The organism is Streptomyces sp. CNS606 (assembly GCF_000426325.1).
In genome coordinates, this window is the sequence record NZ_AUFD01000024.1 from 1 (window position 1) to 57372 (window position 57372).

The 57372-nt window shown below is 72.7% G+C and carries 48 protein-coding genes and 1 rRNA gene (1 of these 49 only partly in view); 18 read left to right on the forward strand and 31 right to left on the reverse strand.

Annotated features, from left to right (window positions below; translation table 11 throughout):
• Together K304_RS0117255 and K304_RS0117260 are read right to left on the reverse strand one after the other, a co-directional pair.
• Positions 1–107 (reverse strand): 16S ribosomal RNA (locus tag K304_RS0117255); the annotation flags it as partial.
• 543 nt (positions 108–650) lie between these two features.
• Positions 651–1190, reverse strand: a complete 540-nt coding sequence (locus K304_RS0117260) for a MarR family transcriptional regulator (RefSeq protein WP_037790831.1) — start codon at positions 1188–1190, stop codon at positions 651–653.
• Positions 1191–1379: 189 nt separating this feature from the next.
• On the opposite strand from K304_RS0117260, the gene K304_RS29505 reads away from it, so the two are divergent.
• A complete protein-coding gene (locus tag K304_RS29505; protein ID WP_051308550.1) occupies positions 1380–2738 on the forward strand; it encodes an MFS transporter in 1359 nt (452 codons plus the stop codon).
• Between the two features lie 39 nt (positions 2739–2777).
• Here the strand turns inward: K304_RS29505 and K304_RS0117270 are convergent, their stop codons facing one another.
• Positions 2778–4568: a SpoIIE family protein phosphatase gene (locus tag K304_RS0117270; protein ID WP_027764789.1), complete on the reverse strand. Its 1791-nt coding sequence runs from the start codon at positions 4566–4568 to the stop codon at positions 2778–2780.
• 209 nt (positions 4569–4777) lie between these two features.
• Positions 4778–6175, reverse strand: coding sequence for an FAD-dependent oxidoreductase (locus K304_RS0117275; protein ID WP_037790833.1), 1398 nt, complete (start codon positions 6173–6175; stop codon positions 4778–4780).
• Between the two features lie 339 nt (positions 6176–6514).
• On the opposite strand from K304_RS0117275, the gene K304_RS0117280 reads away from it, so the two are divergent.
• Both K304_RS0117280 and K304_RS0117285 read left to right on the forward strand, forming a co-directional pair.
• Positions 6515–7276 (forward strand): TetR/AcrR family transcriptional regulator, encoded by a 762-nt coding sequence (locus K304_RS0117280; protein ID WP_051308551.1) that lies wholly within the window; start codon positions 6515–6517, stop codon positions 7274–7276.
• A gap of 124 nt (positions 7277–7400) precedes the next feature.
• Complete coding sequence (locus K304_RS0117285) at positions 7401–9365, forward strand: sigma-70 family RNA polymerase sigma factor (RefSeq protein WP_027764792.1); 1965 nt, start codon at positions 7401–7403, stop codon at positions 9363–9365.
• On the opposite strand, the gene K304_RS29510 is transcribed toward K304_RS0117285, so the two are convergent.
• Together K304_RS29510 and K304_RS29515 are read right to left on the reverse strand one after the other, a co-directional pair.
• Positions 9352–12837 (reverse strand): AfsR/SARP family transcriptional regulator, encoded by a 3486-nt coding sequence (locus K304_RS29510; protein ID WP_486591707.1) that lies wholly within the window; start codon positions 12835–12837, stop codon positions 9352–9354. The two genes, K304_RS0117285 and K304_RS29510, sit on opposite strands and share 14 nt — an antisense overlap.
• A 495-nt stretch (positions 12838–13332) precedes the next feature.
• Positions 13333–15804, reverse strand: coding sequence for an asparagine synthase-related protein (locus K304_RS29515; RefSeq protein ID WP_078529264.1), 2472 nt, complete (start codon positions 15802–15804; stop codon positions 13333–13335).
• Positions 15805–16440: 636 nt separating this feature from the next.
• Here K304_RS29515 and K304_RS0117300 point away from each other — a divergent pair.
• Positions 16441–17934, forward strand: coding sequence for an NsdA family TPR-like regulatory protein (locus K304_RS0117300; protein WP_027764793.1), 1494 nt, complete (start codon positions 16441–16443; stop codon positions 17932–17934).
• A 129-nt stretch (positions 17935–18063) separates the two neighbouring features.
• Positions 18064–19326 (forward strand): L-2-hydroxyglutarate oxidase, encoded by a 1263-nt coding sequence (gene lhgO, locus K304_RS0117305; protein ID WP_051308552.1) that lies wholly within the window; start codon positions 18064–18066, stop codon positions 19324–19326.
• A 26-nt stretch (positions 19327–19352) separates the two neighbouring features.
• On the opposite strand, the gene K304_RS33405 is transcribed toward lhgO, so the two are convergent.
• On the reverse strand, positions 19353–19697 hold the full coding sequence (locus tag K304_RS33405) for a hypothetical protein (protein WP_158687353.1): 345 nt from the start codon (positions 19695–19697) through the stop codon (positions 19353–19355).
• Positions 19698–19896: 199 nt separating this feature from the next.
• Between K304_RS33405 and trmB the strand changes: the two genes are divergently transcribed.
• Together trmB and K304_RS29525 are read left to right on the forward strand one after the other, a co-directional pair.
• Complete coding sequence (trmB, locus tag K304_RS29520; protein WP_486591708.1) at positions 19897–20712, forward strand: tRNA (guanosine(46)-N7)-methyltransferase TrmB; 816 nt, start codon at positions 19897–19899, stop codon at positions 20710–20712.
• A 102-nt stretch (positions 20713–20814) separates the two neighbouring features.
• A complete protein-coding gene (locus tag K304_RS29525) occupies positions 20815–22323 on the forward strand; it encodes a PrsW family intramembrane metalloprotease (RefSeq protein ID WP_078529268.1) in 1509 nt (502 codons plus the stop codon).
• Between the two features lie 38 nt (positions 22324–22361).
• Here the strand turns inward: K304_RS29525 and K304_RS0117325 are convergent, their stop codons facing one another.
• The 5 genes from K304_RS0117325 to K304_RS0117345 form a co-directional block, all read right to left on the reverse strand.
• Complete coding sequence (locus K304_RS0117325; protein ID WP_027764796.1) at positions 22362–23570, reverse strand: cytochrome P450; 1209 nt, start codon at positions 23568–23570, stop codon at positions 22362–22364.
• Positions 23571–23674: 104 nt separating this feature from the next.
• A complete protein-coding gene (locus tag K304_RS0117330; protein WP_486591709.1) occupies positions 23675–24850 on the reverse strand; it encodes a cytochrome P450 in 1176 nt (391 codons plus the stop codon).
• 317 nt (positions 24851–25167) lie between these two features.
• Positions 25168–25596: a hypothetical protein gene (locus tag K304_RS0117335; RefSeq protein ID WP_027764798.1), complete on the reverse strand. Its 429-nt coding sequence runs from the start codon at positions 25594–25596 to the stop codon at positions 25168–25170.
• A 118-nt stretch (positions 25597–25714) separates the two neighbouring features.
• On the reverse strand, positions 25715–26581 hold the full coding sequence (locus tag K304_RS0117340) for a DMT family transporter (protein ID WP_027764799.1): 867 nt from the start codon (positions 26579–26581) through the stop codon (positions 25715–25717).
• A gap of 291 nt (positions 26582–26872) precedes the next feature.
• Positions 26873–27499 carry a hypothetical protein gene (locus K304_RS0117345; protein ID WP_037790837.1) on the reverse strand — a complete coding sequence of 209 codons (627 nt, stop codon included), beginning with the start codon at positions 27497–27499 and terminating at the stop codon, positions 26873–26875.
• A gap of 231 nt (positions 27500–27730) precedes the next feature.
• Between K304_RS0117345 and tsaA the strand changes: the two genes are divergently transcribed.
• Positions 27731–28165: a tRNA (N6-threonylcarbamoyladenosine(37)-N6)-methyltransferase TrmO gene (gene tsaA / locus K304_RS0117350; RefSeq protein WP_199779632.1), complete on the forward strand. Its 435-nt coding sequence runs from the start codon at positions 27731–27733 to the stop codon at positions 28163–28165.
• 49 nt (positions 28166–28214) lie between these two features.
• On the opposite strand, the gene K304_RS0117355 is transcribed toward tsaA, so the two are convergent.
• Positions 28215–28475 (reverse strand): hypothetical protein, encoded by a 261-nt coding sequence (locus K304_RS0117355; protein WP_486591700.1) that lies wholly within the window; start codon positions 28473–28475, stop codon positions 28215–28217.
• Between the two features lie 167 nt (positions 28476–28642).
• On the opposite strand from K304_RS0117355, the gene K304_RS0117360 reads away from it, so the two are divergent.
• Complete coding sequence (locus K304_RS0117360) at positions 28643–29197, forward strand: sugar O-acetyltransferase (RefSeq protein ID WP_027764803.1); 555 nt, start codon at positions 28643–28645, stop codon at positions 29195–29197.
• A gap of 294 nt (positions 29198–29491) precedes the next feature.
• Positions 29492–29977 (forward strand): aminoglycoside 6'-N-acetyltransferase, encoded by a 486-nt coding sequence (gene aac(6'), locus K304_RS0117365; RefSeq protein ID WP_037790839.1) that lies wholly within the window; start codon positions 29492–29494, stop codon positions 29975–29977.
• 31 nt (positions 29978–30008) lie between these two features.
• Here the strand turns inward: aac(6') and K304_RS0117370 are convergent, their stop codons facing one another.
• Both K304_RS0117370 and K304_RS29530 read right to left on the reverse strand, forming a co-directional pair.
• Positions 30009–30422 (reverse strand): RidA family protein, encoded by a 414-nt coding sequence (locus tag K304_RS0117370; RefSeq protein WP_106965615.1) that lies wholly within the window; start codon positions 30420–30422, stop codon positions 30009–30011.
• Positions 30419–30922: a GNAT family N-acetyltransferase gene (locus tag K304_RS29530; protein WP_486591701.1), complete on the reverse strand. Its 504-nt coding sequence runs from the start codon at positions 30920–30922 to the stop codon at positions 30419–30421. Before K304_RS29530 ends, K304_RS0117370 begins: the two co-directional genes overlap by 4 nt.
• Positions 30923–31427: 505 nt before the next feature.
• Between K304_RS29530 and K304_RS33410 the strand changes: the two genes are divergently transcribed.
• Together K304_RS33410 and K304_RS0117390 are read left to right on the forward strand one after the other, a co-directional pair.
• Positions 31428–32258: a hypothetical protein gene (locus K304_RS33410; RefSeq protein WP_027764806.1), complete on the forward strand. Its 831-nt coding sequence runs from the start codon at positions 31428–31430 to the stop codon at positions 32256–32258.
• A 297-nt stretch (positions 32259–32555) separates the two neighbouring features.
• Positions 32556–33113, forward strand: a complete 558-nt coding sequence (locus K304_RS0117390) for a class IV adenylate cyclase (protein ID WP_027764807.1) — start codon at positions 32556–32558, stop codon at positions 33111–33113.
• A gap of 4 nt (positions 33114–33117) precedes the next feature.
• Here K304_RS0117390 and K304_RS32225 read toward each other — a convergent pair whose 3' ends face one another.
• The 9 genes from K304_RS32225 to K304_RS0117425 all read right to left on the reverse strand — a co-directional run bounded on the left by K304_RS32225 (position 33118) and on the right by K304_RS0117425 (position 44604).
• Entirely contained in the window at positions 33118–34458 is a 1341-nt protein-coding gene (locus tag K304_RS32225; RefSeq protein WP_037790841.1) for a DNA cytosine methyltransferase, read from the reverse strand.
• 9 nt (positions 34459–34467) lie between these two features.
• Positions 34468–36240: a DNA cytosine methyltransferase gene (locus K304_RS32230; protein ID WP_486591702.1), complete on the reverse strand. Its 1773-nt coding sequence runs from the start codon at positions 36238–36240 to the stop codon at positions 34468–34470.
• The gene (locus K304_RS33670) at positions 36241–37065 is read right to left on the reverse strand and encodes a hypothetical protein (RefSeq protein ID WP_199779633.1); all 825 of its coding nucleotides are present in this window, start codon (positions 37063–37065) and stop codon (positions 36241–36243) included.
• 68 nt (positions 37066–37133) lie between these two features.
• Positions 37134–39065: a hypothetical protein gene (locus K304_RS0117405; RefSeq protein ID WP_027764809.1), complete on the reverse strand. Its 1932-nt coding sequence runs from the start codon at positions 39063–39065 to the stop codon at positions 37134–37136.
• Positions 39062–40075: a PD-(D/E)XK motif protein gene (locus K304_RS29545; RefSeq protein WP_486591703.1), complete on the reverse strand. Its 1014-nt coding sequence runs from the start codon at positions 40073–40075 to the stop codon at positions 39062–39064. The genes K304_RS0117405 and K304_RS29545 overlap by 4 nt, the downstream gene beginning before the upstream one ends.
• 8 nt (positions 40076–40083) lie before the next feature.
• On the reverse strand, positions 40084–42630 hold the full coding sequence (locus tag K304_RS0117415) for a Z1 domain-containing protein (protein ID WP_027764811.1): 2547 nt from the start codon (positions 42628–42630) through the stop codon (positions 40084–40086).
• Between the two features lie 200 nt (positions 42631–42830).
• Positions 42831–43241, reverse strand: coding sequence for a very short patch repair endonuclease (locus K304_RS32235; RefSeq protein WP_486591710.1), 411 nt, complete (start codon positions 43239–43241; stop codon positions 42831–42833).
• A 95-nt stretch (positions 43242–43336) separates the two neighbouring features.
• On the reverse strand, positions 43337–43756 hold the full coding sequence (locus K304_RS0117420) for a (deoxy)nucleoside triphosphate pyrophosphohydrolase (RefSeq protein WP_027764812.1): 420 nt from the start codon (positions 43754–43756) through the stop codon (positions 43337–43339).
• Complete coding sequence (locus K304_RS0117425) at positions 43753–44604, reverse strand: dienelactone hydrolase family protein (RefSeq protein WP_486591711.1); 852 nt, start codon at positions 44602–44604, stop codon at positions 43753–43755. The genes K304_RS0117420 and K304_RS0117425 overlap by 4 nt, the downstream gene beginning before the upstream one ends.
• A gap of 57 nt (positions 44605–44661) precedes the next feature.
• On the opposite strand from K304_RS0117425, the gene K304_RS0117430 reads away from it, so the two are divergent.
• From K304_RS0117430 to K304_RS29550, 3 genes are all read left to right on the forward strand, one after another.
• The gene (locus K304_RS0117430) at positions 44662–45111 is read left to right on the forward strand and encodes a lamin tail domain-containing protein (protein ID WP_027764814.1); all 450 of its coding nucleotides are present in this window, start codon (positions 44662–44664) and stop codon (positions 45109–45111) included.
• Positions 45112–45232: 121 nt separating this feature from the next.
• Complete coding sequence (locus K304_RS0117435; protein ID WP_027764815.1) at positions 45233–45658, forward strand: DUF3592 domain-containing protein; 426 nt, start codon at positions 45233–45235, stop codon at positions 45656–45658.
• 113 nt (positions 45659–45771) lie between these two features.
• Positions 45772–46515: a sporulation protein gene (locus K304_RS29550; RefSeq protein WP_051308555.1), complete on the forward strand. Its 744-nt coding sequence runs from the start codon at positions 45772–45774 to the stop codon at positions 46513–46515.
• Between the two features lie 31 nt (positions 46516–46546).
• Here the strand turns inward: K304_RS29550 and K304_RS0117445 are convergent, their stop codons facing one another.
• The gene (locus K304_RS0117445; protein ID WP_037790846.1) at positions 46547–47359 is read right to left on the reverse strand and encodes a cytidylate kinase family protein; all 813 of its coding nucleotides are present in this window, start codon (positions 47357–47359) and stop codon (positions 46547–46549) included.
• Between the two features lie 129 nt (positions 47360–47488).
• On the opposite strand from K304_RS0117445, the gene K304_RS29555 reads away from it, so the two are divergent.
• Positions 47489–48481, forward strand: a complete 993-nt coding sequence (locus K304_RS29555; RefSeq protein ID WP_051308556.1) for a helix-turn-helix transcriptional regulator — start codon at positions 47489–47491, stop codon at positions 48479–48481.
• Between the two features lie 40 nt (positions 48482–48521).
• Here the strand turns inward: K304_RS29555 and K304_RS29560 are convergent, their stop codons facing one another.
• The 6 genes from K304_RS29560 to K304_RS29580 all read right to left on the reverse strand — a co-directional run bounded on the left by K304_RS29560 (position 48522) and on the right by K304_RS29580 (position 55856).
• On the reverse strand, positions 48522–49925 hold the full coding sequence (locus K304_RS29560) for an MFS transporter (RefSeq protein WP_078529276.1): 1404 nt from the start codon (positions 49923–49925) through the stop codon (positions 48522–48524).
• 118 nt (positions 49926–50043) lie between these two features.
• The gene (locus K304_RS29565) at positions 50044–52128 is read right to left on the reverse strand and encodes a PEP/pyruvate-binding domain-containing protein (RefSeq protein WP_078529278.1); all 2085 of its coding nucleotides are present in this window, start codon (positions 52126–52128) and stop codon (positions 50044–50046) included.
• Positions 52125–53582 carry an ATP-grasp domain-containing protein gene (locus K304_RS29570; protein WP_486591704.1) on the reverse strand — a complete coding sequence of 486 codons (1458 nt, stop codon included), beginning with the start codon at positions 53580–53582 and terminating at the stop codon, positions 52125–52127. Before K304_RS29570 ends, K304_RS29565 begins: the two co-directional genes overlap by 4 nt.
• A gap of 298 nt (positions 53583–53880) precedes the next feature.
• Positions 53881–54483, reverse strand: coding sequence for a DUF4291 domain-containing protein (locus K304_RS0117470; RefSeq protein ID WP_027764817.1), 603 nt, complete (start codon positions 54481–54483; stop codon positions 53881–53883).
• A gap of 58 nt (positions 54484–54541) precedes the next feature.
• A complete protein-coding gene (locus K304_RS29575; RefSeq protein ID WP_158687354.1) occupies positions 54542–55321 on the reverse strand; it encodes a thioredoxin domain-containing protein in 780 nt (259 codons plus the stop codon).
• Between the two features lie 76 nt (positions 55322–55397).
• Positions 55398–55856, reverse strand: coding sequence for an SSI family serine proteinase inhibitor (locus K304_RS29580; RefSeq protein WP_037790847.1), 459 nt, complete (start codon positions 55854–55856; stop codon positions 55398–55400).
• A 214-nt stretch (positions 55857–56070) separates the two neighbouring features.
• On the opposite strand from K304_RS29580, the gene K304_RS29585 reads away from it, so the two are divergent.
• Positions 56071–57114, forward strand: coding sequence for a pirin family protein (locus K304_RS29585; protein WP_078529280.1), 1044 nt, complete (start codon positions 56071–56073; stop codon positions 57112–57114).
• A 77-nt stretch (positions 57115–57191) separates the two neighbouring features.
• A protein-coding gene (locus K304_RS0117490; RefSeq protein ID WP_027764818.1) for a tetratricopeptide repeat protein crosses the window boundary here: on the forward strand, positions 57192–57372 show its 5' portion. 134 nt of this gene lie beyond the right edge of the window; 181 of the gene's 315 nt are visible here — the first part of the coding sequence; it begins with the start codon at positions 57192–57194; its stop codon lies off the right edge, out of view.

Below are 57372 nucleotides of genomic sequence, written 5' to 3' on the forward strand. Positions count from 1 at the left end.
CACCCGTTCGCCACTAATCCACCACCGAAGCGGCTTCATCGTTCGACTTGCATGTGTTAAGCACGCCGCCAGCGTTCGTCCTGAGCCAGGATCAAACTCTCCGTGAATGCTTCCCGGATATCCGGGTCGACACATCACGAGAGCGGAACCGCCGGAGGAATAACCCGACGATCCACAGCGTCCTCGCTGTTGTGTTTCAAAGGAACCACGCCCCCACAAAACAGGGGGACGGGGTATCAACATATCTGGCGTTGACTTTTGGCACGCTGTTGAGTTCTCAAGGAACGGACGCTTCCATCGGAACCCTTTCACAGGCTCCTCCGGGCGCTTCCCTTCGGTGTTTCCGACTCTATCAGATCTTCTTTCCCGATCTGACCCCCTGTCGGCGGGGTACTGCTGGGTCCTGCTTTTCGCCTTGCGGCGTGTCCACCACGTTAGAGGATTTACCCGCCGGCTCCAAATCGAGCCTTTCGAAAGAAATTCCGGCATGCCGAAATCGCTCCCGATGGGAGATCACACTGAGTAGTGGGTGCCGTCATACGACGACGGAATCGGTTACCCGGAGGACCAGGGGTCCCCGTGGCAACCCGATGAACATTACGCACCCGGGTGGTCCGTGTCAAACGCCCTCGGCGGGGCGCGTGCGCGCTTCACTCCAGGTCCGTCAGGCGGCCGCTCGCGTCCGGCTGCGCGTCCTCGACCCGGCGCAACAGACGGGTCAGGAGCTCGCCGAGCACGGCGCGTTCGGCAGGAGAGAGGTCCTGGAGCAGTTCCTCCTCGAAGACGGAGGCGCTGCGCATGACCTCCAGCCACTTCTCCCGGCCCAGGTCGGTCAGTCCGATGATGACGCGGGTGCGGTTCTCCTCGTCGCGCTCGCGCGTGACGAGCCCGGCGGTGAGCATGCGGTCGATGCGGTGGGTCATGGCCGCCGCGGTGAGGCCGAGACGTTTGGCGATCGTGCCGGGCCAGAGCTGGTAGGGGTCGCCGGCCATGACCAGCTCCTTGAGCACCTCCCACTCGGCGCTGCCCAGCCCGAGGGTGCCGAGCTGCCGCCCGTAGGCCACGCTCATGCGCCGGTCCAGTCGGGAGAGCGCGTTGACCACCTTCTCGACCTGGGGGTCGAGGTCGCGGAACTCGCGCTGGTAGATGGCGATCTGCTCGTCGAGGGGCGGCTGACTGTCCGGCGGCATGGTGTCGAGTATCGCACGAAACCGATTAGCGTCGAAGACCTGCGAGATGTAGTGTTTAGCTTCGAACTTTAGCTCTGAACTAGTCGTCCTCGAAGCCCACCCGCACGTCCGGGAGCCGCACCGCGTCCTTCGTGTCGCGGTCGTGTCCCCGCTGCGGGCACGGGCTTCGACCTGCCTGGGAAGGTGAGTGTGACTCTCGAGAAGGGCGCGAACCTGCGCCGCATCCAGCTCGGCAACGCACTGTCGGCGTTCGGCAGCGGCTTCACCGTGCCGTACCTGTTCCTCTATGTGGCTCAGGTACGCGCGCTCGGTTCCGGTACGGCCGGCGCCGTGCTCGCCGCCTTCGCCGCCGCTGCGCTGCTGGTTCTGCCCCTGGTGGGGCGGGTCATCGACCAGCGCGGGCCGCTGCCGGTGGCGCTGGCCGGTGTGGGCGCGACCTCCGTGGGTGCGCTCGGGGTGGGTGTGTCCGACACCGCGCCGTCCGTCCTGGCCGCCGCGGCGCTGATGGGCGGTGGCATCGCCGTCATCCAGCCCGCGCTGGCGACCATGATCGTCTGGTCTTCGACCACGGCCACCCGTTCGCGGGCCTTCGCGACCCAGTTCCTCCTGCTCAATCTGGGCCTGGGCCTCGGAGGGCTGCTGGGCGGGCAGATCGTCGACGAGCACCAGCCCTCGTCGTTCACCCTGCTGTTCTCGATCGAGGCCGTGATGTACCTGGTGCTCGGCGGCGTGCTGCGGACCGTGCGGCTGCCGAAGCCGGGCGGTGCCAGCACGGGGATGTCCACCACGGAGGCGGACCGGCCCGGCGGCGGGTGGCGGCAGATGCTGTCGCACCGGGCGATGCTGCTGCTCTGCGTCATGGGCTTCGTGCTGTTCTTCACCTGCTACGGGCAGTTCGAGTCCGGCCTGGCCGCGTACGCGGTCGAGGTCACCGGCATCTCGACGGCCACCCTGGGCGTCGCGCTCTTCGCCAACACCTCGGTCATCGTGGTCGCCCAGTTCGTCGTGCTGCGGCTGGCCGAGGGCCGGCGCCGCAGCCGGATCGTCGCCCTGGTCGGTCTGGTGTGGACGGTGGCCTGGCTGGCGGCCGGCGTCTCCGGCCTCGTGCCGTCGGGCCAGGCGGTGGCGACCGCGCTGCTGATCTCCACCTACGCGCTGTTCGGGCTCGGCGAGGCGATGCTGTCGCCCACCGTCGCTCCGCTGGTCGCGGACCTGGCGCCGCAGCGCATGGTCGGGCAGTACAACTCGGCGTTCGCCCTGGTGAAACAGCTCGGTGTGGCGGTCGGTCCTGCCGTCGGCGGCCTCATGGCCGCGCAGGGCCTGCACGCCGCGTACATCGTGATGCTGGTGCTCTGCTCGCTGGGCATCTCGGTGCTGGCCCTGTGGATGGGGCGGCACCTCACCGCGGAGCAGGACAACCCGTCGGTGGCCGGCGGCTCGCGAATCGTCCGCAAGGGCGGCCCTTCCGCGCAGCGAGGGGCGGACACGACGGACGGGCACGCCACGCCTCCGGCCGGCGCGCCCGCTGTGGTGCCCACCGCGAGTTGACCCCGGCCGTATCCGGGGCGGGGCGCGCCGCGCGTACGGTCAGCTGCCCGCGGGCAGCGCGAACTCGCACCAGACGGCTTTGCCCCCGCCCTGGGTACGCCGCGAGCCCCACGACGAGGCGACCGTGGCGACGATGGAGATGCCGCGTCCCGCCTCGTCCACCGGGTCCGCGCGGCGGCGCCGCGGCAGATGGTCGTCCCCGTCCGTGACCTCCACGATGAGCCGCCGGTCGGTGCGCCGCAGCCGGAGCCGCATCGGCGGGGTGCCGTGCTGGAGGGAGTTGGCGACGAGTTCGCTCGCGGCCAGCACTCCCAGGTCCTGCACCTCGGTGGAGAACCGCCAGGAACTCAGCACGCCGGACGCGAAGGCGCGGGCCCGCGGCGCGGCTTCCGTACCGCCGAGCAGGTCGAGTGAGGCGCCGCGGAAGCGCTCCGCGTCGTGCCCGGTGCGTTCGGGGTGCTGGAGGACCAGCACGGCGACGTCGTCGTCGTGTTCGGCGGTGATGCGCAGGGCGCGCAGCATCCGGTCGCACACCACCTGCGGGGCGCCGGTGGCACCGGCGAAGGCCCGCTCGAGGACGGCGAGCCCTTCGTCGATGTCCGCGTCGCGGCGTTCGACCAGGCCGTCGGTGTAGAGCAGGGCCGTGGCGCCCTCTTCGAGCGCGAGCGAGCCGGAGGTGTGCAGCCATCCGCCGGTGCCCAGCGGCGGACCGGTGGGGTCGCTGGCGGACTGCACCGAGCCGTCGGCCGCGCGGACCAGTATCGGGAGGTGTCCGGCGGAGGCGTAGTGCAGCCGGCCCTCGCTGGGGTCGTGCACGGCGTAGACGCAGGTCGCGATCTGGCTGGCGTCGATCTCGGAGGCCAGGCCGTCGAGCAGCTGCAGCACCTCGTGCGGCGGCAGGTCCAGTCGCGCGTAGGCCCGTACGGCCGTGCGGAGCTGGCCCATGACGGCGGCGGCCCGTACGCCCCGCCCCATCACGTCGCCGATGACGACGGCCGTCCGGCCCGCGCCGAGGGTGATGACGTCGTACCAGTCGCCGCCGACGGCGGCGTCCGTCCCGCCCGGCTGGTAGGTGGCGGCGACGCGGAGTTCGTCGGGCTGTTCCAGTTCCTGCGGGAGCAGGCTGCGTTGCAGGGTGACGGCGGCTTCGCGCTGCCGTCTCTCACTGCTGCGGACCCGCTCGGCGGACTCCACCTGGTCGGTGACGTCGGCGGCGAAGATGAGCACGCCTCCGTCGTCGGCCGCGGGGATGGGCGTGCAGGTGAAGGTGTAGTAGGCGGTGCTGCGCGGGCCGTGCGCGGGCGCCACGCGGCGGGACTTCACCGTACGAGGGCGGCCGCTGCGCAGGACCTGGTCCATCAGCGGCAGGAGTCCGAGCTCGTCGAGTTCGGGCAGGGCGGTGCGGGCGGGTTCGCCGCCGCTGCGCGGGCCGAACACCTCGGCATAGGCGTCGTTGACGTAGGCGACGCGGTGGTCCGGACCGTGCACCACGGCCACCAGTGCCGGGACCTGCCCGAGAAGGTCGTGCACGGTGAGTGCCTCGATCGCGCCGGGCAGCTCGGGGTCCGCGCCGTCCGGCCCGCCGCGCCGACTGCGCCCGGCCCGGCCCTGCTTGGGGCGGTGGCGCTCTCCCCGGCCCGCGTCACCGCCGCGCGGTTCGCCGTGGCCGGCGTCGGTGCGGCCGGATTCGCCGCGGGCGGCCGGGACCGTGCCGGAGACGCCGGTCTGCGAGCCGGACGGCTGCCGCACTTTCGTGCCCTTGGCGGCCTGCGCGGCGGCGGTGCGCCGCTGGGTGCCGGGCAGTCGGGCGCTCCAGCGCGTGAAATTCACGTCGTCCGAATCCTCGCATGTGTCCTGAGCGTCGCCGCGTCGCGCGGTGAGCGCCGGTGTCGTCGTTCTTGCAGCGGCCGACGTGTCGTCACTGTGTGCCGGTGCCGCCTTCACCCATGGTCACACGTCCAGTGTGACCCACCGCACTGACACCCCTGGCGGGCGCGGACGGGCGGCTCGTTCCCGCCGTGGCGCCGGGTGCGGACCGTTCAGCTCGCCTCGGGGTGGCGGCCCGTGCCCGCCGCCAGTTCGAACTCCGCCCTGGGATGTTCGAGTGAACCGAGCGAGACGATCTCCCTCTTGAAGAGACCGGAAAGCGTCCACTCGGCGAGCACCCGGGCCTTCCGGTTGAAGGTCGGGACGCGGCTCAGGTGGTACGCACGGTGCATGAACCAGGCAGGGTAGCCCTTCAGCTTGCGTCCGTACACATGGGCGACTCCCTTGTGCAGACCGAGGGAGGCGACCGAACCCGCGTACGCGTGGCGGTAGTCGGCGACCTCACCGCCGTTGAGGACGGCCGCGACGTTGTCGGCGAGTACCCGGGCCTGGCGTACAGCGTGCTGGGCATTGGGGGCGCACTCGGGCTTCCGCTCGGAGCCGTCGGCGTTGCGGCCGCCGCCGTTGCCGTTGCGTTCGGCGGCCAGGTCGGGGACGGCGGCGGCGTCGCCGGCCGCCCAGACGTGGTCGGTTCCGTCGACGCGGAGCTGCGCCGTGCAGCGCAGCCGCCCGCGGTCGTTGAGGGGCAGCCCGGTCGCGGCGAGGATGGGGTGCGGCTTGACGCCGGCGGTCCACACGAGCGTGCGGGAGGGGTGGCGGGAGCCGTCGCTGAGCACCGCGACGCGCTTCTCGCAGGTCTCCAGGCGGGTCTCCAGGCGCACGTCGATGTTCCGGGCGCGCAGCTCGCGCAGGGCGTACCGGCCCATGTCCTCGCCCACTTCCGGAAGGATCCGGTCGCTGGCCTCGACCAGCAGGAACCGCAGGTCCTCGGGCTTGAGGTTGTGGTAGTAGCGGCAGGCGTAGCGGGCCATGTCCTCCAGTTCGGCGAGCGCCTCGACGCCCGCGTAGCCGCCGCCGACGAACACGAAGGTGAGCGCGGCGTCGCGCACGTCCGGGTCGCGCGTGGAGGAGGCGATGTCGAGCTGCTCCAGGACGTGGTTGCGCAGCCCGATGGCCTCTTCGACGTTCTTGAAGCCGATGCCGTGTTCGGCGAGGCCGGGCACGGGGAGGGTGCGGGACACGGATCCGGGTGCGAGGACGAGTTCGTTCCAGGTCAGCTCGATCGGGCCGGAGCCCTCCTCGGCGGTGGCGAGGGTCTCCACGGTGGCGACGCGGGCCTCGGGGTCGATCGTCTTGACCTCGCCGACGACGACCTGGCAGTCGGGCAGGGTGCGGCGCAGCGGTACGACGACGTGCCGCGGCGAGATGGAGCCGGCCGCCGCTTCGGGAAGGAAGGGCTGGTACGTCATGTACGGCTCGGGGTCGACCACGACGATCTGGACGTCGCCCTTCCGGAGCTGCTGCCTGAGTTTCCGTTGCAGGCGCAGCGCGGTGTACATGCCGACGTATCCGCCGCCGACGACGAGAATGCGCTCAGGTTCGTTCGTCACTCGTCCATGACGCACCCCGGGCGCCGTGTTTGTCCACAGGTCCGCGCGGATTGTGTGACAGATGGAGGCAGAAGTTCCGCTTGCTTGCGGCATTCGGGTGAGGTGGGGTCTCCGCAGCTCAGAGGCGATATTCGATGATCGTCCGGAGAGTGCGGGGAGGGTGGTGAACGCGCCGGACGGGGTGGTGAAAGCGGCGCACGAAAATTGCCCCTTCTCTCTTGACGTGGGCTCAACTATGTTCGTAAGCGGACGGGGGCGGCTTCCAGTGCGTTGTCCGTGCGCACGACCACACATGGGGCGGGGGTCTCCGGGGGGAGACACCATCACCGGGGGAAATACATGAGTTTTCAGGGGATTCAGGGCTCTTCTTCACGTTCCGCTCCGCTGCGGGTGGACGCCCAGCGCAATCTGGAGCACGTACTGCGGGCGGCGCGTGAGGTCTTCGGCGAGCTGGGATACGGCGCGCCGATGGAGGACGTCGCCCGCCGGGCGCGCGTCGGGGTGGGGACGGTCTACCGCCGGTTCCCCAGCAAGGAGGTGCTGGTCCGGCGGATCGCCGAGGAGGAGACCGCGCGGCTGACGGAACAGGCGCAGACGGCTCTGGGGCAGGAGGACGAGCCCTGGTCGGCGCTCGCCCGCTTCCTGCGGACGTCGGCGGCTTCGGGAGCCGGGCGGCTGCTGCCGCCCCGCATACTGCGCGCCGGAGCCGCGCGCGACGCCGCGGAGGGACGGGCCCTGGTGCCGTCCCCGCGCGAGGCGCCGGAGCACGGCGGCGGCAGAGCAGGGCGGTCCGGGCAGCCGGACCTGCGGCTGGTCGAGCGGGTCCCTGCGGGGGGCGCCCCGGCCGGCCGCGAGGAGGACGGACCCGACGGGTTCGGCCCGGACGAGACCGACCCGCTGGGCGTGGAACTCCTCGACGTCGTCGGACAGCTGGTCGAGCGCGCCCGCGCCACGGGCGGTCTGCGCGAGGACGTCTCCGTCGGCGACGTGCTGCTGGTGATAGCCACGGCGGCGCCCACCCTGCCGGATCCCGCGCAGCAGACCGCCGCCTCGGCCCGGCTGCTGGACATCCTGCTGGACGGACTGCGCGCCCGCGACTGACGTCGAACATGCCCCGGAAGGGTGAACGGCCCTTTCCCGGGCCCTCCTCGGGGGCATCCGCTGTGGCACGCTGTGCCGGATCACCGGAGTTCGCGCGGCAGCAGCCGGTTCGGGGGCGTGCGGGATGGGCGTTGAGGGCGACGGGCAGCCGTCGGACGGCGAGCTGCGCCGGGAGGGCACGGGCGAGTCCACGGTCCCGCCCGTGCCCGGGCAGGGCGGCTCGGTCGCCGCCGTTCCGCCGGGCCCCTCCGCACCGCCCGGCGGCGGACACGCGACCGCAGGAGGTGCGGGGCCCGACGGCGCGGCGGCGGGCCGGGGACCGGCCGGGCGTTCCGTCCCGCAGCAGCGCGAGTGGCGCGGCGCAGGGCGTTCCGAGTCCGGCGGCAGCCCGGCGGAGTCCGACTCCGCGCTGCTCCGCCGGATGCGGGGCGGGGACACCACCGCGTACGAAACGCTCTACCACCGCCACGCGGGGGCCGTCCGCCGCTACGCGCACACCTGCTGCCGGGACGCGCACACGGCGGAGGACCTGACCAACGAGGTGTTCGCCCGCACCCTCCAGGCCGTACGGGCCGGGGCGGGCCCCGACACGGCGGTGCGCGCGTACCTGCTCACCTCGGTGCGGCGGGTGGCCGCGGCGTGGGCGCGGACCGCGAAGCGGGAGCACCTGGTGGAGGACTTCGCCGCCTTCGCCCAGTCGGCGGCCGGAGCCTCGCGCACCGTGCCGGGGGGTTCGTCGCCGGACGAGGACACGTTGTCGCTCGGCGCGGACGTGCGGGCGATGCAGGACGCCGACCGGACCATGGCCGTGCGGGCGTTCCGCAGCCTGCCGGAGAAGTACCAGACCGTGCTGTGGCACACGACCGTGGAGGAGGAGTCGCCCAGGGACGTCGCCCCGCTGCTGGGGCTCTCCGACAACGCGACGGCGGTGCTCGCCCACCGCGCACGGGAGAAGCTCAAGCAGGCCTACCTCCAGGCGCACGTGAGCCGGGCCGGCGCAGACGGCGGCGCATGTGCCACGTATGCCGACCGGCTCGGGGCCTACGCGCGCGGCGGCCTGCGCATGCGCGCCGAACGCGGGCTGCGCAGGCACCTGGAGACGTGTGCGGCCTGCCGGGCGGCGGCACTCGAGGTCGTGGACCTCAACGCGCAGATCAGGCTGCTCGTGCCGGTGGCCTTCCTGGGCTGGTTCGGTGCGGCGGGCGGGACGAAGGCCCTCGGCCTGCTCACGGGCGGCGGCGCGGTCGCGGGCGCCGCGGCGACCGGCGGCGCGGCGGGCGCGGGCGCAGCGGGTGGCGGCGCCGTCGCCGAAGGCGTGGGCGCACCCGTGAAGATCGGCGTCGCGGCGGGCGTGGTGACGGCGGCCGGAGTGGCCGTGGCCCTGACCCTGATCGCCGACGACCAGCCGGCCCCCGCACCGCAGGCCAAGCCCTCCGTCGCCCCCACCGCCCCGTCGCCCCCACCACGCTCGCCGCAGCCTGCGCCCGAGCCGGAACCGCCCCGGCCCGCCGCCCCCGTGGACCGGCCGAGGGCCGAGCCCCCGGCCGCCGCGCCGCGCCCGGATCCCGGGCCGTCGTCCCGTCCACCGCGGCCCCAGCCCGCCCCCGAGCCTCCGGCGCCCTCTCCCCCCTCGCCCACCCCGACTCCGACGTCTCCGCCGCCCGCGCCGGAGACCTTCCGGCTGGCGCGGCTCGGCTGGGACGCCGCCCGGCCCGGCCCTCGCGGGGACGCCCCCACCTTCCGTGCCGGGGCGAGCAGTTGGCTGTGGCAGCGCTACGGCGGCGTGCGCGTCCCCGCCCCCTCGTCGGTGACGGTCGACCTCAACCGCGGCTGCATCTCGTACGACGCGCTGGCCCGCGTCGACCGGCTCACGCTCACCGACCGTGCCGTGCGCTTCGCCGTGTTCGGTGACGGGTCACGCCTGTGGCAGTCGCAGCCGGTCCGGCGCGGCGCGGCTCCGGTACCCGTCCGGGTACCGCTGACCGGGGTGCGGACGGTACGGCTGGTGGTGCAGCCCGTGAGCCCGCAGGGCCCGGCCGACCGCCTGCTGCTCGCCGACTGGGCGGACGCGCGGATCAGTTGCCGTTGACCGTACGGCCCGCCGGGCGCGGCACGGCGGTGGTGTGGTCGGGGGTCTGGGAGCCGCCGCCCGCGCCGGCGAGTGCGTCCAGCAGCCGTACGGCCTCGTGCACCTCCAGCGCCGGACTGCCCGGTCCGCCCCCATTCTCCGCGGCGGCCCGCGCCCGCACCCACGCGTCCTCACGCCGTTCGGGCACGCTCGCGGGCAGTGCGCCGCGCATCGCCCGGCCGGCGTCCGCGAGGCGCAGCGCCTCGGCGGGATGACCGGCCTGCAGGGCGATCACCGCCGCGTCCAGCAGCACGTGGGCCACCAGCGCCTCGGGGGCGGTGCCCCGCTCCACGAGCCGCAGCGCATCCCCCACCTCCGCCAGGGCCTGCCGGGCCCTCCCGGCGAGGGAGGTGATCCGTGCCCCGAGCGAACCGATGGCGATGGACAGCACGTCGGGCGGCGAGCCGTGGCAGGCGTACGCGCGGGTCTGCTCCCACAGCGCGCGCCCGCGCTCCGCGTCGCCGCGCTCCAGGGCCAGCAGGGTGCGCACCAGCGAGGCGTATGTGCGGGCGTCGGCGACGCCGAGGCGTTCGCCCTCCTCCTCGGCGCGCAGCGTCATCTTCTCCGCCTGTCCGCTGTCTCCCTGCCGGTACCAGGTCTCGGCGATGCGGGCGAGCAGGAACGGCATCTCCAGGAAGGCGCCGAGTTCCTGCGCGTACCGCAGCGCGGTCTCGAACTCGGCGCGGGCCCGCTCGTAGTGCCCGCGCGCCGTCTCGATCTCGGCGCGGAGTCCGCAGACCTGCCCCAGCAGCCAGCGGTCGCCGGTCGTTCCGGACAGCGCGTCGATCTCGGCGAGGTCGGCGGCGGCGCGTTCGAATCCGCCGGGGGTGTCGAAGCGGAGGTGCGCCCGGAAGAGGAGCACGATCCCGAGCTCCCACGGACCGGCCAGCGCACGGCAGTTGGCGACGCTCACGTCCATCAGCGGCAGCACGGCCTGCGGTCCGCCCTCCAGATACGCGGAGAACGACCACAGCAGGCCGGGGAACCGGGTGCTCTCGGGGGTGGGTGCGCTGAAGGTCTCCAGCAGTTCGCGGGCGACGCGCAGGAACTCCTCGGTGAGCAGGCGTTCCTGGCCGTACTGCTCGTGCATGAGGAAGTACCGGAGCAGCTGGAACTCGCGGTACGCGACCTCCTGCCACGCCTCGCGCGCCGCCCGTTCGTCCGGGAGCAGCGCCAGCACGCGGTCCACCCAGGCGGCGCCCTCGTCGCGGTAGTTGCGCAGCCACCAGAACCAGCCCATGCCGCGCACCAGAGCGGTGGCGGCCTCGGCGTCGGCCTGGCGCCGCACGCGGTCGAGTGCGGCGCGGATGTTGTCGAGGTCGGCCTCGATGCGCGGCAGCCAGGCCAGCTGTTCGGCGGAGCGCAGGCGGGGTTCGGCGGCGGTGACGAACCGCAGAATCTGCTCGGTGTGCCGGGCCGCCGCCCGCGCCCGTTCGGCCGGGTGCTCGGCCGCCCGCTCCTTGGCGTATTCGTGGATGGTCTCCAGCATGCGGTAGCGCACACCGGTCTGGGCGGCGGACCGCGGACGGTCGGCGATCAGGATGGACTTGTCCACGAGCGCGGCCAGCACCTCGTACACGGCGCTCTCCGGCACGGGGACGTCCTCCTCGCCCGCGCAGACGTACTCGGCGGCGGAGAGGGTGCAGCCGCCTGAGAAGACGGAGATGCGTCGCAGGACCGTGCGCTCCCGGGCGTCCAGCAGGTCCCAGGACCAGTCGACGACGGCCCGCAGCGTCTGCTGCCGGGGCAGCACCGTACGGCTGCCGCTGGTCAGCAGGCGGAAGCGGTCGTCCAGCCGGTCGGCGATCTGCCGTGGCGTCAGCGACCGCAGCCGGGCGGCGGCCAGTTCGATGGCGAGCGGCAGCCCGTCCAGGCGGCGGCAGATCTCCTCCACCGCGGCCCGGTCCTGCACGGAGGCGGCCGGCGTGAAGTCCGGCCGTACGTCGGCGCCACGCTCGGCGAAGAGCCGGTGCGCGGGGACCGGCGGAAGCGGCTCCACCGGCCGTACGGTCTCTCCCGGCACGCCCAGCGGCTCGCGGCTGGTGGCCAGCACGGTCAGGCCGGGGCAGTGGGCGAGAAGCGTCTCGGCGAGCGCGGCGGCCGCGGCCACGACGTGTTCGCAGTTGTCGAGGACGAGCAGCAGGCGGCGGTGCGCGCAGTGTTCGAGCAGCCGGGCGGTGGCGTCGGCGGGCTGGGTCTCGTGGCCCGACGCGGTGCGGCTGCCCTCGAGGGTGCCGGCGAACAGCGTCGTCTCGCGCCGTCCGAGCGCGCTGAGCACGGCTCCGGGGACGGCGGCGGGCTGGTCCAGCGGGGCCAGTTCGACGAGCCAGGCACCGTCCGGATAGGGGTCGCCGTCCGGGGCGTCGGCGCCGTCGGGGGACGGGTCGCCGTCGGGATGCCGCGTGCCGCCGTCGTCGGCGAGGGTGCGGAGGGCCGCGGCCGCCGACTGCTCGGCCAGCCGGGTCTTGCCCGACCCTCCCGGGCCGGTCAGGGTCACCAGCCGGGAGCGCCGCAGGTCCGCGCGGAGGGTGTCGAGGTCGGACTCACGGCCGACGAAGCTGGTCAGGCGGGCGCGGAGATTGCCCCGCGGTTGCCGTGGGCGCGGCTCCTCGTGCGGCGCCGGGGCCCGCCGCGGCGCCTCCGCGGACGCGGCCGGCCCGGCGTCCCCCGTGCCCTGGGGGGAGCGGCCGGTTCCCAGCAGTTCCGCGTGCAGGGCGCGCAGTTCCCCGCCCGGGTCGACGCCGAGCCGGTCGGCGATGTCCCGCCGCACCGTGGCGTACGCCTCCAGCGCTTCGGCCGTCCGCCCCGCGTCCCGGAGCGCCCGCAGGTGCAGGGCCTGCAGCGGCTCGTCCAGCGGCGACGCGGCGGCGAGCTCGCGGATCTCCGGCAGCACGTGCTCGGCCCGGCCGAGGGCCAGGTCGGCGGCGATGCGGAGCTGTACGGCGGTCCGGCGCAGCGCTTCCGTACGGGCGGCGGCGGACGTCGCGTCCGGCAGGTCGACGAGCGCGGGCCCGCGCCACAGGGCGAGGGCCTCGCGGAGCAGCGCGGCGGCGGCGGCGTCGCCGTCCCCTTCCAGCGCACGGCGGCCCTCGTGGGCCAGGCGCTCGAAACGGTGCAGGTCGACGTCGTCCGGACGGGCGTCCAGCCGGTAGCCACCGGGCAGCGACAGCACCGCGTCCCTGCCGAGGGCCCGGCGCAGGCGGCCGACCAGCGCCTGGAGCGCGGCGGGCGCGTCGGCGGGGTGGGTGTCCGCGTCGCCCCACACCTCGCCGATCAGCACCTCGACGGGCACGGCGGGCGAGGGGGCCTCCCCGGCGCGGAGTGCGAGGGCGGCGAGCAGCGCCCGGAGCCGGGTGCCGCCCAGCGGCAGCGGGGCCCCGTCGGGGTCCCGCGCCTCCGTCGCGCCCAGGATCAGATACCGCACGGTCCCCATTGTCACTGCCCCCCGCCTGGCGTGCCCTGCAATTTCACGGTACGTGACGCGCCGCCGCGCGCCTGCCCCGCCGCGGTGCCGCGCAGGCCGCCGTTCCGGCGGGGGCCCGGCCGCGGCGCCCGTCCGGCCCTGCGCCCCGGCCCGGCGCCCCGGCGGGGCCGGGGCGGCGCCCCACGACCGCGGCTGGGCCCGCGCAGTCGCGGGCGGCGCCGGACGGCCGGCTTGTTCCCCGACGCGCGTGCCCGCCGTCGCGGCGGCGCACGGGCCGGGGGTCGGGCGCGCACGGTCCCGCGAGACGCTGCCGGGCGACTGGAGCGGGGGGAGGCGTCCTCCTCAGCCCCGGCCGGTGAGGGCCGTGCCAGGCCCGCCCGGGCGGAACACCCCGGCGACCGGCGGGACTGCCGCGCCGCAGCGGGTGGAGCCGGCACCCCGTCCCTCACCGCGCCTGTCACGCCCTTCGGCAGGGCCGTGCAGCTCTCGCGGCCCCGGAGCGGGTCAGAGCATGGGGCGGTCGGGGGTGGGGGTGACGACGGCGGTGGCGGCGCGCTGGCGGGGGGCGTCGGCGCCGGTCCAGCAGGTGCCGCGGCGGGCGATCAGGCGCTGCAGCCAGATCTCCGTGGACACCAGGTCGGCCAGCCCGTCCAGCGGGACGCGCTCACCGTCGGCAGCGGCCCGGAGTGCGCGGCGGACGACGCGGGCCTCGATGAGTCCGGCCTCGGCCAGCAGCGGGGCGGTGAAGAGGTCGGCGAGCGGGTCGGCGGCGGCGCGGAGACCGGCGCGCGCGGAGGCGTGCTGGCTGGCGTGCGAAGGGGCGCCCCACCCGGGGGGCACGTCGTGCACGCCGGCGCCCGCCAGCACCGCGCGCAGTACCGACGCGCGGGCGCCGGGCTTCACGCGGGCGGCCTCGGGAAGTTCGCGGCAGGCGCGCACGACCTGGTTGTCGTAGAAGGGCGCGTGCAGCCGCTGGTTGCGGATCTCGGCGGCCTGTTCGAGGACGCGGTGGTCGGCGGCCTGGCGGGCGAGTGCCGCGCGGGCGCGGCGTTCGCCCGGGCGTTCGACGATGGGCCGGACCCGTGCGGCGCCCTCCAGCAGCAAGGAGACCTCGGCGAGGGCTTCGCCGGTCATCCAGCGGGCGGCCGGTCCGGGACGGCACCAGGTGAGGGCGGCCAGCGAGAGGTCCAGGGTGCCGGTGCCGCCGGTGCCGCGCGTTCCGGCGGGCGAGGGGCCGCCGCGGGCGCGGGGGATGCCGGCGGCGGCGCCGGTGACGCGTCCGTCGCGGAGCTGCGCGGCGGCGGCCTCGACGCCCTCGCGGTAGGGGGTGCGGGCGAGGCGGCGTGCGGCGCGGTAGACGGTGACGGGGACGAGTACGGAGCGGCCCGCCCCCGGGACGCCGCCGGTTCCGCGCGCCGCGTGGGCCGGGTCGGCGGCGTCCGCTCCGTCGGCCCGGTCGCGTTCGGCGGCGCGTTGCGCGGCGCGGAGACCGGCGCGTTCGGCGCCTTCGGCGCGGGCCAGCGCGGCGACGGGCCGCAGCAGGTGGCGGCGTCTGCGGTCGAGCAGCAGGTCGGCGAGGCGCGCGGGGTGGGCGTCGAGGACCTGGCGGGCGCCGAGACCGACGAAGTGGTCGGCGCTGCCGGCGGCCAGGCGTCTGCGGTGCCGTTCGGCGGCGACGAGGGAGGGGCCGGGCTCGTCGGTGAGCGGGCCGCTCTCCAGGTCGGCGTACGGCAGGCACTCGTCGCCGCCGGTGACGACGATGTGGTGCAGGCGGGGGTTCTCGGCGAGGAGCCGGGCGCGTTCGATCTCGGCTGCGCGGCCTTCGGCCGCGCCGGCGGCGGTCAGGTCGTTGAACGTGACGGCCAGGAGGCGTTCCCCGGCCGACGCGGTGCCGGTGCCGTGGACGGTGCCGGGCATGCCGGGCAGCCCGGCGGCGAGCAGCGCGAGCGTGGCGGACGCGGGGCCGCCGGACAGGTCGGCGCCGATGCCGGGCTCGGGGGCGCCGCGCGCGGCGCGCCGGTCGGCGGGGCCCATGCCGGGCACCGGGCCGGGGTCGCGTGGCCCCGGGGGCGTGAAGTCGTGTTCGGAGGCGTGCCGGGGTGCCGCGAGCCGGGCGCGTACGGCCGCGACCAGCGCGTCGCGCACACCGGCGACGGCGAGGTCGGGGTCGAGCGGCGGCGGGGCGGAGACGGCGAGGGAGGCGGTGGGTTCGTAGCCGACGATCTCGCGGCTGCTCTCGCGCAGGACCAGCGCGTGGCCGGGGGGCACGCGTCGCACGCCCGCGTACGGGGTGCCGTCGCCGAGTGCCTCGGGCGCGTCGGGGCAGGCGAGAAGCGCGGCGAGGTGGGAGATGTCGAGTTCGGCCTCGATGAGGTCGGCGAGCGGGAGGGCGGCGGTGGCGTAGGCGGTGCCGCCCGCCCAGGGTGCGTGGAACACGGGCCGCGCGCCGGCCAGGTCGGCGGGGACGGTGGTGCGCCGTCCGATGCGGACGACGACGGTGTAGCTGCCGGGCCAGGCCGTCAGGTGGCGCAGCGCGCCGCCGCGCGCGGTGTACAGGCCGGCCCGCAGCTCCTCGTCACCGGCGCCGCAACTGCCCAGCACCGCGAGGCGGTTGCCGCCGTCGCCGTGCACGACGCGGACCTCGTCGGGTCTCCAGTCGCCGACCGCCCACAGCGGATCGCTCTCGCCCGGTCCGCCCCACAGCAGTTGCCCGCCGACGGGGCGTACCGTTTCGCCGCTCACCTCGCCGGGGACACCGGCGAGCCCTCCGTACGCCCCGGCAGGGCCGTACGCGGTCCCCGTCCCGTGACCGCCGGAGCCGTACGACCGGCCTGGTCCGTAGCCGCCGGAGCCGTGGCCCGCGTGACCGTAGCCGCCCTGGCCGTAGCCGCCCTGGCCGTACGTTCCCGCTCCTGTGGGGCCCGGGACGCCCGCGGGGCGCGCCGCAGGGCTGTTCCAGCCCACCAACCACCGCATGGCCGCCCGCCTCCGCCCGTCAGGTCCAAGCTCGAACAGGTCCGCAGGCTCGCAACGTTCAAGGATTCGGTGCTGCTGCCAGCCGCTTGTAGCGACCATGCTGCCACGCCTCGGGCGCATCGGAGGGGGATAGGGGGCGCACGTTTGCGTGACGTGCACCGCTTGCGCGCCCACCGGCGTGGGGGCGGCGGGTGGAATATGCCGGGGGAGTCGACCGGTGTCATTTCGGCCAGATTGTCGGCCCGGGAGGCACCCACCGCCCCCCGGACCGCGCCGCCGCCCGCGGGGAATGGGGTCGGCGGTCTCCCCGGCCCACCGGTACAGAGCGGCGGGCCGACCCACGCGGGACCCATGGAAGCGCTTCCGGACCTCCCGCCCAAGGCGCACGGGCGGGCGCACGGCCACACTCCGGGGGCACGTGACGCGTGCGTGCCCGGGGCCGTGCGCCACGGGCACGAATCCGCCAACCGCCGCCGCTCCTCTTAACGGTAGGGATGCGGCGAACTACTGTGGGTGCAGTACTTTCCCGCGCCACGGCGTGGCGGGAGTCCCCGGCCCGCCCGGCGAACCGGTCGGCGCGGGCGGGGAGTTCCGCGTGCGCCGGAAGCGCGGCCGTCGCTGTGTCAGGGGTGCCGCATGTCCAGGGAGCAACGCGGGCCGAACGATAAGCTCGGCACCGTACTCACCCTCGCCGGGATCAGCAACGCCGGACTCGCCCGCAGGGTCAACGACCTGGGCGCACAGCGGGGTCTGACGCTCCGCTACGACAAGACGTCAGTGGCGCGGTGGGTGTCGAAGGGCATGGTGCCGCAGGGCGTCGCGCCGCACCTCATCGCCGCGGCGATAGGCAGCAAGCTGGGCCGGCCGGTACCGCTGCACGAGATCGGGCTCGCCGTGTCCGACCCGGCTCCCGAGGTCGGGCTGGCCTTCCCGCGGGACGTGCGCGACGCCGTGAAGTCCGCGACCGACCTGTACCGCCTCGACCTGGGCAACCGGCGCGGCGGCGGCATCTGGCAGACGCTCGCCGGTTCCTTCGCGGTCAGCGCGTACGCCACCCCCACCTCGCGGTGGCTGATCACGCCCGCCGACAGTTCGGTGGCACGCGAGCCCGCCGAGACCGCCCGGCCCGCCGACGCGGCAGCGGGCCGCGAGGACCCGTCCGCCCCACGGCAGGATGCCGCCGGCCAGGGCGACGCGGCGGCCACCGCGTCGCTCCGGGTCGGCCACACGGACGTCGCCAAGCTGCGCGAGGCCGCTCAGGAGGCACGTCGCTGGGACTCCAAGTACGGCGGCGGCGACTGGCGTTCGTCGATGGTCCCGGAGTGCCTGCGGGTGGACGCCGCCCCGCTGCTGCTCGGCGCCTACTCCGACGAGGTCGGCCGTGCGCTGTTCGGCGCCACCGCCGAACTCACCCGCCTCGCCGGGTGGATGGCCTTCGACACCGGCCAGCAGGAAGCCGCCCAGCGCTACTACATCCAGGCGCTGCGCCTGGCCCGCGCCGCGGCGGACGTGCCGCTCGGCGGGTACGTGCTGGCTTCCATGTCGCTGCAGGCCACCTACCGGGGTTTCGCCGACGAGGGCGTGGATCTCGCGCAGGCCGCCGTCGAACGCAACCGCGGTCTGGCCACCGCGCGCACCATGAGCTTCTTCCGGCTGGTGGAGGCCCGCGCGCTGGCCAAGTCCTGCGACGCGCAGGCGTGCGAGGCGGCGATCACCGCGGCGGAGGGCTGGCTGGAGCGCGCGCGTCCGGGCGACGCCGACCCCTCCTGGCTGGACTTCTACTCCTACGACCGGCTCGCCGCCGACGCCGCCGAGTGCTACCGCGACCTGAACGCCCCGCGCCAGGTCCGCCGCTTCACCGAGCAGGCGCTGTCCCGGCCGACGGAGGAGTTCGTGCGCTCGCACGGCTTACGGCTGGTGGTGTCCGCCGTCGCCGAGCTGGAGTCCGGCAACCTGGACGCGGCCTGCGCGGCGGGCACACTCGCCGTCGAGGTCGCGGGCCGCATCTCCTCCGCCCGCACCACCGAATACGTGCGCGACCTGCTGCACCGCCTGGAGCCGTACGGCGACGAGCCCCGGGTCGCGGAGCTGCGCGAACGGGCGCGTCCCCTGCTCAAGACCCCGGCGTGACCGGACCGGGGACCCCGCCGTGACGTCCGGCCGCAGCCCCGCGGGCCACCCCGGCCACCGCCGCGCGGACCCCCTTCGCCGCCGCCCGCCCCCCTGCCGCACGCATCAATCCCGCCCCCACCGGTCATGATGAGAAGCGTGTCGTCCCCGGAGAACCTCGCGCCCGCCCACCCCCGCGGCGCCGCCCTGGACTGCGACGTGCTGGTCGTCGGCGCCGGCATCGTCGGCCTCTCGACCGCGTACGCCGTCACCCGCGCCGCGCCCGGAACGCGCGTGATCGTGCTGGAGAAGGAGGGCGCCCCGGCCCTGCACCAGACGGGCCGCAACAGTGGCGTGATCCACAGCGGGATCTACTACCGGCCCGGCTCGCTGAAGGCCCGCTACGCCACCGGGGGCGCGGCGGAGCTGGTGAAGTTCTGCGCCGCGCACGACGTGCCGCACGAGGTGACCGGCAAGCTGATCGTCGCCGTCGACCGGAGCGAGCTGCCGCGACTGCACGCGCTGGTGCAGCGCGGCCGTGAGAACGGCATCCCGGTGCGCGAGCTGGGCCCGGCGCAGCTCCGGGAGTACGAGCCGCACGTCCGCGGCGTGGCCGCCATCCACGTCGGCACCACCGGCGTCTGCGACTTCACCGCGGTCGCCCGCACCCTCGGCCGCCTGGCGGAGGAGGGCGGCGCGGCCCTCCGGTACGGCGCGGAGGTCGCCGCGGTCGACCGGCGCGCGGGACGCGGCGTGGCCGTGCGTACGGCCGACGGCTCGGTGCTGCGCGCGCGGGCGCTGGTCAACTGCGCGGGTCTGCACTGCGACCGCATCGCCCGGCTGGCCGGCGACGACCCGGGCATGCGGATCGTCCCCTTCCGCGGCGAGTACTTCGAACTGGCCGAGGAGCGGGCGGACCTGGTGCGCGGCCTGGTGTACCCGGTGCCGGACCCGGCGTTCCCGTTCCTGGGCGTGCACCTGACCCGCGGCATCGACGGCGGGGTGCACATCGGGCCCAACGCCGTGCCGGCCCTCGCCCGCGAGGGCTACGCCCCGACGACGCTGCGGCCGCGCGAACTGGCCGGCGTGCTGGCCTACCCGGGGGCCTGGCACCTCGCACGCCGGCACTGGCGGTACGGCGCGGGCGAGGTGCACCGTTCGCTGTCCCGCCACGCCTTCACGGCGGCGGTGCGGCGGCTGCTGCCCGGGGTGACGTCCGGCGACCTGTGCCCCGCGCCCGCGGGCGTACGGGCGCAGGCGGTGCTGCCGGACGGCACCCTTGTGGACGACTTCCTGTTCGCCCAGTCGCCGCACACGGTGCACGTGCTCAACGCGCCGTCCCCGGCGGCGACGGCCTCGCTGCCGATCGGGCGCGAGGTCGCCGCACGGGTGCTGGCCGCGCTGGCCCGCTGACGTGCCGGTCCGGCCCGGCACGACCTCTACCTGGACTTCGGCTTCGTCCTGGTCTTCGGCGTGGACTTCGGCTTGGACGTGGACGGCTTGGACGTGGACGGCTTGGACGTGGACGGCTTGAACGTGGACTTCCCGGAGTCCTCGTCCGACGAGTCGCTGTCCGAGGAGGCCGTGCCGGAGGGAGTGCCGGAAGGGGTGAAGGAGGGCGTACCGGACGGGGTGGGGGAAGGGGTGCTGGAGGAGGTGCTCCCCTCCTTGCTCTTGCGGCCGTCGCCGGAATCGTCGGAAGTGCAGGCGGCCATCGACACCAGAGCGGTGGCGGTGGCCGCGAGCAGGGCGGTGCGGCGGAGTGTTCTCTTCGTGCGCGGCATGTGTCCCCCGTGGGCTCGGTCGTGCGACCGCCCGATCCCCGCCGGGCGCGGACGTGAGCGTACGACGACCCGTGCCTCGTTGGCGCGCCCATGACCAACGGGCACAGGACTGTGGCGCTGCTGGTACGGCCTCGGTACGGAGGCCGCGTCCGCCCGCGTCTCCGCCTGCCCTCGGGCCGGCCTCCGGGGCGCCCGTAGAATCGGACGCACTGTGTCCGACAACGCCTCCACCCCAGCTCAGCCCGCCCGCCCGGCCGCCGAGGAGCGGTCCCGCACACCCATGTTCGCGCCCGGCGCCGGCCCGGCCGCCGACCCCGCCGGCTCGCACCACGAGCGCCGCATCCGCAGCTTCCAGCCGCGCCGCAGCCGCGTCACCCACGGCCAGCGCAAGGCGCTGGAACGGATGTGGCCCCACTGGGGCGTGGACGTGGACGGCCTGTCCCGGCTCGACCTGGACGCCCTCTTCGACTCGCTGCCCGCCGGGTCGCCGGTGGTCTGCGAGATCGGCTTCGGCATGGGCGAGGCGACGGCGCAGATGGCCGCGGACGATCCGGCGACCGGCATCCTGGCGGTCGACGTGCACACCCCCGGCCAGGGCAACCTGCTGCGGCTGGCGGAGCGGAACGACCTCGTCAACGTCCGCGTGGCCAACGGCGACGCGATCATCCTGCTGCGCGAGATGCTGCCGCCCGACTCGCTGTCCGGGCTCCGCCTGTACTTCCCTGACCCCTGGCCGAAGAAGCGGCACCACAAGCGGCGCATCGTGCAGCCCGAGTTCCTCGACCTGGCCGCCGTGCCGCTGCGTCCCGGCGCGCTGGTGCACCTGGCGACGGACTGGGAGCCCTACGCGGAGCAGATGCTGGAGGTCCTCACCGCGCATCCGGCTTACGAGAACGCCTCGGCGGGCGGCGGTTTCGCCGAACCGCGCCCCTCGGTGCGGCCGATGACCCGCTTCGAGCGGCAGGGTCTGCACAAGGGCCACGGGGTGCGCGACCTCCTGTTCCGCCGCGTCTGACTCCCTCCGGGGCGCCACGGATGGTTGCCGCGACCACGCATACGCCGCCACCGACGCACGGACGTTCCCCGCCCCGCCCGCACCCCTATTACTGTCGTACACGTGCATGACGAGGCCGCGCCGCAGGCGCCACCGCAGACGGAAGCCCCTCCGGCGCCCGCCCCGACGGTGGCACCGGAGGCGTGCGCGGCCCCCGAGCCCTACGCGGCGCCCACCGACGACGGCGCGCAGCCGCGGTTCCCCGCGATGCCGGCGTCTGAGGCCGACTGGCGCTACCGCCCGCCGCGCACCCCGTCCTGGTGGCATCGCCACGCGCGGACGCTACGGCTGCTCGCGGTCGCCGGCGTCCTGGTGCTGTGCGGGGTGGTGATCCTCGCGCTCGTGCGGGAGCAGACCGGCACGGACGGACTCCTCGTCGGCCTGCTGCTGGCGCTGCTGCCGGTGCCGCTGCTGGTCGCGGCGTTCCGCTGGGTCGACGGGGTCGAGCCCAAGCCCTGGAGCCAGCACGTCTTCGTCTTCGGCTGGGGCGCCTGCGCGGCGACCCTCATCGCGCTGCTCGCCAACACCTTCACCACGGCCTGGCTGGCCGGGTCGATCGCCGGGTCGGCGTCCGAGGCGGATCTGCTGGGCGCGGCCGTCGTCGCGCCGGTCGTGGAGGAGGTCGCCAAGGCGATCCCCGTGGTGCTCCTCTTCTTCTTCCGGCGGCGGTACTTCACGGGCGTGGTGTCCGGCATCGCCGTCGCCGGCCTGACCGCGGCCGGCTTCGCCTTCACCGAGAACGTGCTGTACCTGGGCCGCGCGTACGGCGGGGACGACACCGGCATGCCCTACGAGGCGGGCGCCTCGGCAACGGCCGCGACGTTCGTCGCGCGCATCCTCATGTCGCCGTTCGCGCATCCGCTGTTCACCGGCCTGACGGGGGTGGCGTTCGGCATCGCCGCCGCGCTGCCGCACCGGCGGCGGCGCTGGCGTGCGCCGGTCGCGCTCGCCGGACTGCTGACGGCGATCCTGCTGCACGCCATCTGGAACGGGGCGGCCTCGCAGGCCTCGTTCACCTTCCTCTTCGTCTACGCCCTGTTCATGCTGCCCGTGCTGGGCACCCTGATCTGGCTGGCCGTGTGGTCGCGGCTCGGCGAACTGCGCACCGTGCGCGAGTCGCTGCGGACGTACGTCGCCGCGGGCTGGCTCGCCCCCTCGGAAGCCTGGGCGCTGGGCACCGCGCGGGCCCGCAGCCTCGCCCGCGACGTGGCCCGCCAGGGCCGCGGCCCGGACGCGGCCCGGACGGTCGCCGAGTACCAGCACTTCGCCACGTCGCTGGCGCTGCTGCGCGCCCGCGCCGAACGCGGCATCGCCGTCAGCGACTTCCACGCCCGCGAGCAGGAGCTTCTCCACCACCTGTGGACCCGCCGGGCGACGGCCGCGCCGCCGACGCAGCGCGCCGCGGCGTCGCTGTCCCGCCCGGCGCCTCCGCCCCGCATCCCGGGCCCGCCCGGCCCGTACGGCCCGCCGCCCGGTCCCCACCGGCCCCCGGGACCGTACGGGCCGGGACCTGGTCCGGGGCCGGGGCCGTACGCGCCGCCGCCGGGGCCGGGTCCGTACGGCCCCCGCTGACGTTCATCCGGGCGGCGGACCTGTCGCCGCCCCGGGCCTCAACGGGCCTCGGCAGGACCGCCGTCCAGCCGTACCGGGAAGGACTGGAGGTCGTTCTGGGTGAGCACCGGCTGGTTGCGGATCTCCTCGACGGGTACGGCGAGCGCCAGGGCGGGGAAGCGCGCGAAGAGCGCCGGCAGGGCGATGACCGCCTCCAGACGGGAGAGGGCGGCGCCGGGGCAGATGTGCGGGCCGTGGCCGAAGGTCATGTGGCGGATCGGCGTGGGCCGGGTGATGTCGAACGCGTCGGCGTCCTCGCCGTGCTGCGCGGTGTCCCGCCCGATGGCCCGGTAGGAGATCACCACGCCGTCGCCCTCGGGGACGACTTGGTCCCCGACCTGGATGTCCTCCGTCGCGAAGCGCATCAGCAGGTGGGTGGTCGGGGTGTCCCAGCGCAGGGTCTCCTCGACGACCGTGTCCCAGCCGATCTCGCCGTCCAGGACCATGCGGAGCTGGTCGGGATGGGTGAGGAGGGCGCGGACGGCGTTGAGGATGAGGCCGATGGTGGTCTCGTGCCCGGCGGCGACCATGGCCTTGAGGTTGCCGACGACCTCCTCCTCCGTGAGGGGTTCGCCGCCCTCGTCGGCGAGGATCAGGGCGCTGGTCAGGTCGTCGGCCGGGCGGGCGGTCTTCTCCCGCACCATGTCGGCGAAGATGCCGTCCAGTTCGTCGATGGCGGCGAGGCGTTCGTCCTGCGGGGTGAGCATGGAGAAGAACGCGGTGTAGAGCTCGCGCAGCCTCGGGTGCAGGTCCGGGTCGACGCCCATCAGGTGGCTGATCACCGACATCGGCAGCGGGTGGGCGAAGACCGCCTTGAGGTCGACCGTCCGCCCGTCGACGCCCTGTGCCGCGAGGTCGTCCAGCAGGCGGCCGGTGATCTCCTCGATGGCCGGGCGGAGTTGCTCCAGCCGGCGCGGGGTGACGGCCTGCGCGGTCTTGGTGCGCAGCCTGCGGTGTTCGGCGCCGTCGACGGTGAACATGGAACGGCCCGCGTCGATCATGCCGATCAGCGGCCACTCGCGGGTGACCACCCCGGTGCGGAACAGCGTCCAGCGGTTGATGTCCTTGACCAGGCGCGGGTCGGTGAGCAGCCGCCGGGCCTCCGCGTGGTGCGTGACGGTCCACGCCGGGACGCCGAGCAACTCCATTCGGGTCAGCGGCCCTTCCTCCCGCAACCGCCGGGTCTCCCCGTCGAGGTCGCCGACCATCGGGTCGAGGGCGAGGGGGCAACGGCCCTCGGCCGCTTCGCGGCCGTCGGTCGCGGGAGTCCCGGTCGCGGGAGTCCCGGCCGTCGCCGGCGTCGTCTGGCTGCTCACGGTCTGCCTCCTACGGGCGGTGCGGGTGAGAAGTGGACGGGCAGTTCCGTCATCCCCCGCAGGAAGGCGGAGGGCCGGCGGGTCAGGGTGTCGGCGGGGACGGACAGTTCGACGTCCGGCAGCCGGTCGAGCAGCACCTCGATGCCGCTCCGGGCGATGATCTCCGCGATCTCCCGTGCGGCGAACGGGCACTGGAACTCGCCGTGGCTGAACGAGAAGTGGGCGCTGTTGCCGTTCCGGAAGCCGTCGCCGCGTCCGTCCGCACCGCCGTATCCGTCGAGGTGCACCTTCGGGTCGAGGTTCGCACCGGCGAGGCCGAGCAGCAGCATGTCCCCGGCGCCGATGTGGCGCCCGGCGAGCCAGGTGTCGCGGGCGGCCCAGCGCCCGGCGAGGATCTGGGTGGGGGTGTCCTCCCACAGCACCTCGTTCATGGCTTCGGCGACGCTGTGCCGCCCACCGGTGAGGGAGGCGCTGAACCGGTCGTCGGTGAGCATCAGCCGCACCGAGTTGCCGATCCAGTCCGCGGTGGGCAGGTGGCCGGCGGCGGTGAGGGCCGTCAGGTCGAGGGCGTACTCGTCGTCCGTGAACGGCTCCGGGTGGGCCAGCATCCGGGACGCCACGTCGTCCCCGGGCACGGCCTGCTTGTCGGCGACCAGCTTGTACATCAGGCCGACGAACTCGCGGTAGGCGTCGAGCGCGTCCGGCCCGCCGTCGGCGAGGTCGCTCATCGTGCGGGTCAGGGCGGGTCCTTCGGCGTCCGGGAAACCGAAGATGCGGGCCAGCGCCAGGACGGGCAGCGGCTTCGCGTACTCGGCGACCAGCTCGGCCTCCCCGCGCCCGCAGAAGCCGTCGATGAGCCTGTCCGCCATTTCCTCGCACCAGCCGCGGAGTTCGACGTGCTCCACGCCCTCCAGCGCCGGGTTCACCATGCGCAGATGGCGCTGGTGCTCGGCACCGACGGTGTAGTAGACGGACGGCATCCGCTGCCCGATCATCGGCCGCAGCGGCCAGTCCTCGGGGAGCGTGTCCCACTGGTTCCACAGCCCCGAGTCCCGCGGGAACAGCAGCGGGTCGGCGGTGACCTGGTGCAGCTCGCGGTAGCCGACGACCAGCCAGGCCGGCACGTCGCCGGGGAGCATCACCGGCACCACCGGGCCGTGGTCGCGCCGCATCTCGCGGTAGAGGGCCGCGGGGTCGGTGTGGAAGCGCGGCCCGCTGAGCGGCACCGCCTCCCCCGGCGTCGGCCCGTCGGTGCTCCCGTGGCCGGTCACCGGGCAACCGCCCGGGGCGGTGCCGCCCCCGGCCCCCGCCGTTGCGTCGCGCACGTCGTCGTCTCCCCGTTTCCGCGTACGGTCGTCGGGGCCCGACTCCGTGCGTACGCCCGGCGTGCGTGTTCCGCACCCGCCGGTCCTCACGCCCCGTCACGGGCCCCTTCATTCGGTCACCGAACACCCTAGCGAGCCCCGTGTCGCGGGTCAGCGGGTTCGACTCAACTCTCCGGCCCGTAGCCCCCGTCGACGGCCCCCTCCACGTCGCCGACCGGACCGTGACCCGACGGGGGCGGCGGGACCGGGCGCAGAACGGCCGGCCCCCGGATCCGCCCGGGCGAGGGCCGAGGCGGTCGGCCTCCAGCCGTGACCAGACCCTTCAGGACGCACGTCACGAAGGTCACCGCGAAGCCGCCTTCGGCCAGTGCGGACACCCACCAGCCTGCCTGCCACAGCCCGTACGCGGCGGGGGCGCCGACGAGGGGCAACAGCACGACGAGGACCAGCAACAGCTTCGCCGTCCCGGTCCGGGTCCGCCCGGCAGCACGGCGCTTCCTCCGCTCCGCTGCGACGGCGAGTGCGAACAACCCGCCCACCTGCCCCACCGCGAGCACCACGGCGGCCAGCACGTCGAGGACCCGGAGCACCATGACACCAGCGTGTGGGGTACCCGGCTCCACCGCCTGAGTGCGCGTACTCACTTCCCGCCCGGGCGGACGGGCCACCGGCAGGGCGTCACACAGCGTCGGAAGGCATCGGGGGGAGGCGTCAGGCGAGGGAGATCAGCCCGATGGAAGCGGCCGCCAGGGCCAGGCCCAGGACCTGCGGGCGGGTCAGGCGCTCGCGCAGCACCGTGACCCCGAGCAGCACCGGGATCGCCGGGTACATGGCGGTCAGCACCACGGTCAGCGACAGCAACTGCTCCCGGGTGGCGAGGGTGTAGAGCGTGATCGCGGACATGCCCAGCACCCCGGCCCCGGAACACGCCCACACCAGGCGTGCCGGCATCCGCAGCCGCTGCGGCCGCCGTACGAAGAGGGGAACGAGCACGAGGATGGCCGCCGCGCGGTTCGCCAGCAGCGGCCAGAGGCCGGCCTCCGCGTCGATCTGCGCCAGCCCGATGAACTGCAGCGCGAAGCCGCCTCCCGCGAGGAGCCCGTCGGGAGCCCCGGCCGCGAACCCCCCGCGCCCCTCCCCCGGCACGCCCTCCCGCTCGGCATGGCCGGTGCGGGAGACGAACCACAGCGCCGCCGGTGCGGCGGCGATCCCGCACCAGGCGACCGCCCCCGGACGGTCGCCCAGGAGCGCGACGCCCACCAGCACCGGCAGCGCCACGGCCGCCACGTCGCTGAGCGGCACCACCACGCTGAACTGCCCACGGCTCATGCCTCGGTAGACGGACGACACCCCGACGCCCGTGCCGATGCCGGAGAGTCCGCCCCAGGCCAGGTCGGCCCCGTCGACCACCGGGGCTGCTGCGGTGAAGGACGGTGCCAGGCACAGCATGAGCACCACGCCGCCGAGCTGGCCGAGGAGCGCGACCGCCGCGCTGTCGACCCGGCGGGCCAGCAGACCGCTGAGGAAGTGGGTCGTGCCGAAGAGGACGGCGGAGGCGAGCGCGAGCGCTTCACCCATCGCCGTCACCGCCTCCGCCGCGCAGCGCAGGGTCCGGCCGTGGCGGGTACGGCATCCGTGACCGCCGGGGTCGCCGAAGACGAAGCGGTCGCAGCCGTCGCGGCCGTCGCAGCGAACGCAGCGAACGCAGCGAACGCGACGAACGCGGTGGGACCGCGGCCTGTCGCCACCGTGCGGCTACGCGGTGGTCCGCCCTCGAGTCCGGTGCACGTACCGGCTCGCCCCGTCCGTGCGCGTGCACGGACGGGGCGAGCGGAGCAACGGCGGCATGCCCGGGCGCCGCCTCGCCCGTCAGCTCAGCCAGCCCGCTTCCCGTGCGGCCTGCCACGCCTGCTCCTCCGCCTGGTCCGCGGCGACGTTCAGGGCCATGTCCTGCCCGTCGCCCTGGTTCGCGGCCTTGCCCGCGGCCTTCCACGCCTCCCGGGCGGCCTGGCGGGCGGCCAGCTCCGCGTTCTTGCGGCCCGCGTCCTTCGTCTCGACGAGCAGGTCCAGGCCGTACACCTCCATCACCGGCTGTGCCGCGCCACTCAGCACGGCCGCGTGCGCGGAGACCTCGCGGGCGTAGTCGGCCGCCTGCATCGGGTCGTCCGTGGTGGCGGCCCGCTCGGCGAAGTCCCGCGCGTGGTGCGGGTTCTCGCTGTGCCACTTCGCCGCCGGCGTGCCTCCGGGCGGGTCACCGAGGATCATCTCGACCCGCTCGGCCGCCCGCGCCGCGCGACGTGCGTGGCACTCGGCGACGACCTGGTCGGCCTCGAACGCCCACAACTGCTCGTCCATCTGCGTGCAGGTCGCGGTCGGCTGCGTCGTGCGCGTCGGCTGCCCCGCCTGCGCAGCCTGCACGCCGCCTGCCGTGCCGCCGAGCAGCAGCCCGCAGACCGCCACCGCCACCACCCCGCGGCCGATGCCCACCTTGCTCATGTCGCCCTCGCCTTCGCCCGGAACTCCGCCCGTCCGGGCGGCGGGCCCCGGCCTCTCCGGGTGCCCGCCGACGACCTTCCGGGCCTTCGGCCCGAGGGCCAAGCAGCACCGCCGCTCGCCCACCCGATCGGCGCCCTGCCGTGAGCCGAATGCCCCTGCCCCGACGGGCAGACGGACGCCGGGCGCCCTGGCACACTGAACCCGACGGTCGGTGAACCCAGGAGGCGCGAAGTGACCGGTGACCCCTACGCGCTGCGACCCCTCGGACGCGTCGAGTCGCCGCTGACGGAGCGGGCGTCGGCCCCCAAGCAGCCGGACGAGGGTGCGCCACCTGCGGTGCTCGCCTTCGAGCCGCAGTACGCCGCGGCGCTCAGCGACCTCCGCCCCGGCACCGATGTACTGCTGCTGACCTGGTTCGACCGCTCCGACCGCGACGTCCTGGCCGTCCATCCGCGCGGCGACCACGCACGCCCCGAGACCGGCGTGTTCAGCACCCGCTCCCCGGACCGCCCCAACCCGATCGGCCTGCACGAGGTGACCGTCACCGCCGTCGAGCCGAGCCCCGACGGACGCACCCGGGTCCACGTGGCAGCCCTGGAAGCCCTGGACGGCACGCCGATCCTCGACGTGAAGCCGCTCCTGGCCTGTCGCCCCTCGGACCGCTGACCTCCACCTCCCCTCCTCGGCCGGCTGCTTCCGTCACGACCGCCGCTCCCTAAAGCAGACCGACCCCGCCCACACCACCGAACAGCGCGGACACGGCCAGCACGATGCCCACGATCACCGCGAACACCAGCACCGGCCGCGCCCGCACACGTATCCGCTGCACCCGCGCACGCCGGGCCGCCGCCCGGCTCCCGCGACCGTACGGTGACCCGTACGACGGCCCGTACGACGCAACGTGACCGCTGCCGGGGCGCCGCCCCGCGCCCAGCAGGCGCCGCTTCCAGTACACGAGCCGGTAGAAGAACTTCACCGACGCCTTCACCCCCTTCGATCGCGCCGACCGACCACCTACCGAAAACCTTACTCTCCGTCACTGACAACGGCCCCCGGCGCCCGTCCGCAACCCGGTGCGGCGCGGCCGTGGTGCGGTCGGCAGACTGGGCGGCGGCACGTCACCACCCCTCGGAGGCACGCACCATGGCCAGCCAGAAGGACCGCATGCTCGCCGGCGAGCCGTACCTCGCGGACGACCCCGAGATCGCCGCCGACGCCCAGCGCGCCGCCGAGCTCGGCGAAGCGTTCAACGACTCCCGCGCCGCCGACCCCGAGGGCCGCCGCGCCGCGCTCCGCGCGCTGATCGGCGAGGTGGGCGAGGGCGTCGACGTACGACCGCCGCTCCACGTCGACTACGGCACCCACATCTCCATCGGCCCGCGCACCTTCGTCAACTACGGCTGCGTGTTCCTCGACGTCGCACGCATCACCATCGGCGCCGACGTGCAGATCGGCCCCGGCGTCCAGCTCCTCACCCCGACGCACCCCCTCGACCCCGAACCGCGTCGCGCCAAGTGGGAGGCCGCCGCGCCCATCGCCCTCGGCGACAACGTGTGGCTCGGCGGCGGCGTCATCGTCTGCCCCGGCGTGACCATCGGCGAGAACACCGTCGTCGGTGCCGGCGCGGTGGTCACCAAGGACCTGCCGCCGAACGTCGTCGCCGTCGGCAACCCCGCCCGCATCACGCGCCACCTCTGACCGCACCCCCGCCCCCGCGGTCCGTCGGCCGTCACGCGCCCCGGCTGCGCGGCACGCCCCCTCCGGGCACCGCGCAGCCGCCCCCACGACGGGCGGCGGCTCGTTCGCCTCTCGCCTCCGCCCGTGGCACGCCCACCACGCTTCCCCGGCACCGTGCGCGGCGCCAAGCTGTACGACGAGGAGCGAAAGGCCACGCCGAGAGGTTTCGGGGAAGCGCCCGATGCGCGTCCGTCGGCTCGGCAGCCGCAGGAACCGCCCTGCGCCGAAGGGGCGGGACGGGTCAGGATGACCCCCATGGACTCGGACTGGGAACTCCGCGGCGACAGGATCGTCCTCCGCCCCGTCATGGCCGACGACACCCCGACCCTCCACCGCATCGTCCGCGAACCCGAGGTCGCGGCCTGGTGGGGCACCCCCGAGGGCTTCGACGACATGCTCGCGGTCGTCCTCGACGGCGAGGTGATCGGGTCCGTCCAGTACGAGGAGGAGGACGACCCGGACTACCGGCACGCCGGCATCGACCTCTTCCTCTCCGCCCGCCACCACGGCCGCGGCCTGGGCGCCGAGACCGTCCGTACGCTGGCCCGCTGGCTCATCGACGCGCGCGGCCACCACCGCCTGACCATCGACCCCGCAGCCGCCAACACCACGGCCGTCCGCAGCTACACCCGCGTCGGCTTCCGGCCCGTCGGCGTCCTCCGCGCCTACGAACGCGACCCGCTGACCGGGGACTGGCGCGACGGCCTGCTCATGGATCTCCTCGCCGACGAACTCGCCTGACCACCGGGCCCCGGAGCCGCCGCGCCCCGCATCACCCGGGCGGCAGCGCCGCCGTCAGGTCCACCTCCACCAACTGCCCGCCGAATCCCAGCTGCGCCACCCCCAGCAGCGTGCTCGCCGTGCCGAAGGCACCCGCGATCACCGAGTCGTTCAGCCTCCGCCACGCCCCGGCCAGCACGCCCGTCTCGTCGCTGCGCACGTAGATCACCGAACGCACCACGTCCTCCGGCCGCGCGCCCACCGCCTCCAGGGCGACCAGCGCGTTGGCCGCGACCTGGTCGATCTGCGCGTCCAGGTCACCGCGCCCCGCCAACTCCCCCGCAGCGTCCAGCGGGCACTGCCCGGCCAGGTATGCCGTCCGCCCCGCCTCCACGACGGTGACGTGGGCGTAGCCCGGCGTCGCATGCAGCGGCTCCGGATTCACCCGCTCGATCCTCGCGTTCACGTCCCCGTCCCTTCCCGACGGCCCTCCGGCCGCCACACACACCGCACGTCCGGCTCACGCTCCTCGTTCCGGCCGCCGTCGGTACGGTCCGTCTCCGTGAAGCCGTGGCGCTCGTAGAACCGCCGCGCCGGACCGTTCACCTGGAACGTCCACAGCGCGAGCCCGCCGGGCCGGCGACGCTTCGCCAGCGCGACCAACCGGTCCCCCACACCCCGCCCCCGCCAAGCCGGCTCCACATACAGCTGCTCCAACTCGCCGCCGTCCAGCGCCAGCATCCCCACCACGGCACCGTCCGCCGTCGCCACCCACGTCTCCTGCTGCGGCAGCACGATCTCCCGTATCCACCAGCGCACGGCCTCGTCGTCGTGCGCCCGCCGCACGGTCGGCAGCGCCGCCGCGAACGACCGCAGCCACACCCCCGCCACCGCCTCGGCGTCCCCCACCCCCGCCCGCCGTACGTCCGTCTCCGCCCGTCCTACGTCCGTCTCCCTGGTCTCCACTCCCGCACCCTCCCAGCCCACCACCCCGGCCGCACACGGATTTCCCCGCCGACCGGCGGCCCGAATCCAGCCGGTCGGCGGTACCGGCACCCCAGGCCCGTCCTCCAGGCTGGACATCGGCGCCGCCACAACGACCGGTGGACGCGCGCCACCGGCCTCACGGCCGGAGCTGAGGGGGAACAACGAGCCCCGGTGCCTCCCACTCCTGCGCCGGGGCTCCTCCCTTGCCCGGAGCGCCCGCGCCCGCACCAGATCGAGGTCCCCAGGACCTGGTCGCCGAGGACCTGGCCCACCCCGCGCCCCTCTCAAGAACTCGTGGAGAAAACCTTCCCCACCAAACCCGGCCCGGCGTCCCTCGTCCGGGTGAGAATCTTGATCTCCGGCCGAAACATCCCCAACTCGGCCTTACGCTCGGGCTCGACAACACCCGCACATGCGACGACCCCCGCCGGGACTGGCATCCCGGGCGAGGGTCTGACCACCCAGGAAGTCAGGACCTTCCCACATGGCTGTCCCGCAGCTTAACGCGCCCGCGCGCGCCCATCACCGCGTTCCGCAGGCCGGTGTCACCCACATCCGTCACCGGCACAGCGAGCGCTTCACCGTCGTCGGCAACCACCTCGCCCAGCACGCCGAGTTGTCCGCCGTCGCCATCGGACTGGCCGTCTACATCCAGTCCAAGCCGGACGGCACCTCCGTCACTATCAAGGCTCTGGCGGCCCGCTTCCCCGAGGGCGAGGTCGTCGTCGCCCGCGCCCTCCGCGAGCTGGAGGCCGCCGGATACCTCCAACGCACCCTCGTGCGCCTCCCCAACGGCCGCCGCATCACGCGCACCTCCTTCAACGACCACCCCGCCGCCCGCACGGCTCCCCCTTCCGCGCCGCCCACGCCCCCTCGGAAGCCGCAACCGCAGCAGGACCAACCCTCGCCCGCGCCTTCCCCCGACGCCGACACCACCCCCAACAGCCGCGAAGCGCGCCACCTCCTGACCTCCCTCCGCGTCTACGACCCCCGCCTCGTCCTCGGCGCCCGGGACATCGCCCGCCTGATCCCCACCCTCACCACCTGGCTCGACCGCGGCATCGATCCCGCCGCAGCCGCCCGCACTCTCATCGCCGACCTCCCCGAGGGCGTCATCCACCGCCCCGCCGGTCTCCTCCACTACCGCCTCACGGAATCCCTCCCACCCGCGCTCCCCTTCGCCCACCTCTCCCGCTCAACCCCAACACCGCCACCCCCGCGCCCCAACCCCCTCCAGAACTGCCCCTCCTGCGACCGCGCCCACCGCTCCCCCACCCCCGGCCTCTGCTCGGAGTGCGCCGAAGAAGCAGCCTGACCAGCAAGTCGGCCGCTGGGCTGTGCGCTGCCTCAGGACACAGCCGCGGTCGCATAACCCTTGCACCACCTGCCGCTTCAACAACACGACCGACTACGAAGAGGGCTACTGCGGCGTACGCCTCCACCGCGACACCGCCGGCGACTTTCACGTCGGCATCTGCATCCAGCGCATGAACCTCTGCCGGTCCGTCCGGAAGTTCGACACCGGCGGAGCGTGCAGCGAAGTCGCCCGCGGCTGCGGGAGGACGACTTCCACCAGCTGACCGCCTGACCACACCAGGGAGCCGAACCAGCGATGCCCCAGAACGAGTACGAAGCCAAATTCCTGAACATCAACGTCGACGCTGTTCGCGAACAGCTCCGGACCGTCGGCGCACAAAGGACCTTCGAGAAGACCCTCTTCACCAGGCTCATCTTCGAGAACGACGCCGTCCAAGGCGAACAGTGGCTGCGCCTCCGCGACGAAGGCGGCAGGACGACCCTCACCCTCAAGCAGGTCAGCGACGCCACCACCATCCACGGCACCACCGAGATCGAGATCGAAGTCAACTCACTCGAGACCACCACCGAACTACTCAAAGCCCTCGGACTCCGCCATGTCCGATACCAGCAGAACTACCGCGAAGAGTGGCAGCTCGGTCACATCACCTACGACCTCGACACCTGGCCCGACCTGCCCACCTTCCTCGAGATCGAAGGCCCGTCCGAGGACGCCGTACGCACGGCCGTCGCCGACCTCGGCTACGACTACAACGAGGCCCGCTACGGCAGCATCGACCTCATCTACAAAAGCGAGGCAGCCCGCGACATCCTCGCCGAACCGACCCTTCTGTTCGACCCGACCGCAATCTGAAATTTCAAGGACGCAGGAACCGGTGGATGGCCCCCGCAATGGCTGCACCCAATCGAATCGGCACGGCGTTACCGATCTGGCGAGCAATTTCGACCTTTGACCCGCACCATCGAAAGTCTCGCGGGAATCCCTGGATCCGCGCGGCTTCGAAATGAGTAATCGGACGAGGATCCTCGGGGTGCAGGTACCGCCCCTTCTCGGGCTTGTAGAATTCAGTCCGGATGGTGACTGACGGCTCACCCTTCCGCATACGTCCCATCACATCGCCGGTCCCGGTGTTGTGGTTGTCCCAGCTCGGGGTCGACAAATATGCCACGGGCGTCCGAACTCCTGCAGGACTCGAAGTATCGAAGATGACAATGTTGCCCACTTCGTCCATCGTGTACCACTTGCCACGCAGATGTTTGCGGTTCCCTCCCGGCGGGATGGCCTGGTACCGAGCGAGGGACAGCGGCTCCGGATTTCGACCAAAATGCAGCTCGGACGTCCTGTAGACGCCGGGGCACCTTCGGCCGATCTCAGGAACATACTCCGTCCTGGGAGGAAGATTCTTGTCCACGAGTGCCAGTCGGGAGGACTCTTCGAATACCCCGTCTGCAGAGTTCCACCAGTTCGACTGTGCCTCTGGGAACTCGAGGGAGTCACCCGAAGTTCGTGGACGTCGCTGGTGCGTCCTCTCAGGGTAGGCCATGAAACGCCCCTGCTCGGCATCCTCTCGAACACCGATGACGATGGTCCGCCTTCTCGCCTGCACCGCACCGTAGTCGGCGGAATTGAGCAGGTAGCGCTTGTTCCTCGCTTCCACCGTGTCGGAGGCGACCAAACCCGGCGGATCAACCAGCCGGTACCCCTTGAGCAACCCGTCGTCAGCGACCTCCCTCTGCAGGTTTCCGAACTCTTCCGACTTCAGGAATCGGTCGACGTTCTCGATCACGAAAACCTTGGGGCGAATCACTCGAACAATTCGAACGTACTCTTCCCAGAGTCGATTTCGTTCAATGCCTTTTTTCTCTCGGTTCAACGCAGAGAAACCCTGGCACGGCGGGCCTCCGACCACTACGTCGGCATCGAGCGCCTCGGGCGTCGGCTCCCACTCTTCGATGTCGCCGACGTGTACCCGAGTGGCAGGCAAGTCGTCGGACGGACGCAGTCGCCCGAAGTTCGCCGAGTAGGTCGCTGCCGCAGACTCGTCCCGCTCGACGGCGGCGATGCTGCGAAACACTGGTGCACCGTTGATGGTCGTCGCCGGGCGGAACTCGTGAAAGCCCTGAGTGAAGCCTCCGCATCCACTGAACAGGTCAACGACGGTCACGGGTTCGGAGCCAGCTGACGGGAGCGTGCGCATGAAGCGATCCTAGAACGAGCCGCGAAGTGCCGCCGCAACGGCCAGACCCACCGCGGTGGCCAGCGGAGGGGCGGTCGCGTGGCCCACCTGACGATACCGTGAAGTCTTGCCGCCGACGAACTGCCAGTTCACGGGAAAGCCCTGGATCAAGGCCGCCTGCTCCACCGTCAAACGGGGTGCGTCGCCCGACGGAAAGGAATCGTCCGGCGGAAAATCTGCCAAACTGGACCCATTGACCCGCAACGCCGCCCATGCCCGCTTGCTTCCGGTCGGCCCAAGGTCGGCTCCTCCTCTCCGCTCGGAGCCCCCCACCAGTGCGGGGGCGGGGCGGTCGGCGTCCAACGCCCACTGACGAGCTCCCGACCACCCGTTCGCAGCCATCGACTCGGCCAACGTCCTTCCTACCGTCGGCGGAGGTCGAGTCCACGGCTCGGGCCAGGTGAAGCGAGACGCGTAAGGTTCTCGCAGGGCGACGAGGAACCCACTCTTTCGGTTCTGAGGGACTCCATACTCCGCCGCGTTCAACACCCGCCACGAGACGTGGAAGCCGGCCGCCTCCAGCGTCTCCTCGACCCACAGTCGGGCAGAATTGAAGTCCGCCGACTCCACGAGGTCGGGCATGTTCTCGAAGAGAACAGCCTTGGGCGCGACATCGCATGCAAGATCAATCGCTGCTCGGAAGACCCTCACCTCTTGCGCGTCGTCGTCGCGCGCAACAGTGGCGAGTGACTTCACGCGAGGCAGACCACCGGTGACGAGATCGACACCGCGAATGTCCGGTCGCATCTCGACACGGAACTGCAGAAGGTCGATGCAGACGATGTCCCAGTCGGGGCGATTGCGCTCAACGGTGAAGCACGCGTCGGCCTTGCTGTCGATCAGCAGCGCGGGATCGAAACCCGCCCGTTCCAGTCCGAGGGCTTGGCCGCCCGCTCCGCAGCACAGTTCCACTGTGGTGAAACGCTGCTTCCGAGTGGTCTCCGTCGCCTCTGGAGGTGATCCAGGGTTCGGGTCGCACCTCTTTGGAGCCTCACCCCGCACCGCCTCGACCGACTCCTGCGCGACAGCCCGAAGCTCCTCGTCGAGGGCAGCTTCATCGACTCCGTCGAAGAGGACGAACGGTGCCAGACGCAGCAGTCGTTTCAGGAAGTCGCGCAGCGTGTCCCGCTCATTGAGCCCTTGCAGGTCGAGATCCCTCCAGACCCGCAGGATGCCGCGCACCAAGTGGGGGCTGCCTCCTAGAGCAACCCGTCGGGCGTAGATCTGGTCGAAAGCGGCTTCGCCGAGGATGCTCAGCGCGTGGTACGGGTCCGGATGCCCGGGGGCATGCACGAGTTGGGATCGCCACCACAGGCGTCCGAAGACGTGCCGCGTCAGGTCCGTGCCGAGGACCCGATCACCGGGTGGTCGCGGATAGCGCCAGAATGCCACGTCGGGCAGCAGCACGAGAGCGAGAAACGCCCAGACGTCCCGAGCAGCGGCCTCGGCCGGGACCATGCCGGTCCGGGTGTGCAGCAGTTCCGCCAGTCCTCGGTCGAAATCAGCGTTGGCGGTGCGACCCGCTGCGTGCGGGAAACCTGTCCTGCGCGCCATCTCCACAGCACTTTCCCGCAGCTCCATGAGGTGCTGGGACGGCACCCGATCGCCGCCGGTGGCCGAGTAGACGGCTGCGTCGTGGCGCAGGGAGACCCGCTGCGTCAGTGCTTCGACGGGCAATTCACGGTACTCGGTGTACAGCGGCCGGGCCTCGCCTTCGAGGAGACGTGGGTACAAAAAGCTCATCTATGCCTCCTCGAAGATCTTCACCGCAGCTTGCAGGTCCGAGGCGAACAGCGCGGGCGACTGCTGCCGTCGAAGTCGGACGTCCGCGATCGACTGGTCGGGGAAGAGGCGATCGAAGAGATCGAGGAAGGTCGCCCCCAGCGAGCCTTCGGGGAAGCCTGCCTCCTCGGTGAACTCTTCGTTCACGAGCGCGTGCTCGATCATCGTTCGTGCGGTGTCCGCACGAACCGCGGAAAGTACGGTGCGATCCACCGGACGCGGTCCTGCCGCGTTGCGGAAGGCGGTGGTGGTGACGGTGTTCTGTTCGTTCACGAGCAGCAGCAGGGACCCCATGGTCGCGCTGTGGAGACCACCGCTGATCTGCAGGTGCCACGCCGCACCGTCCGGGAAGGAGGTGTGTGCGAAGTCGATGACCGCCATGGGGAACTGAGGAGCATCACCCTGAAGTCGAATCGACCTTCTGTCACTCCACAGTACCGAGCCGGCACGGCGAGGTACGGAGGGCCGAGCATCGTGCCGGCGCTCGCCCAACAGCAGTGCGGTGTCGAGCACCAGCAGGCCCCCCAGATCCGCGCCGCGAAGAGTGAAATCCAGTTCGACAGTCGCCGTGTCGGTTCCGTGGACACCGATCTGCTCCGCCGGCCCACTCAGATTCGATCCTGTGGCCGTCCACACGCTCGACAGCACAAGGGCGGCATCGAGCGGCAAGCCCGATTCACGGCGTACGCGGGCGAGGTCGATCCCGACCGTCCGCCTCAGCCGCAGATCCAGGTGATAGTCCCATTCGGGGATCGCCGGAGGCAGCATGATGTCCTCGTCCTCCAACCGAAGGCGCCACGGCTCGGCGCGGACGGCCTCCTCCGCCGGAACACGGTACGGAAGCACTCGCCTGGTCACGGCAACCTCACCGCCTCGACCCTGATGGCGATCTCGGTCATCGTGTCGGGCGCCGGCCTGACCAGCGCACGCCGTACGGCCCCACCCCCCTCCATGACACAGGAGGCGCCCGCATGCAGACGGCCGGTTTCGTCCTCCCAGCCGATCAGTTCGGGCATGGCCGCCCCGACGGGCGGGTCGGTCTCTCTCCCCGAGGAGCCGGGCAGCGTGACGCCAAGGTCGATACGGACACGCTGCGGGACGGGTGCAGGCAGTCGGAACTCCTGGACGAGCACGGTCTCGTCGCCCAGATCGGCGTAGTACGGGTCACTCACATACGTCACCCGGGGCCGGCCCCGAACGGGATCCTCCCCGGAGTGCGACCTCTCGCCGTCAACGGATTCCGGCGACGCGTCGATACGGGAATCGGGCGCACTGCCACCCCGCCGAAGCGACCTGTCCTGCGGTCGAGAGCGAGGTGGCACCGTACTGCCGGGCTTTGAGTAGTCCGTGGCGCCACCCAATCCCCACGCCCCGCCGACGAGTCCCGAGAAATGCATGCTGGCCGCTCCCAACGCCGCCTTGCTGGCGGCCGCCCCGGCCGTTCCCGTCAACGACAACAGGTCGTCCACCGCCTCGGTGATACGGCGGAAGGTGGTACGCACGAAGGTGCCCTCCCGCTTGTCGAGCGACTGCGGATTCCAGGCGTCGTGCGTCGGCGGTTCTGCCTTTGCGTAGATTTCGTCCATGGAATCATCCGCCCGGAAGACACCGGCGTATCCCTGATGCACGCTCGGCGGCTTTGCACCGGGGTGATAGGTCACCACGAGCTCCGCCGGGCGCATGAGACATACGTGGTGAATCATGTTCTCGATGCCCAGCATGCGTTGGGCCCGGCTGGCTTCGAGCGGCGGCATGATGCGTTTGACGAGACCGAGCCGACCGAGGAGCCGAATCGGATTGCGACATTCGAGATCCTTGCCGCCGCGCCCGTTCATCGCCTCGTAGGCCGCCACGAACATGTTCAATGGGCGGGTCTCCCGGGGGTCCGGGACCGGATGGGGCAGGCCGTCGCAGACGACCGCGAAACGCATGGCCGGTTCTCGGCCCTCCGTCGCGATCATCTTCGGCCAAAGGTGCCAAGCAATGGTGTCGGCCAGGTAGGAGGCGGCACTCGAAGGCTCCAACCCGTCCAGATTCGGGTCCACCACGGCGACTGTGGTCCCCGTCTCCTCCGGCTCGAACGGCCTGAGCCCGAGACGGCGGGCAATGACTTCCGCCTCCCTACCGACCAACGGGTCCACGACGCCCTCGTGGACGTCGCCCCACCAGTGACGGCCGGTGAAGCGACGGCTCCCCTCCGGGCCGTTCTCCACATAGCTCTGCCAGAGAGCACAGCCGATCAGGCGGGTCTCGTAACCACCGCTCGGGGTCCGACACCGAGAGTGCACCAGCACTGTGCCCGGCCGCGACACGAGGTAGAAGATGCCCTTCCCGAACCCGTACGTGCCTCCACCGAGAGCGGTGTCCCGCGGTTCGCCGATGTTCCGCACGAAGGAGACGAAGTCCCTTTCCGGCCCGACCGCGTCGTTCGCTCGTGTCGGTCCACCGAGACCGCGGGTGCCTCGGTCGGACACGGACAGCACGCGAATCTGTCCCCGCCTCAACGTCTCACGCAGCGGGAAGTGTTCAGCAGTGTGAGGAGCGCCCGCCAGAAGGAGTTCCCGCCAGGCCGAGCTGTGCGCGGGACTCACTGCCCACATGTCGATGTCGAAGTCGACAGGGCGCATCGAGTCGGGTACACGCGCGTCCCAACTGTTCTGCGCCGACTCTCGTACCAGGATGGTGAGCAGGTCGAGTTCGGGGCGACCGAGCTGGTTGCGGATTCCCTCGGCAGCACTGGCGCCCTCGGGAGGGTAGGGCTGCGAGTGCCATCGGCTGTCCGTCATGTACGCTCCGCGACGATCGATTCGAGCACATCGGCCTGTCGGGTGGAAGAGAGAACGGCCGGGACGGAGGCCGTGAGTTCGACGGAGTACTCGACGTCGTGCACCGGTGCGGTCAGTCCGGCCTCGCTCAATGCTCTGGCCGTCAACCTCGGGAACCCGTCGCTGACCGGATACCACGTCTCGTCCTCCACCACGAAGCACGTGTCCCGATAACGAGCCGCGTCGACGGCTCGGTACCCCGCCTCGCCGAGAAGCCCGAGCAATGCCGCCTCGTCGTCGCACAGACGAAGCACACGATCGACGAGCGAGACCAGACCGGTTTCGGCTTCGCCGGCAGTGGTACTCAGCAGCCGAAACCGCGCCAGGTGCAGGTGTCCTCCCACCGGTGCGTCGAGCTGATCAAGCCCGTGAATGCGCACACGGCGTCCTCCGGCTTCGGTGGTGGACTTCACCTCGACGGCGACGGTGCCGTTCGAGAAGTCGTGCCGGTGTCCCTTCGGGCCGAGCCAGAAGCGGTGCGCCCCGGAGTCCAGGCGCAGTATCCGTTCCAGGACCAGCAGTTCGCCGAAAAGTCCCGCCAACTGCTCCGGTCCGAGCGGCCGTCGGTCCGTCGCGAAGAGTGCCCTCCATCGGTCGAGTACCCGGTACAGCGCCTTCACCGGGTTGTTCAGGTGCTTGCCAGCTTCGCTCAGAGCATCGACGCAAAGTCCCGTGAACAGGTCGTTCATCTCCGCGTTGCAGCAAGCGAGGTCGGCGTAGACCTGGTACGTGCCCTCGTCCTCCAGCGGACGCCGACGAAGTTCGAGTACCGGACCGTGCAGACCGGGACGCACCTTCTGGTTGCTCTGGACAGGAACGAGCAAGCGCCGGTGACCCGCGTGGTCAACGGCGGCCGCCAACGCCCCCTGATGCGTCACTACCGGCAGTCGGGCCACGCGCAGCCGCCGCGCCGTCGTGGTCGGCTCGGCCTCGAGCGCCGTCCAGCGTGTCTCGACGAGATCACGCAGCATTTCGTTTCTCATCCTTCGAGAGCCGTTTCCAGCTCGGCGTCGTCGTCCTCGAGCACGACACCGGACAGATCCGCGGACACATACCTCACGGTGCTGTCGCCGTTCTGCGGTTCCGGGAAGACGATGCCGACGCCGATCACGTGTTCCGGAGCGTCAAGGGGCGCACGGAGCTTCTTGGCCGGCTCGGGCACGGAGAGCTTGTCGATCGGATAGAGCACGAGCAGGCCGTGATCCGGGAGCTGGCGTCGGCGCTCCTTCATGATCGCCTGCTCGGTCATGTCCGCCGCTGCCCCCTCGAGGTCCACAGCCGCGTCACGGCGGCTCATCAGAGTCTTGATGTCCACCGATCCAGGTTCCGGGTCGGTCCGCAACCGGGCACGAGTATTGCGTCCAACGGTCACATCAGCGGCGAATCTGAACGACCCGCCCTTCGGATTGCCCACAACGGCCACGTTCCACCGCCGAAGTGAGTCGGCGGTTGTCACACGCTTTCGGATGTAAGCGTTCATGAGTTCGCTGTCGTTCTCGGGTGACTTCTCGTGGAACTCGTACTCGTCCAGGAAGTCCGTCACGACATCATGGGGGACCTCTCGGAAGAGGTGTCGCCCCTCCGAAGCCCGGTCCTCGACCCTGCCGGCACTCCTGAGGCACCTGGCCACCAGTCCTTCGGCCGCCCGGATATTCCCGCGCAGCCATTCGGCGTCCGTGTGGAAGTAGTGGGTCTGCATGCGCCTGCCGCCGTAGGAAGCGGCGGCCGTGACGGCAGAACGCATCTTCGCCGCCGCGGTGACGCGCAGGTTGGGATGGGTGCGAAGCCGGACCGCAAAAGTGAGTGGCGTCTCGTCCTCGGTCATGTAGGTCTCGATGTCGCGCCGCATCTCCGTCTCGACCGTCGCAAGGTGACGGAACCACTCCGCCAGCTCGTCCGTCATCCACATCCGCGGGAGGTCGGCGTATCCCTTGCGGAAGCCGAACCAACGACCCATCTGCAACAGGGTGTCGTACGCCGAGACCGCACGAACGAAGTAGCTGACCGACAGTCCTTCCAGGGTCAGACCGCGCGACAGAGTGTTTCCACCGACGGCGATGGCCACGACGGCACCGTTCTCGTAGTCGAGACGGTCCTCGCTGCTGGAGTTGTCCATGATGACGCGGCAATCACGGAGAACGTCGGGGAGTTCTGCCAGCAGGGAGTCGAACGGAACGGATGTCTCGCCGAACTCCACTGCCGGCACTCGGGAGGTCTCTTCACGCCACAGTTCGCGAAGACGCAGGACCGTCCCGGCTTCGTTCAACGACTTGATCACCGACTTCCGCAGATGCTCGAGGGGGCGTCGGAAGCTGTTGTGGACGGAAGTGTTGACGCTTGTGTGAATCAGCATCGTGCTGTGAGGGTTGCCCGTCCGGCGGACCCGGCGCGCGGCCGTGGTCAACCAGAAGTATTCGACCGCACTCCGCAGGGTGTCGGTGAGGACCGGCTCGAACCCGTCCACGTCGGCCTTCGTCATCGGCCTCACCAGGGGGACGTCGTCGCTCGGTACCGACCGGATCATGTCGTGGCCGTCGTCCACGTCACTCGGATCCTCGCCGTCCAGAGCGTAACGACCGAACAGGACCTCGGTGCCGAAGTGCCCGTCCGGCTTGGGGAGGTTGACGACGAAGTCCTTGGGATAGAGGTCGTCGGCGCTGGGGTCGATCAGCAGATTGGCGAAGGGCGAAGCGGTGTACGCCACGTAGGCGGACCTCGGAAGCCTGCTCATGATGCTGCGGATCAGGGGATTGATGGACTTCGTGGCGACGCTGGCCTGGTCCGCCTCGTCGTCGATGATCAATGCGGGGCAGTCCCGGAGATACTCGGAGGCCTCGGCGAGCCACCGGTCGAGTTTACGCAGGACCGTCGCGTTCTTCTTCACGACACAGAGCACACGGGTGCGGTTGTTCCGGCCGAAGTACGAGGCGGGATTGGCCTGCGGTGTGAAGTCCGCATCCAGCCCGGTCATCTGGGACCAAAGCGAGGGGTTGGGCTCCACGAGCTGCTGGACCAACCGCGCCTGGGTCTGACGTCGGAGACCGTTGTGAATGCCGGCAAGGACGATGAAGAGCTTGTACCCGCGGTCCGCGGCCTTCGCCATCACAGAGGTGAAGTTGGTGGTCTTGCCCGACTGCACGTAGCCGACGACAAGGCCCCGCGCGGCAAACGCCCGTTCCTTCGGATGGTTCAGCAGCGACATGACACGTGTGGAGGACCTGTCGAGGTCGGCCAAGGCGGGTTCTTCCGACCAGCCGTCGCCAAGAAGCATGGCTCTGATCGCGGGCCAACACTTGTCCTTGGGCTGCGGCCCCGTGTACCAGGTTGCCCTGTTACCCAGAACGACCGCCTGCGGCTCCTCCAGCTCCTTCACCCTGATCGTCTGCTGCTCGTGGTGCTCACGCACTCGTTCGACCAGAGCCGGGGGGACGGCCATCATCTGCATGCGCTTGACGGCCTCAGCCGGGGGGAACGACTCCAGCAGCGCCTGGAACGTCTCGTACACCATGTCGAATTCGTCGCTCATCGGGATGGCCGCACCAGCTCTCGTTCGTTCGCCCCTGCTCCTACCGGTGTCCGTCAGTCGCGACTGTTCAATGGATCACCGACACAGCAACTTCACGCATTCTCCACACTGCGTGATGGAAAATGCGGTGATCACATGATCTTCGACTACAAGCACCGTGTTGGGTTCTTTGCCAGCTCTTGACCAAACCTGATAGACCGTCAGGAGTGTGCTCGGGGCCTGCCCCGAGCACCGGCTTCGCGGCGGCTTCTCACGGCAGAAGCGATGCGGTCAGCCACTTCTGACGGGGGTTCGTGTTCCCAGAATCGGAGGACGGTCCACCCCTGCGCAGCGAGGTGCTCGCTGGTCTCAGCGTCGCGGGCCATGTTCCGGTCCAACTTCTGCCGCCACCACGAGGCATTGGCCTTCGGCCGGGTTGCATGCTCGGGACAGCCGTGCCAGAAACATCCGTCGATGAACACCGCGATCCTGAGCCTGGGGAAGCCGACATCCATCGTCCTGCGTCGCATACCCGGAACCGACAGGTTCACGTTGTAGCGGTAACCGGCCGCATGCAGCAGGGCTCGAACCGCCTTCTCCGGGCCCGTGTCACGAGATGCCTGCCTGCTCATTCGGGCGGATACGGCGAGTGAAGAGGGGACGACGCTGCTCACACCCCCATTCTGCCGGCGCACCGCGACCCCTTCCTGTCGTCGCTGATCGGCTCTCATCCCTCGTCGTACATCAGCTCGGTCAGCCAGTGGACGGCGGGGAGGTCCTGGGGGAGCCAGGGGAGGGTGAGGGCTTCGGCGGGGGTGAGCCAGCGGAGGGCGTCGTGGTCCTGGAGGGGCTGCGGGGTGCCGGAGGTGAGGCGGGCGAGCCAGATGTGGAGGATCAGGTCCTCGCGGACGGGCCAGGCGCCGGGGACGCGTGCGGTGACGGTGGCCTCGACGCCCAGTTCCTCGCGGAGTTCGCGGGCCAGGGCGGTCTGTTCGGTCTCGCCGGGTTCGACCTTGCCTCCGGGGAACTCCCAGCGCCCGGCGACGGCGGCCGGGGACGTGCGGCGGGCTGCGAGGAAGCGGCCGTCGGAGCACAGGGCGGCGCCGACGACGACGCGGGGCGGGGTGGGAGCCGGTGCCGGGGTCATCGGGTCGAGCCCAGGCCCGCGAGGAAGCGGGCGGCGCGCTGCCAGGTGAGGGCGGCTGCGGCGGGGTCGTAGCCGGCGGAGGCGGGGTCGGTGAAGAAGTGGGCGAGCCCCGGGTGCGTGTGGACGTCGGCGGCGGACGGTTCAGGGGCGGCGGTGGAGGCGGCGTGCTGCCAGGCGGCGAGGTCGGCGGGTGGCACGAACGGGTCGGGGTCGGCCACGTGGATCTGTACCGGCAGGTCGTCGCGGACGGTCTCCGGGCGGCCGGGCAGGGCGTGGAGGGCGAGCACGCCGGCCGTGTGGGGGCGGTGCGGCAGGAGGGTGCGGACGACGGACGCGCCCATGGAGACCCCGGCGAGGACCGCGTCGTCGGGCTGCGTCGCCGCGGCGGACACGGCGCGTTCGACCAGGGTGTCGCGGCCGGCGGCGCGGTTGAGGGCGAAGCCGTCGTCGAGGGTTTCGGCGGTGCGGCCGTCGTACAGGTCGGGCGTGGTGACGTCGTGGCCGTCGGCGCGGAGGCGTTCGGCGGCCTGGAGTTCGACGGGGCGCAGCCCGAGGACGGAGTGGAAGAGGAGGACGGTGGCCATCCGTCCAGTGTCCCGGGGGCGGAGGCGGGACGTGCGGCCGGGCGGGTGAAACGCCGGGTCCCGGGGAACCGGGGCGGGCGGTGCGGGCGACCTGAGGGGTGTCCGGCTTCGGGAGTGCCCGCCTGCACTCCGGGAGTCGGGCGAGGGGCCGGGTCCGCGGGCGTCTTCCTGCCCGAGTGCGCCGCGGGCTCGGCCCTCTGCGACGTTACGACGGTTCTGTCGCTGTTCGGTAACAGGGCCTTCAATCGGATGAGTTGACCATATTCTGTGGCTCTGCCGGGCCCTGTGGGGTGCCCGGCCCGAGAATCACCGAGGACGCTCATGCGCCGATTCCGTACCGTCGCAGCCGGTGTGGCCGCCCTGGCGGCCGCCGCGACACTCGCCCCCTCCCAGGCCCACGCGGCCGGGAACGTGTACATCTACAAGATCCACTACGACAGTCCCGGCAGCGACCGGGGCGGCAATTCGAGCCTCAACGCGGAGTACGTGCAGATCAAGAACACCACCGGTGCGAAGTTCCAGATGCAGGGCTACACGGTCCGGGACGCGGCCGGGCACACGTACACCTTCCCCGCCTACCGCATCAGCCCCGGGAAGACGGTCAAGGTGCACACGGGGAAGGGCACGAAGTCGCCGGGGCACCTGTACATGGGGCGCGGTTGGTACGTGTGGAACAACGACAAGGACACGGCCACGCTCCGCAGGCCGGGCGGTTCGTTCCGCGACTCCTGCGCATACGACTCGACGCGCGTCGACTACAAGATGTGCTGATCCACTGATCAAGTGATCCACTGAGGTGCTGAGAGATCCGTCGGCCGCCCCGGCCCCGCTGTGCACCGGGGCGGTCGGCGGCCGAGTGGGCCCGAGGGCCCGGACGGGGGTCTGAGGGCCGATGGCCGCGCTGTTCGTACTGTTCGTGCCCGCCCTGCTGCTGGGGCTGCCGCTCTTCGTCTGGGGGTGGGTGAGGTACGACCGGCTCGGACGGCTGGAGCGGTCGGGCGTGCCCGTGCAGGGGCAGGTGGTCGACGTGCGGTACCGCCGGACCGACGACGGCCACCGCATCACCCACATCGTGCTGTGGCACACGGCGGAGGGGCAGCCGCGGCACCGGGCCGTACGGTTCCCCACGGCGGCGCTGCGCTGGCTGCACGTCGGTTCGCCGGTGACGGTGCGGTACGACCCGCGGCACCCGTCGCGGGTCCTGGTGGACGGTGCGCCGACGCCGAAGGGCACGGCCGTGACGCTGATGGTGTTCGGCGGGATCCTGCTGGCGGTCGCGTTGCTGCTGCTGACGTCCGCGGTCGTCGCGGCGATGTGAGCCCGGCGGGACGGGAGTTCGCCGGCGCGAGAAGACCTGGTTCCGCCGGTGGGGGCACAGGGCGTGCGTAGGGTGCCGGGGGTAGGGACCCGTACGAGGGGGAGGAGCCCCGCATGGCATTCCGCACGTTCCTGAGCGCGCTCGGTGTGAACGCGCCGGAGGTCGAGACCGTGCTCGACCGGGACGCGTACCGCCCCGGGGAGCGGGTGAACGCGACGGTGACGCTGCGCGGCGGCGGGGCGGACGTGGAGATCGCCCGGCTGGGCCTGGATGTGGTGACGCGTTTCGAGGACATGGAGCCGGTTGAGGGCGAGTGGACCAACCCGGGCGTGGTGGTCTCGCAGACGGTCGCCGAGGGTTTCGAGCTGGGCGCGGGCCTGGAGCACGTGCTCCAGGTCCCGGTCGATCTGCCGTGGGAGACGCCGCTGACGCACATGCTCGGCGGGCGGCGGCTGCGCGGCGGCCGGGTGGCGGTCCGCACCGAGCTGTCCATCGACGACGCCGTGGACCGGGGCGACTTCGACGAGTTCGCGGTGCACACGCTGCCCGCGCAGGACCTCGTGCTCACCGCGTTCGGCGATCTGGGCTTCCGTTTCGACGAGGCGGAGGTGAAGAACGGCACGCCGAAGCAGTCGGTCGCCTCGCGGGTGAACTACTGGCAGGAGATCGAGATGTGGTTCCCGCCGGAGTACGGCTGCACCGGGGCGCAGCTCGAATTCGTCTTCAACGCGCGCGAGGACTCGATGGACCTGCTCTTCGGCAACGCGGGCCGACTGACCCTGGCCTACGCGGGTCTCGACGCGGAGCGCTGCCGCTCCGAGATCGACGCGTACAGCAGGAGCCTGTTCCAGCGCTGAGCCCCGCGGACCGGGCCGGGCGCGGCAGGCGTCACGCGGCGGCCCGGTGCCCGGCGGCGAGGAGGGGCGGCCCGCCAGGCCCGGACGGGTGGGCGGTGACCGCGAGGGGCACGTCGGCAAGGCAGTCCGCGGCGCCGCACTCGCAGGCGAAGTCCACGACGGCGGCCGCCGGGTCGCCCGTGGACCAGGGGCGGGCGAAGTACGCCAGGTGCTGGTCGACGACGGCGCGGTTGGCGTCGCGGAGGAGCACGCGCCGTTCGGCAGCGGTGGTGGCGGGGCAGGCGGCGAGGGCATCGGCGAAGATCTCCTCGACCGCCGCTGCGGCCTGCGCCACCGTGGTGTTCTCGTGGATGCGGAGGACCGTGGCTCCGTGGGCGTTCGCGTCGGCCTCGATCTCGTCCGCGAGCAGTTCGTACAGGCGGAGGGTCCCGGCCGGGTGCGGCCCGCGCCGTGCGAGGCGCCTGCGCTGCAGGCCGGGCGCGGGCAGCAGCCACACGGCGGGGTCGTCCCGTCCGACGATCTCCGGGACGACGGGGGTGCCCTCGGCGACGGTGGCGGGGCGGTCGGGAAGGGCGCGGACGTCGTCGGCGACCATCGGGCCGCGTTCGCGGTGCAGCGACATGGCGAGGAGCGCCGCGTCGGGCGCCGACCAGCGCTGTTCGGGGGAGAGTTGCTCGAAGCGGACGGCGTCGGGGTGCCGGGCGGCGAGCGCCCGGTCGCGGTGCTCCCAGGTACGCGTGTCCGCCTGGTACCAGCGCAGTCCGCGGCGCCGGGTGATCAGCCGGGCGACGGTGCTCTTCCCGGCCCCGGGCGGCCCGCCGATCCACAGTGGGGGCGAGCTCATGTGGCGACTCCTCAGGGGCTGCGGGCTGTTCCGGTGCGGGCGGCTCACGATACGGGCGCGGCGGGGGTGGTGACCGCGGGGGCCGAGTGGTCCAGCATGAGGGCTCGACGTGGTGACGGGGGTACGGGTGTGGCGGTGGAGGAAGAGGCGGCGGAGTGGTTCGAGGCGCTGGCCGCGTACTCGCCGGCCGCGGCCTTCGTGCGGGACGACCGCGGCCGCTACCTGTGGGTGAACGCCGCCTACGCGCACCTGTACGGGCGGGCTCCCGAGGCCGTGGTCGGGCGGACGGTCGAGGACGTCGACCCGCCCGAGGACGCGGCGACCGCACGCGAACTCGACCGCGAGGTCCTGACGTCGGGACGGCCGGTGCGGCACGTGATCCGCTTCCTGCACGCGGGCGGCGCTCCCGGCGAGGCGGTCGGGCACCGGTTCGCGCTGAACGGGCTGCGCGGCCAGGCCTGTCGCGTCGGCGGCATCTACGTGGACGTGACCGACCACCACCGGGCCCTGGAGGAGATGGCGGCGGCCGGGGAGGAACTGCACGCGCTGCGCGAGCGTTCCGGGCTGGCGGTGGTGACGCTGGAGCTGGACGGGCGGGTGCGCCGGTTGAACGCGGCCGCGGCGGCGCTGCTGGGACTGCCGCGTGGCGTCGTGGAGGGCGACGACGTGGCCGAGCACGTCGAGGACGCGTCCGGCGCGTTGCCGGGCGGCGGGTGGCGGGCGTTGACGGAGGGGCGGCTCGCACGGTGCGGTGGCGTCCTGGTGCTGCGTACGGCGGGGGGCGGGCGGCCCGTACGGGCGGACCTGTCGCTGGTGCGGCGGGCAGGGGTGCCGGCCGCGGTGGTGGCCGTACTGACCCCGGTGGGGGCGGAGTTCGCCGGGCGGCCACGAGTGAGCCCCGTGCAGCTGCGGGTCCTGGTGATGCTGGCCGCCGGAGAACCGAACACGGCGATCGCGGCGGCACTCGGGCTGTCCCGGCAGGCGCTGGACTACCACCTGCGGCGGCTGCGCAGCCTGCTGGACGCGCCGTCGCGGCCCGCGCTGGTCGCCCGCGCCTACTGCGCGGGCCTGCTGGACGCGACGGCCTGGCCGCCACGTCCCAGCGTCGTCCGGTACGCCTGACGGCAGCGGCCGCTGCCCGGGTCGGGCGCGGAGGTGGCGTCTACCTCCGGCGGTCGGCCGGAGCGTGCGGAGTGGAGTCGGCTGCGGCGGGGTCGCGCGGGGCGGCGTCGCGCGGGGCGGGGAGAGAGGCCCTTCCGGCGAGGCCGGGAGCTCCACGGCGGCGAAGGCGGCGCAGGACCAGGGCGACGGCGGCCAGCAGCACGCACGTGGCCAGCGCGGAGTGCACGAGCAGCGCGTCGAGGCGGTCGGCGGCGAGATAGGCGCCCACCGCGACGGCGGCCAGCGCGCACACGCCACGGTCCAGCATCGACTCCAGGGACAGCAGCGTCGCGCGGTGCCGGGAGTCGGGGATCGCGGAGTTGACCAGGTTGCGCTGGATGGGGAAGGCGAGACCGGTCGCGGCGGCGAACAGGCAGAGCCAGACGACGGTTCCGGCTCCCCCGGCGACGGTGGTCGCGGCGAGGGTGAAGGCCAGGACCAGACTGAGGACGGTGACGGAGGTGGTGTCGGCGAGCCGGCGCCGGAGCCACTCGGGGCGGGCGGAGGCGACCGCTTCGGCGATGGTCATGGCGGACAGGATCGCGCCGTGCTGGGTGAGCGGGACGTCCTTGTCGATCAGCAGCGGCTGGAACAGGTTGACCTGGCAGATGCGGGCGAGGGTGAAGAGGGCAACGCCCTGGAGCATGAGCGGGCCGAGCGCGGAGGAGCGGCGGAAGACGGCGAGGGCGCCGAACAGGGAGGTCAGCAGGCCGGTGCCCTTGCCGTCGCGCTCGCCGTCGGCGGGTCCGGTCGCCGCGGAAGAGGCGGGAGCCGTGCGCGGGGATGTGGGCGGGGATGTGGGCGCGGCGAGGCGGGGCAGGGCGATCGCGCACGCCAGCGCGCCGAGCGCGCACACGGCCGTGAGCACGTACGGCAGTTCCTGGCGCATCTGCATCAGCACGCCGACCAGCGGCCAGCAGCCGATCTTCGCCCACAGGCCGATGGAGCGGGCGGTGCCCTCGGCCTGCACGTAGTGCTCGCCGGCGCCGCGGGCGTGCAGCGAGTCGTACAGGTAGGCGCTCGCGGCGCCCGAAACGAGGGATCGCGCGGTGGCGATGGTGAGGAAGTGCAGCAGGAAGCCGGTCACGGACGGGGACGCGACGGGGATCAGGTTCGCCGCCACCATCACGGCCGCGCCGAGCTGGAGGGCACGCCGGTGCCCGATCCGGTCGGCGAGGAAGCCGGTGGGTATCTCCAGGACGCAGAACGACACGTAGTACGCGCCCTGGATGGCGAAGATCTGGGCGTCGGAGAGGCCGGCGTCGCGCTGGTACTGGTAGAAGACCGGCATCCACCACAGGAGGTTGAAGAGCAGCTGGAAGCCGTTGTTGAGCCGGATCAGGCGCTTGGCCTGCGCGGGCGGCGCGGACTTCCGGGTGGAGCGGGGCTTGCTGATGCGGGGCATGGGGGTGCGGACCTGGCCTCGGGTTCGGTGGTGTGGTGGTGCGGGGGCGGGGGCGTCGGGCGTGGGAGACCGGCGCCACCCCGCCGCTTCCGCACGGGGCCCGGCCCGGCGGGCCGGACTACGCGTTGTAGGGCCGGAGTTGGAGGATGTGCAGGCGCCCCTCCGCCGTGAGGAGCCACTCGACGTCCAGCGGCGCCGCGAAGGTGTAGTCCGTCGCGAAGTGGGACTGGAGCAGGCGTCCCGCGAGCGCGAGCCGGGCCAGCCGTTCGCGGGTCTCCACGTCCAGGTCGGTGTCCGCCGCGCCCAGCGACAGCGTGCGGCCGCCGCCCTCCACCGTGTTGTAGAGGTACTGCATGGGCAGCGTCGACCCGTCCACCACGGCGGCCGTGGAGCCGTGGGCGCAGTTGAGGTAGACGTTGCGGAAGTCGGCGCGGTTGGTCGGGTTGCAGGTGACCATCACGCCGCCGAGCGGCGACGGCTCGTAGCGCTGCACGATGACGCCCATGTAGGTGTCGTCCAGCGAGATGCCGGCCTCGTGCCGCAGGCGCACGCTGCGCGGGGAGAGCAGCGAGGCCCACACCTGGCGGATCGCGTCCAGGGCGCCCGGCAGGTCGGTGACCTGGGTGTGCGACTCGTAGATGCCGGCGGCGGAGAAGCCGGGCAGGTCCTCGGCGTTGGACGAGGACCGCACCGCGAAGCGCTGGGCTCCGGCCAGGTGGCGTACGAGGTGGGCGTCGAGCGTGCGGGCCATGTCGTCGGGGACGGGCGTGGTGCGCACCAGGTGCTGCAGCTGCACGCAGACGGCGTCCACGGCGTCCATGGCGCCCAGTTCGAGGGCCATCTTCAGCTTGCCGATGCTCTGCTGGATGGCGGGCGAGGAGTCCAGGAAGCGCTGCTGCAGGGAGAACGGCACCGCGACGCCCTCGGGCGCCTTGACGTGGCGGGCGAGGAAGCCGTCCGCGGCTTCGGCGAGTTCCTCGCCCTCGCCGCTCGCGCCGAGCCGGGTGGCGAGGTGGCCGAGGAGGTCGGCGCGGGGCGGGCGCGGCACCGCGTAGTAGCCGGTGAGGCGTGCGGAGCCGTTCCGCAGTACGTGGTGCAGTTCGCCGAGGTTGGCGGCCTTGGTGCCGTACGCGTGCCGGTCGCCGGTCCGCAGCGCGGCCAGCGGCACGATCGGCAGGTCGTCGCGGCTGGGCGCGTCGATGCGGATGCGCTGGGTGTGCCAGGCGGGTTCGGCGAGGTCGGCGGGCTCCTCGGTGCGTTCCAGGCGGGCGCCCTCGGTGGTGACCTCGTAGGAGACCCAGGCGCCGTCGAGCTTCTCGTCGTCGATGCGGTCCAGGGCGTCGCGCACGATGGCGTTGGGCACGCCCCAGCCCGCGGCGAGCATGTTGGTGTGCGAGAGCGGCGTGGTGGGCTGCGCGTTCAGGAGGCCGGCGAGGCGCGGGATGTCGTCGGGGACGACGGGCATGGCCACGATGTCGTACCAGGCGAGGCCGGCGCGGGCGGCCCGGTAGTCGTCCTCGTCGGCGAAGCGGCGCAGCCGCCCGGTCGCGGTGCCGAGGGTGAGCGGCACGAAGGGCGCGGCGGAGAACAGCTCGTGGCCCTGCGCACGCGGCAGGTCCGTCTCGGGGACGGCGGCGACGGCGTTCTCCTGGCCGTGGTTGGCGGGTTTGACGGCCAGGGCGAGCGCTTCGTCGAGGTGCGCGCGGACCTCGGTGTAGAACTCGGTGAGCAGGGCGGCGCCCATGGTGTCGGCCTCGGTGGTCTCCAGGACCATGAACGGCTGCGCGGGCCGGTCCTGCGGGACGGCGCCGCCGCCGGTGTGCAGGGACAGCACGCCGAGCAGGAAGCGCCGTTCGGGGTCGTGGTAGACGGAGTGGTTGAACCCGTCGAGGTCGGCGTCGAGTTCGTCCAGGGTCATGCCCAGGACTTCGGTGGCGATGTAGTTGACGTGGAAGGAGTGGACGGAGCTGTCGAGTACGTGCCAGACGCCCTCGTGCCGGTCCACCACGACCTTCACGTACGGGTGGCCGCCGAGTACGCCGCACAGCTGCTCGAAGAGCGGGAGCGTGAGCAGGCCGCCGAGGACGGCGCCGTGCCGGTGCTCGCCGGACGGGCCGGCGCCCTGGGCGGGGACGGCCGCCGGGCCGGCGGTGCCGGGGGTCGCCGCCGTGTCGGTGCTGGTCCGGGTGCTCGGGGTGCTCATACGTCGGCCTCCGCGTCGTCGGTACGGTCCGTGCGGTCCGTCGTCCCCTGCCCCGGGAACGCCTCGTCCTCACCCGTGCGGGCGACGGCGTCGGCCAGGGCGCGGGGCAGGGCGGCGATCACGTGCTCGCAGTCGGCGAGCAGCGTCTGCTCGGAATCGGCGGTCAGGAAGCACAGGGCGGCCATCGCGTTGGCGCCGCCGGCCTCGGTGTACGCGGGCATCGGCGTGCCGTCGGGCAGGGCGGCCTCCCGCACCAGCTCGATGCGGGTGCCCTCGCTGAGCAGTTCCGGCCAGTCGACGGCGGCGAAGTTCCACGGCGGAAGGTCCCGCCACGGCCGGCCCTCCGGGTCGGCGGCCAGCACCACCAGGGAGCCGGCGGCGCCCGGCCCTTCGCCGGTGCCCTCGGTCAGCATCCGCTCCGGGTATCGCACGGGCTCGCCGAGGAGTTGGCGGACCAGCATGCCCAGCATGTCCAGACCGTGCACCGCCTCGGCCTGGCGGGTGGTCATCACGCCGCCGAAGCGGGCGGCGGTCTCGATGACCCACATCTCGCCGTCGGCGCCCAGCTTGATCTCGGTGTGGGTGGCGCAGGTGTCGAGGTTGAGGGCGTCGACGGCGGCCCGCGACACCTCCTCGATGCGGCGCTGCGCCGCCTGTGGCAGCGCCACCGGGGCGATCCCGGCGCGTTCGGTGAACGGCGGGATGGTCGGCATCCGGCCGGTGAGGCACAGCGGGTGGTAGACGCCGTCGGCGACGATGCCCTCGACGGACACGTAGTCGCCCCAGGCGTGCTTGCTGTCGGTGCCGAACCAGGCGTCGGCGCGGCCGGTGACGATCTCCTCCAGAAGGAAGTCGCTCACGCCGTCGCGGGCGGAGTGGAGTTCGGCGTACCCCTCGGTCGCGGACGCGGCCATGACGTCGCGGCCGAGCTGCCAGGCGCGTTCGGCCTGCGTGCGGTCCTCGACCCGCACGTGGGCGGTGGAGCCTGCGCTCCAGGCGGCCTTGAGCAGCAGCGGCGGGCGCAGCCGATCGAAGGCCGCGTCGATGTCGGCGGCTTCGCGGACCGGCTGGAAGCCGGGCACCGGGACGCCGGCCTGGTGCCAGCGGTGGCGCATCAGGCGCTTGTCGCGGGCGGCTTCGACGTTGCCGCCCGCACCGGCCAGGCCGAGACGGCGGCAGGCGTGCGCGACGGCCACCACGGCGTACTCGGAGAGCGTCGTCACGGCGCCGGCCCCCACCAGCTCCGCGTGCTCGCAGATCAGCTCGACCAGCGCGTCCCCCTCGCGCGGCGCCTCCTCGGTGACCGAGGCGCAACGCGGCCGCCACGTCGGGGCGGTGACCTCGGGCAGCGGCGCGAGCGCCAGCACGTGCACCTCGGCGTGGACGGCGATCCTCGGTATCGCGTACTCCAGCGGCGGGCCGCCCTTGGCGTAGACGAACAGGATGGGGGTCACGACTCTCCTCGGTCGATGGCGGGGGCTGGGCCTGTCCGGCCCGGAGGTCGGCACGGCTGCCGGTCGCGGGGGCCCGCCGTGGTCGGCGGCGGGGCCCGGGGCGCCTCCGCGACCGGGAGCGCGCACAGAACCGTGAGCTACCACATCACATCGGAGAGTGATCGACGCACACAAGTGCGGTCCATCGGTTAGGCGTTCGCCAAAGAGGCTGCCTCGACGGGCCGGTTTGATGGAACGCCGAACGTCCCTCGCGTCCCCGGCGCCTTGTCAGCCCCACCCGCCCCACACGTCTCGTGCGTCACCGCGCCACGGGCAGCAGGTGGTCGAGCAGTCCGTCCGGCGCCGGGTACGGGGGCTCGTACGGCAGCCGCCGCGCGGCCTCGTCCAGTTTCCCGGCGCGCACCAGCGCGTGGACCTCGTGCGCGAGTGGCGTGACGTCGCGGATGCCGGTGATCCACGCGTCGGCATAGCGGCGGACGGCCTCGCCGGACAGGCCGAGCTGCAGCGAACGATGCGCCAAAGGCCGCAGGTGCAGGTCGCGTTCGGGATCCCACTGCACCCGCGTCGGAGCGGCCTTCAGCGCCTCGCGCCAGGCAGCCCGGTCCGTGTGCACGTCCGCCTCGAAGTGCGACAGGCAGGCGTGCCGCAACGCCCACTCGAAGCCCTCGCGGGCGAGGTCGACGGCGAGCACGGTCTCCTGGTGTTGCCTCTCGCCCCAGCCGCAGCGGTACATCATCCACAGGAACGACGGCTTGATCCACGTCATGCGGTCCCGTTTCCAGCCGGGCGGGAAGCGCCCGTCCCGCGCCGCGGGCAGGCCCAGATGGGGCGCGTACGCCTGGTGGACGGTGACGGTCGTGTCGTCGTGCGCCGCGCGGATGCGGTACTTCGGCTCCCCCATACCTACGGAGGGTGCCCCGCGGGCGGCACGGTCCGCGAGGGGTTTTCGGTCGCCGGGCCTACGCCAGCAGTTCGGGGTCCTCACGGAAGAGGACGAGGAAGTCCTCGAAGAGGTCCGGCTCGTAGAGCACGCCGCCGTAGTCCTCGGGCAGCCACTGGCCGTCGATCTTCATCGACGGCGTGCCGGTGGCCCCGTCCGCGTCGAACCGCTGCTGGGAAGCGTCCACGAAGCGCTGGTGGGACATGTCCCGGACGGCGGAGTCGAAGGCCTTGCCGCGCAGCCCGTCGACCCCGTCGGCCAGGCGGAGCAGGTAGTCGTCGGTGAAGCCGTCCTCTGCTCCGGTCGGCTGCAGGAGGAAGACGCGCTCGTGCAGTTCGACGAACCTGTCCTGGTCCAGGGCGGCCCGCAGCGCGTTGACGGCCTTCTTCGAGCCCTGGCCGCCGTCGCGGTCGAGGAACGAGGCGAGGGTGTACCGCACCTGCACACGGCGTTCCAGCACCAACTGGCGGACGGTGGGGCCCGCGCCGGACGTCTCGAAATCGGAGCAGGACGGACAGCGCGGGTCCTCGTAGAGGCTCAGGGTGACAGGCGCCGCCGGGTCGCCGACGAGGATGGTCGTGCCGTCGGGCAGCAGTCGCTCGGGGATGGCCGACATCCGGCTCCACCCGGTTCGGTCGCGGGCGCCCGGCCCGGTGTCATCGGCGGCCGCGTATCCGCTGCTCCGGGTGCCGCAGGCGGCCGCCGCCAGCATCAGGATCACCGCCCCGAGCGCCGTGGCCGTACGTCGCCGCCTGCGAGAGTGCTTCACCTTGTCCGCCCCGTCTCCGACACACGTCACGAGCGAGAAGGTTACGGGATCTTCACACCGTCGGGTACGGCGGGATCGGTCGCTGCAACACCGGCCCCCGGACTACTCAGAGGCGGGTGCGGGGGAGGAAGGGCACGAGGTCGTCCCAGCGGGCGGTCTCGCAGCCGGTGGCGCGACCGAAGTCCGCGTTCACCGGACGCCCGGCCCACATGCCCTCGACGTGCGCGGTCGCCGGGCCGCCGTAGAGGCTGGTGCACAGGGTCCCGTCCGGAGCGGGGGCGAACGGTTCGCTGCCCCACACCGTCACCTCGTCGAGCCGCGCGCAGGCCGCCTTCGCGCGCGGGTGGTCACCGCCCGCGGGGTGGCAGAACAGCTCGAACCGGCCGTCGCGCGCCGGGTGGCCGGAGTCGGAGACGGTGAGCACGAGGTGGTCGCTGACCGGCGGCAGTACGGCACCGGCGGGCGCCGGGGCGAGGAGCGGGGCCGCCGTGACGACGGCGAGAGCGGCGAGGACGTGGGCGGCGGCTGCTCTGCGGCGGGGGCGGCGGGCGCGGTGGACGTGCATGCGGTGCTCCAGGCGCGTACGTGCGTACGGTTCGCGGGCCGGCTGCGACGCCGGTCCCCGTGCTCAACGCGCCGACCCGGCCGGGGTTGCGGTGTGCGACGAGATGCACACGGATGGTCGCGGGATCCGGCGCCAGGAATAGTTCGACTTTCAACCATGTTGCCGGGGGTGACGCCGCTCCGGGGGCACCCGGAGTCCGTGGAAGGGAGCAACCATGCCCGCCGTGACCGCCGACACCCTGACCCTGCCCCGCGTCGTCCGCCCCTCCGCGGCCGGCACCGCCTGGCGTCCGGTGGCGAAGACCGTCACCGCGCGCCGCCACAAGGAGGGCGAGGGCTTCGAGGTCCGCCGCCCCTTCCCCGGGATCGACCTCTCGCTCGCCGACCCGTTCCTGCTCCTGGACCACCTCGGCGCCGTCGAGTACGGCCCCGGCGAGGCCAAGGGCGCGCCCTGGCATCCGCACCGCGGCTTCGAGACCGTCACCTACATGATGGACGGCGCCTTCGAGCACCAGGACTCCACCGGCGGAGGCGGCCTCATCACCGAGGGCGCCACCCAGTGGATGACCGCAGGCGCCGGAGTGCTGCACTCCGAGCTGCCACCGCAGGACTTCGTCGCCACCGGCGGCCTCTTCCACGGCGTCCAGCTCTGGGTCAACCTGCCCAAGTCGCTGAAGTGGACGGACCCCAGCTACCAGGACATCAAGGCCGCCGAGACCGTGCTGCTCTCCAGCGACGACGGCGGGGCGCTGCTCCGCGTCATCGCCGGCGACCTGGGCGGACACCGCGGACCGGGCGTGACCCGCACACCCATCACCTACGTGCACGCCACCGTCGGCCCGGGCGCGCGGCTCGCGCTGCCCTGGCCCGAGGACTTCAACGCCATGGCGTACGTCCTGGCCGGGCGCGGCACGGTCGGTCCGGAACGGCGCCCGCTGGAGGAGGGGCAGCTCGCGGTCTTCGGGCCCGGCTCCGCAGTCACCCTCGAGGCGGCGCCCGGCCAGGACTACAACGGCAGCCGCACCGGCTGGGAGGTCCTGCTGCTCGGCGGCCTGCCGATCCGCGAGCCGGTGGCCCGCTACGGGCCGTTCGTCATGAACACCCGGGCCGAGATCGTCCAGGCCTTCGAGGACTTCCAGGCCGGACGACTGGGCACCACCTCTCCACAGGAGCTGCCGCACCGCACCACCGCCGACACCGGCACGGCGGAGCTTCGGGGCGGCTCCCCCGACCCCAGGACGGAGGGTGACCGCCGATGACCCCGGACACGCCCGCGACCCCCGACAGCCCGGCGCACCGGAGCACACCCGCGCCCCAGGGCGGCACGCCGAAGCCGATGCAGGAGTACGAGCGCGCCGTGCTGTTCTACGAGGCCCGCGACTACGCCGGTGCGGCCCGCATCCTGCGGCCGCTCGTCGACGCGGAACCGCGGAAGCTCGGCACCCGGCTCCTCCTGGCCCGCGCGTACTACCACTCCGCGCAGCTCGGACGCGCCGAGACCGAACTGCGCGCCGTGC

Coding starts and splice junctions, on each gene's coding strand:
- K304_RS0117415 (WP_027764811.1), bottom strand. CDS start 42,630: ATGAGCGACGAATTCGACATGGTGTACGAGACGTTCCAGGCGCTGCTG.
- K304_RS0117285 (WP_027764792.1), top strand. CDS start 7,401: ATGGGCGTTGAGGGCGACGGGCAGCCGTCGGACGGCGAGCTGCGCCGG.
- K304_RS33405 (WP_158687353.1), bottom strand. CDS start 19,697: ATGCCGCGCACGAAGAGAACACTCCGCCGCACCGCCCTGCTCGCGGCC.
- K304_RS0117405 (WP_027764809.1), bottom strand. CDS start 39,065: ATGACGGACAGCCGATGGCACTCGCAGCCCTACCCTCCCGAGGGCGCC.
- K304_RS0117325 (WP_027764796.1), bottom strand. CDS start 23,570: ATGGTCGGCGACCTCGACGGGGAGACCCGGCGGTTGCGGGAGGAAGGG.
- K304_RS32235 (WP_486591710.1), bottom strand. CDS start 43,241: ATGAGCAGGCAGGCATCTCGTGACACGGGCCCGGAGAAGGCGGTTCGA.
- K304_RS0117340 (WP_027764799.1), bottom strand. CDS start 26,581: ATGGGTGAAGCGCTCGCGCTCGCCTCCGCCGTCCTCTTCGGCACGACC.
- K304_RS0117390 (WP_027764807.1), top strand. CDS start 32,556: ATGCCCCAGAACGAGTACGAAGCCAAATTCCTGAACATCAACGTCGAC.
- K304_RS0117345 (WP_037790837.1), bottom strand. CDS start 27,499: ATGAGCAAGGTGGGCATCGGCCGCGGGGTGGTGGCGGTGGCGGTCTGC.
- K304_RS29545 (WP_486591703.1), bottom strand. CDS start 40,075: ATGCTGCGTGATCTCGTCGAGACACGCTGGACGGCGCTCGAGGCCGAG.
- K304_RS29560 (WP_078529276.1), bottom strand. CDS start 49,925: ATGCCCCGCATCAGCAAGCCCCGCTCCACCCGGAAGTCCGCGCCGCCC.
- K304_RS32225 (WP_037790841.1), bottom strand. CDS start 34,458: ATGCGCACGCTCCCGTCAGCTGGCTCCGAACCCGTGACCGTCGTTGAC.
- K304_RS0117470 (WP_027764817.1), bottom strand. CDS start 54,483: ATGGGGGAGCCGAAGTACCGCATCCGCGCGGCGCACGACGACACGACC.
- K304_RS0117420 (WP_027764812.1), bottom strand. CDS start 43,756: ATGACCCCGGCACCGGCTCCCACCCCGCCCCGCGTCGTCGTCGGCGCC.
- K304_RS29585 (WP_078529280.1), top strand. CDS start 56,071: ATGCCCGCCGTGACCGCCGACACCCTGACCCTGCCCCGCGTCGTCCGC.
- K304_RS29510 (WP_486591707.1), bottom strand. CDS start 12,837: ATGGGGACCGTGCGGTATCTGATCCTGGGCGCGACGGAGGCGCGGGAC.
- K304_RS0117435 (WP_027764815.1), top strand. CDS start 45,233: ATGGCCGCGCTGTTCGTACTGTTCGTGCCCGCCCTGCTGCTGGGGCTG.
- K304_RS29550 (WP_051308555.1), top strand. CDS start 45,772: ATGGCATTCCGCACGTTCCTGAGCGCGCTCGGTGTGAACGCGCCGGAG.
- K304_RS0117300 (WP_027764793.1), top strand. CDS start 16,441: ATGTCCAGGGAGCAACGCGGGCCGAACGATAAGCTCGGCACCGTACTC.
- K304_RS0117360 (WP_027764803.1), top strand. CDS start 28,643: ATGGCCAGCCAGAAGGACCGCATGCTCGCCGGCGAGCCGTACCTCGCG.
- K304_RS29515 (WP_078529264.1), bottom strand. CDS start 15,804: ATGCGGTGGTTGGTGGGCTGGAACAGCCCTGCGGCGCGCCCCGCGGGC.
- K304_RS0117330 (WP_486591709.1), bottom strand. CDS start 24,850: ATGCGGCGCGACCACGGCCCGGTGGTGCCGGTGATGCTCCCCGGCGAC.
- K304_RS0117430 (WP_027764814.1), top strand. CDS start 44,662: ATGCGCCGATTCCGTACCGTCGCAGCCGGTGTGGCCGCCCTGGCGGCC.
- lhgO (WP_051308552.1), top strand. CDS start 18,064: ATGAGAAGCGTGTCGTCCCCGGAGAACCTCGCGCCCGCCCACCCCCGC.
- K304_RS29565 (WP_078529278.1), bottom strand. CDS start 52,128: ATGAGCACCCCGAGCACCCGGACCAGCACCGACACGGCGGCGACCCCC.
- K304_RS0117445 (WP_037790846.1), bottom strand. CDS start 47,359: ATGAGCTCGCCCCCACTGTGGATCGGCGGGCCGCCCGGGGCCGGGAAG.
- K304_RS0117335 (WP_027764798.1), bottom strand. CDS start 25,596: ATGGTGCTCCGGGTCCTCGACGTGCTGGCCGCCGTGGTGCTCGCGGTG.
- K304_RS0117280 (WP_051308551.1), top strand. CDS start 6,515: ATGAGTTTTCAGGGGATTCAGGGCTCTTCTTCACGTTCCGCTCCGCTG.
- K304_RS29580 (WP_037790847.1), bottom strand. CDS start 55,856: ATGCACGTCCACCGCGCCCGCCGCCCCCGCCGCAGAGCAGCCGCCGCC.
- K304_RS0117260 (WP_037790831.1), bottom strand. CDS start 1,190: ATGCCGCCGGACAGTCAGCCGCCCCTCGACGAGCAGATCGCCATCTAC.
- K304_RS32230 (WP_486591702.1), bottom strand. CDS start 36,240: ATGAGCTTTTTGTACCCACGTCTCCTCGAAGGCGAGGCCCGGCCGCTG.
- K304_RS33410 (WP_027764806.1), top strand. CDS start 31,428: ATGGCTGTCCCGCAGCTTAACGCGCCCGCGCGCGCCCATCACCGCGTT.